Origin of the sequence: Leisingera sp. JC1, assembly GCF_001679925.1 — a bacterium.
Classification (GTDB): domain Bacteria; phylum Pseudomonadota; class Alphaproteobacteria; order Rhodobacterales; family Rhodobacteraceae; genus Leisingera.
In genome coordinates this window covers 54,286-106,673 of the sequence record NZ_LYUZ01000046.1, presented here as the reverse complement: position 1 = coordinate 106,673, position 52,388 = coordinate 54,286, and the positions used below count along the sequence as shown (strand labels likewise).

Below are 52,388 nucleotides of genomic sequence, written 5' to 3'. Positions count from 1 at the left end.
GCCGCGTGTTTGACTTTGGAAAGCATGAAAAGTCCTCTCTGCTGAAGCTGTGTTTGGCGTCATGACACGTGCGTTACGGCGCCAGCAGGAGGATCGGATTATCCCGTTCACGAGCCCGTGAACGGGCGTGAAGCCTTGGGCTTCTTCAGCTATGGATCGTGCCCAGCTCCGGCGTGTCTTCGCTCGCGTCCTCATCCGGCCAGTTGGTGCGCCAGATCTCTGCCGACCAATGGCCGCAATGCACCGCAGGCCGGTCGAACCCCGCAACCGGCGGCAGCAGCGGCTGCACCACCACGTCATGGCGCGGCACGGCGAAATAGGGGAAGGAATAGCGCTCCCGCCCGGATTTGTTCACCACCCGGTGCGGGGTGGAGACCAGCCGCCCGCCGGACCACAGCTCCAGCATGTCGCCGATATTGACCACAAAACCGCCTGGCGGGCAGTCCGGGGTGATCCAGCCGCCGTCGCGGGTTTGGATTTCAAGGCCCCCCACGGGGTCCGGCGCGATGATTGTCAGCGCGTCGGTGTCCTTGTGCGGGTGGATGCCGAACCCTTCCTCCTCCGGCGCCTGCGGCGGGTAGTGCAGCAGGCTCATGTTGGTGAGCGGTTTCTCAAACGGTTCCTGAATCGCCGCCGGGTCCAGCCCCAGACCTTCTGCCAGCGCGCCCAGCAACAGGTGAAAGACACCGTCCAGCTGCGCCCAGTAGCCCAGAATGACCTCGCGCGCCTCCGGAACCTCAACCGGCCAGCGGTTGGGGCCGTAGAGCGGGCAGGCAGCGCGGATGGGATCGTCTGCCGCCACCTCATGGTGCAGCTTGTAGCCCTCGTATTTGTCCGCGGTCCCCGAGCCGTCGTTTGGCGTGAAGAACCCCATCGGGATATAGCCGCGGTAATTCTCCCGCGTAATTGCCTGATCCCACTTGGATTTCTCCTCCACGGCAAAGATTGCCCGCACCGCATCGCGCACCCTCTCTACGGTTTCCTGCGCGACGCCGGTGCCAGTGATCGACAGAAACCCGATATCCTCAGCCGCAGCCAGAGTGGCTGCGACGGTCTGCTGGTGCTGCGGGTGGCCATCCTCCCGCAGCGGTGTGATGTCGATGGTGGGGATGGCTTGCGTCAATGGATCCGCACCCCTTGGCGCTTCAGCTCTGCCTGCACCGCGGTGATATCCACCGCGTCAAACTCGCAGCCTGCTTTGACCGACAGCGCCGCGGCGATGCCCGCGCCCTGACCGCCAACCGCGCAGCAGGCCATGTTGCGGGTGGCGGCATGGGCGATCTTGTCGCCGCCGATGGCGCGGCCAGTGACCAGCAGGCCCTGAACCCCTTTGGGCAGCATCGACCGGTAGGGGATCTGCATGTAACGCCCGGTGGTGGGCAGGATCAGAACGCCGTAGCCGTCGATGAACTCCGGGTAGATGCCGATGGTGTCCTCGAACCGGCCCTGATGCCGCGTCTCATCCTCAGTGATGTTGTGAAAAGCGTCGATCTTGCGGGTGTCGCGGATGCCGATGGTCATGCCGAAGTTCCGCAAACGTGCCCCCTCGCAGCCGGGCGTATAGGTCCGCAGCGCGTCAATCGCGTGCATCGCCTGTTTGCGCCCCTCGATTTCACCCTTGGTCATGCTGTCGGGGTTGGTGCCGTCGATGCCCGCCAGATGCACCAGGTTCATATAGGTCATCTCGCCCGAGTCATGCACCGCGCCCCAGGTGCCGCCGATGGTATTGAGATGCGCGGGGATCACCCCGTCGCGGATCGCCTGGGCAAACGGCTTTGCCAGGAAGGGCGAGAACATCTCATCCTCCTTGCCTGAGGTCTCCACCTGCCATTCGCCGGTCGACCAGTTGGCATAGGTCTGCGGATCGGCCTTCACGCCTTCCATGAACTTCTGCTTGTCGACGCCGGCGATGTTGAACATCACGCTGGCCGCCTGCATCTGCTCCACCGGGGTTTTCACGCAAGGCGCCCCCATCATATGGGCAATGTCAGCATCCCCCGTCGCGTCGATCACCCGTTTCGCCAGCACTGCCTCGCGGCCCGCCTTGCTCTCGACGATGACGCCGGTGATCCGGCTGCCCTCGCGGATCGGGGCCACGAACACCCGGTGCAGCATCGGGTGGATGCCCGCTTCCTCGACCAGCTTGTCCGCGACCAGCTTGAACCCCTCGCTGTCCAGCTCATAGCTCAGCGACTGGCTTTCCGGCACCGCCGCGCCCATCGCCTTGGCGCGTTCCTCGAATTCCCAGCCGATGCCGCCGGCCTCCACCGTTTCCTCGTGCCGGTACCAGGCAAAGCCCTCGACCCCCACGGTGGTGATGTTGCCGCCGAAGCAGCCGAAGCGGTCCATCAGCGTGACCTCGACGCCTGCGCGCGCTGCAGCCAGCGCTGCCGCCAGACCGCCGGGGCCGGAGCCTACGACCAGCACCTCGGTTTCATGGATCACCGGTATCTCGCGGGCCGGTTCGGTAATTGTTTTGGCCACGTCTCTCTCCCTAAGTCGTGCCGCCGTGTTTGGCGTTTCCGCTAACACTTTCGAATCTTGAACGGCGGTTCAAGTTCTTTTKCGCCAGAATGCGGCAAAAGCGACATCATGCTGAGAGCAGGGCGCATACCGGCCCCAGGGCGGGTTTGCGGCGCAAATTAGGAGATTTCCGAATTTAATGCGACACTTGAGGCAGAATTAACGAGTAAGAGGGGAGGCGTCATGCCTGAAACAAAGAAAATGCTCGATCCCGACCCGAGGGTCTGGGACTTCGAGACGGAGTATGAACTGGGACAGGACAACATCCGGCCCTTCGGCCTGGACATCCATAATCCTGTCTTTCTGATTTCCAGTATCCTGATTGCGGCATTTGTGCTGATCGCGCTTGCCAACCAGGAGGCGGCGGCGGCCTTCTTCGGCTGGCTGCGGCCGTGGCTGACCAGCACCTTCGACTGGTTCCTGGTGTTGTCGGTGGATGCCATCACACTGTTCTGCCTGGCACTGATCATCCTGCCGGTCGGCTCTGTCCGGATCGGCGGCAAGGATGCCAAGCCGGATTATTCCTATGCCGGGTGGATTGCGATGATGTTCGCGGCCGGCATCGGCATCGGCCTGCTGTTCTTCGGCGTGCTGGAGCCGGTTTACTACAACTTCTCCGAGGGCGGCGCGGCACGGCCGTTGGGAATCGACATCAATGAGCCGGGCAATGAATACATCGGCATTGTCGGCACCATCCACCACTGGGGGCTGGAGGGCTGGGCGGTCTACGCCGCGGTCGGCCTGTCGCTGGCGATCTTCTGCTACAACCTCGATCTGCCGCTGACCCTGCGCTCGGCGTTTTACCCGATCCTGGGCGAGCGGGTCTGGGGCTGGTGGGGCCACACCATCGACACGCTGGCGGTATTTGCCACCCTGTTCGGGCTGACCACCTCGCTTGGCCTGGGCGCGCAGCAGGTGGCTGCCGGCCTGAATGAGGTGTTCGGGATCGAGCCGACCCCGACGGTTGTCGTGCTCCTGATCATCGGCATCACCGCGATTGCGCTGGGCTCGGTTCTGCTGGGCATGGACGCGGGCGTCAAACGGCTGTCGGAGATCAACATGGTGATGGCGGTGGCGCTGTTCATCTTCGTGATCCTTGTGACCGGCATCGGCACCGCAATTGCACGCTATTTCAGTGTGATGGTGGACTATGTTCAGCTGCTACCGGCGCTGTCGAACCCGTTCGGGCGCGAGGATACCAGCTACTTCCACGGCTGGACCACCTTCTACTGGGCCTGGTGGATTGCCTGGTCGCCCTTTGTCGGCATGTTCATCGCCCGTATCTCCAAGGGCCGCACGGTGCGCGAATTTGTGCTGTGTGCGCTGATCGCGCCCACGGCCGTGTGCGCGCTGTGGATGTCGACCTTTGGCGGCGGCGCCATCGACATGCTGAACGCAGGCGGTGCCGAAGGCGTCAAGGCAACCGTGATCGACAGCTACAAACCCGAGGGCGCGCTGTTCGGCTTCCTCAAGGAACTGCCGCTGTACTCGATCGTCGCCCCCATCTCGCTGGTGCTGATCGTGGTCTTCTTCGTGACTTCGTCCGACTCCGGTTCGCTGGTGATCGACACCATCACCGCCGGCGGCAAGATGGATGCGCCGGTGATCCAGCGGATCTTTTGGTGCACGCTGGAGGGGCTGGTGGCCATTGCACTGCTGCTCGGCGGCGGCTTGTCTGCGCTGCAGGGGGCGGCGGTCTCGACCGGCATCCCGTTCACCCTGGTGGTGCTGATGATGTGCTACTGCCTGTGGCTGGCGCTGCGGGCCGAGCGGGCCAAGATGTAGAGCGACACAAAAATCTTGGGAGAAAGAACTGCGGGCGTCCCGGCGCCCGCAGTTTTCTTTTGGGGGACGTGTCACGCAGTGGCACGGCCCGCGCCTGACCTTTCCCCCGGTCAGGCGCATTCGCGCCAGCCCAAGGTCCGGCCCGGGCCTTGTGTTGCACTAGGGCCGTATCCCGAATGCATTGGAACCTCCTCTTGCCCGCACCCCCATCACCCACTAAACCGGGCGGGAACTCGAACCCACATCACCGATGGAGCCAAGATGCGCCTGTCCCGCTATTTTCTGCCGGTTCTGAAAGAGAACCCCTCGGAAGCCCAGATCGTCAGCCACCGGCTGATGCTGCGCGCCGGGATGATCAAGCAATCCGCCGCCGGGATCTATTCCTGGCTGCCCTTGGGCTTCAAGGTGCTGAAAAAGATCGAAAGCATCGTGCATGACGAGCAGATCCGCGCGGGCCACATTCCGATGCAGATGCCGACCATGCAGTCCGCCGACCTGTGGCGCGAGTCGGGCCGCTACGAGGCTTACGGCCAGGAGATGCTGCGGGTGAAGGACCGGCATGACCGCGACATGCTGTTCACCCCCACCGCCGAAGAGCTGATCACCGACATCTTCCGCGCCCATGTCAGCAGCTACAAGGACCTGCCGCTGACCATGTACCAGATCCAGTGGAAGTTCCGCGACGAGATCCGCCCGCGCTTCGGCGTGATGCGCGGCCGCGAATTCTACATGAAGGACGGCTACAACTTCGACCTGACCAAGGAAGACGCGCTGCACGCCTACAACCGCCACCTGGTCAGCTACCTGCGCACCTATGAGCGGATGGGCCTGCAGGCGATCCCGATGCGGGCCGACTCCGGCCCCATTGGCGGTGATGACACCCATGAATTCCTGGTGCTGGCCGACACCGGCGAGTCCGAAGTGTTCTATGACAGCGCCGTCACCGATCTGACCTTCGGCGACCGTGAGATCGACTATGACAGCGTCGAGCAGTGCCAGAGCGTGCTGGAGGAGTTCACCTCCAAATACGCCCGCACCGACGAGACCCACGACGAGGCGCTGTTCAACCAGATCCCCGAGGAGCGCCGCCGCGTTGCCCGCGGTATCGAGGTCGGCCAGATCTTCTATTTCGGCACCAAGTATTCCGACGCCATGGGCGCCACCGTGCAGGGCCCCGACGGCAAGAACGTGCCGGTCCACATGGGCTCCCACGGCATCGGCGTCTCACGCCTGCTGGGTGCGATCATCGAGGCCAGCCACGACGACAAGGGCATCATCTGGCCCGAAGGCGTGACCCCGTTCCACTGCGGCATCGTCAACCTCAAGCAGGGCGACGACGAGGCGGATGCGGCCTGCAACCAGCTCTATGCGGCGCTGACCGCCGCCGGTCTGGACCCGCTGTACGATGACCGCAACGAGCGTGCGGGCGGCAAGTTCGCCACCATGGACCTGATCGGTCTGCCCTGGCGCATTACCGTCGGCCCGCGCGGGCTGAAGAACGGCGTGGTCGAGCTGACCTCCCGCCGCACGGGTGAAAGTGAGGAACTGTCGCCGGAAGAAGCGGTCAAGAAGGTGGTCGAGGTCTACAAGGCGCATCCCACCGGGCGCGGCTTCTGAGCTTCGCTGCACAACAGTTTGAAAATCATGGAAAGGGGGCCGGCCGGCTCCCTTCTTGCCCCCAGTGAGTGGCAACGAACAGAACTGTGGGAAATGAACTAGTTTATTTTGTTTGTTTCAGATTCTTGAATAAAGTTTTGAAGCCACGCTCGGAAGTCTTTGTTCCAAATGCCATTATGACCATCCAGAACGTACTTGTTGGTTGAAACAACAAGAAATGGATTGTTGCGCTGTTCGTCATCGGTGCGAGAAAGGTGTATCTTAGAATTGCAGTAGGAGTCCGCCCAGAAATCCACCTTCTCGTGCACTTTTGAGCATGATTCGTCTTTAGTGAGAGAGTGTGTGAAGTAGTCGGAAAAGTTTCCAATCGATGTTAGCTGAGCCGGGCGACGTAGCAAGCCGACCCATTGACCAAGCGGAAAAAATAGTTTTGTGGCAAAATCATTTGTCGTTGAAATCGTTACTAGTATTGGCTGCTGATCTCTTCTGAACCGTTCCTTGCGAACGCGCTTAACGCTGTCTAGAGCTGTGTAAATGGAAGCCTCAAATGCCGGGTTTAAAAGAATAATTTGATCCGCAGGCCCTTCGAGCTCCCTATAGACAATCTTTCTTCTCCCTGATGAGGTCCTTTCTTCGCTGGCGACATTCGGGTAAGCACTTTGAAGGCTGTGCAGCAGTATTTGTGAAGTAGCAGAGAACAGAATTCTCGCTCCAAAACTATGACCAATGAGAACTACTTGATCCCGCTTTCCGCCCTTTCTATCTCTGATGTTGTCTATAGCCCCAATCAGTTTCGAAATAATAGCGGATTGGCTAATTCGATCGGCTGTGGCTTTTGTGCTCCAGAATGTCAGATTTTCGAGTGGGCCAATGTTTGTAGCCGCATCCCAGCCTACATAAATTCCTACTACTTGCCTTTCTTCATCGGAGGCTACTTCGGAAACGAAGGAACGAAAGTTCTCTAAATCAGTGTCGCCTTCTTCTGCATTATGCTTCCAGCCGTGGATATAAAGAATGACAACTTGTGGCTCATCGACTCTGGTCAGCTCTAAGAGCGCGTCCGTCCAGTCGCAACGGTCGACAAGTGCCCCAGTGTCGGTCAGCTTTATTTTCTTAATTGTGGAGTTTCTATCAGTAGGTCGAGGAAAATGAATTCGATTTGAAGGGTCCTGTGCTCCAGTTTTCCTACACTCGGTCTGGTCGGGATCTGCCTTGTAGCGGCTGGTGCTAACCAGAAGGTTGGGAATAAAAATGTAGGCGCACAAAAAGACGAGGAGGAGAAACTTAAACTTTCTGTGTATAGGCGTTAACATCACTTATGACTGCGAGTGGAGTGGTCAGTAAACTTCCGATGAAACTCAATCGGAATGAGTTGTTCGGGAGAGAGCTCTTGCTGCATTTTTAGAAAGTGTTGTAGGAACATTACTGAAAGTTGCAAGCGGTGCAAAGGGAACTGCAGACATTTCCGCCATACCGCCTGTGCCGAGATGCGCGGCGATGCGGTGCTGCCGATGCTGCTGCACAGCCACGCGCCGCTGGATCTGGTGGTGATCATGCTGGGCACCAACGAGATCTACGAGACCCGCCCCAACCATCTGATCCGCGACGGGTTGGAGCGGCTGGTGGAGATCATCCGCCACCACCCCTGGCGGATGCCGGAACCGGTGGTGCCGCAGGTGCTGCTGATTTCGCCGCCGCCGGTGACGCTGTGCGAAACCTCGGATGTGACCCCGGCGATGGTCGAACAGTCGGAGGCGCTGGCAGACGTGATCGAGGCGCTGGCAGACCGGCTTGGCTGCGGCTTTTTTGATGCAGGCCAGGTGGCGCGGGCCTCTGCAGCCGACGGCTACCACCTGGAAGCCGCGGATTCGCGCGCCCTCGGTCAGGCGTTGCGGGTGCCTGTGGCGGCGATGCTGGCGCTCTGAGGCCAGTCCCGCTCAGCTCTGTTTCAGAGGGTAGTCATGGCCTGAGAAACGGTGGAACAGCGCGGCAATCACCACCAGAGCGACGGCTCCGGTCAGCACCGGGAACAGCAGGAAGGAAAGACCGGGATCGGTGGCAAAGACCACCAGCGGGTCGGCACCCGCAGGCGGATGGGTCAGCCGCAGTGCTGCCATCAGGGCAATCGACAGCCCCACGGCCAGTGCCAGCGCCCACCAGGTGTCGGGCAGCAGCGCGTTCAGTGCCAGGGCGACGGCGGTCGCCAGCACATGGCCGCCGACCACATGCGCGGGCTGCGACAACGGACTGGCCGGGACCGAGAACAACAGCACGCAGCTGGCGCCGAAAGGCGCGATCAGCAACAGGAGGTTGGCGTGGGTGGTCATCAGCGACAGCGCCGCAATGGCCAGAAACGCACCGAGCCCCGCCATGATCACCGTGCGCAGCGAAGGATGCGGCAGTGCGCGTTTGAAGTACTTGTCCATCGTTCTCACCCATAAAACCGGGACTCGCCTGATAAAGCCTTAGCACCGGGTGAATGCAAGGCAATGGGCATATGCGGCAGGTCACGATGCGGTGACGCCAGGCGAAACGGGTGCACAAGAGTTTTGAAGGAAAACTCTTGGCAAATCTTTTCCTCAAAAGATTTGCGCATTCTATCCGCTTGCCTGAGCGCGGCGTTTTGGCGTTTGATTGAAAGAAAAACAGGCAGCAAAAGAGAGAGAGCAGCAATGCTGGCGAGGTTCATCACCCTGGCAAGCGGCACCTTCGGGGCGGCAGCCAGTTCCCAATTTCCGGAGTTCTCGCAGCAGTATCTGCAGCGGCTGGGCGGTGCGGTGGACGAACTGCGGCGGTTTGCGGCCGGGTTCGATGCCGATGCGGCGGCATTGGGGCTGACCCGGCAGGAAGCCTTGGCACAGCTGGCTGAAGGCGGCGCAATGGGCGCGCAGCGGGCGGAAACCATGACCGGTGTCCTGTCCCGGTTCCAGCAGCTGCAGGCCGATCTGGCCGCGCTGCAGGATCTGACGCCGATGCAGCGGGTGCTGAGCGCCGCACGGTTCTCCGATCCGGAGGTTGCGGCGGCCGCCTGGGCCAGCTTCCAGCCTGCAATTCCAGTGAGCGCGGACGGGCTGATATTTGCCGGCGGCGGCGTGCTGGCAGGTGTTTTGGCGGCCGGCCTGCTGTTATCGGTTCTCCGCCTGCCGTTCCGGGCACTTGGCCTGGCTGCTTGACCCTGTCCTGCCGCCCTCCTAGGGTCGCGCAAAATTTCCGGGCAGGACCCTTTACATGGCCACCACACCACCGCCGTTTTCACGATTTGAATGGATCATCGCGTGGCGCTACTTGCGCGCCCGCAAGGCCGAGGGCGGGGTCAGCGTGATGACCTGGATCAGTCTCATCGGCATCACGCTTGCGGTGTTTGCGCTGATTGCCACGCTGGCGGTGCGCTCCGGCTTCCGGTCAGAGTTTGTCGGCACCATCCTGGGTGCCAATGCCCATGTCACCGTCTATTCCTATGGCGAGGTGAATGAGGCGGGCGTGCTGGACCGCAGCCTCAAGGACTACGAGGCGCTGGCCGAGACCGTCGCTGCAGTGCCGGGCGTCACCCGGGCTGCACCCTTGGTCAAGGGGCAGGTGATGGCGAACCTGCGCGACCGCAACGCAGGCGTCGAGGTGTTCGGGATCTCTGCCGAGGATATTCAGGGCATCCCCGGCGTTGCCCAAAGCGAAGAGGCCATCGGCGACCTCGCGCGGTTTGAGGAGGGGATTGCCATCGGCTCCGGCGTGGCGCGGGAGCTGGGGGTCACTGTCGGCGACAAGATCAAGCTGATCTCTCCCAACGGCGTCAAGACCGCCTTTGGCACCAGCCCGCGGGTGAACGCCTATGAGGTGGTCTATGTCTTCACCGCCGGGCGCTGGGACATCGACCGCACCCGGGTCTATCTGCCCTTTGGTGAGGCGCAGGCGTTCTTCAACCGCGAGGGCGTCGCGGATGAGATTGAAGTCATGGTGGAAGACCCTGAAAACGTGGATCAAATCGCCCTGCCGATCCTGACCGCGGCGGGCGGCGTTGCAGGCGTCTGGACCTGGCGCGATGCCTCCGGCGGGTTCCTGCGGGCGCTGGAGGTCGAGGACAACGTGATGTTCATCATCCTGTCGATCCTGGTGCTGATTGCGGCAATGAACATCGTCTCGGGCCTGATCATGCTGGTCAAGAACAAGGGCCGCGATATCGGCATCCTGCGCACCATCGGCCTGAGTGAAGGCTCGGTGATGCGGGTGTTCTTCATCTGCGGCGCCTTCACCGGTGTCCTCGGCACCATCTGCGGCGTGGTGCTGGGCTGCCTGTTTGCGCTTTATATCGATCCGATCTTCTCCTTCGTGAACTATGTCATGGGCGGCGGCGTCTGGGACCCGTCGATCCGCGGCATCTATGCGCTGCCCGCTGAGCTGCGGCTGGCGGATGTCGTCTCTGCCACCGCGCTGTCGCTTGGGCTTTCGTTCTTTGTGACCATTTTCCCGGCCCGCCGCGCGGCGCGCCTCAACCCGGTGGAGGCGCTGCGCTATGAGTGAGATCACGCTGGAGCTGAAGGGGATCACCAAGTCCTACCTGAGTGGCACGCCGGGGCAGGTGGATGTTCTGCGCGGCGCCGATCTGACGCTGCAGGCGGGCGAGGTTGTGGCGCTGGTGGCGCCCTCGGGCGCGGGCAAGTCGACGCTGCTGCACATTGCGGGGCTCTTGGACACGCCGGATGCGGGCGAGGTGCGGGTGGCCGGTGAGGATGTGACCCGCAAGGGCGACCGCCGCCGCACCCGGGTGCGCCGTCAGGAGGTGGGGTTTGTCTACCAGTTCCACCACCTGCTGCCGGAGTTCACCGCGCTGGAAAACATCGTGCTGCCGCAGCTGGCCAATGGGGCGTCGCAGAAAGCTGCCGTGGCGCGGGCGGCGGATCTTTTGGGCACTGTCGGCCTTGCCGGCCGCGCCGACCACCGCCCGGCGGCGCTGTCGGGCGGCGAGCAGCAGCGGGTTGCATTTTGCCGGGCGCTGGCCAATGCCCCGCGGGTGCTGCTGGCGGATGAGCCGACCGGGAACCTGGACCCCGGTACCTCCGATCAGGTGTTTGCGGCGCTGATGGAGCTGGTGCGCGGCACCGGAATGTCGGCGCTGATTGCCACCCACAACCTGGAGCTGGCGGTGCGGATGGACCGGCAGGTGAAGCTGGAGAACGGGCTGCTGGTGCCGGTTTAGGGCTGGAATGCCGGGCGGGGCCCGTTCGCGGGTGGGCGGCGCTGACTGTAATGTATGGCAGTTTATCCCGCCTGTTCCGTAGAAGTTCTGATGGGTCCGCACCGTTGCCAAAGAGCCCGCTCGAGGGGGCGGACGGGCTCTGCCCGGCGGCGCTGCGCGCCTTGTTCCGGGCTTTGCGCTCGCCCGCCAATTGACCCAATCCACCACCCGGTCCACTCTATCTCTGGTGTGGTTCCAGTGACGGCAGGTTCAGATGCAGAAGACGGTTTCGGTCCTGAAAGACCTCGTGGTCCTGTTGCGCGATATGGCGGTGATTGCGCTGTTTGCGGTCTTCCTGCTGTTTCCGCAGAAGCTGAACGGCATTCTGGTCAGCGCCGGGTTTGAGGAGGGCAGCTTTGCCGGCTTCAAGTGGAAGTCGAAGCTTGTCGAATACGACGCCACCGTGGCAGAGCTGCAGACCGCGCTGGCGGAGGCGCAGAAGGTGAATGCCCGGCTGACCCAGGCGCTGCAGGCGGCAGAGGCGGGGCCTGCGGAGGCCGGTACATCGGAACTGCAGCGCGAGGCGGAGCTGGTGCAGCAGGACGCGGCGGCGGCGTTGGAGGCGGCCAGCAGGACGGTGGCTGGCAATCATCAGCTGGTCGAACAGGCCCGCGCCCAGCTGCAGGAAGAAGTTATCCGCTACTGCTATCAGGAGGCGACCGGCAAGACCGGGCCGCAGGCCTATCTGGTGGCCTGCCACACCACGCCGGAGCGCTGCGAGCGGGCCATGGAGAACCCGGCCACGCGGTCCTCTGCCTGCGTGGCGCTGGACATGAACACGGCGCCCTGGCAGCCCAGCCCCGGCGGCTTCTGGGGCTCGCTGTTTCAGTACAGCGCCGCGCCTTTGCCCGCGCCCTTTCCGCAGGTGGAGTAGGCGGCAAGCGCAGCCGGGCGGCGGAACCTTGCCGGCGGAACAGGCGCGGCTTTGGCCCTTGGGCGGCTGTTTGCTATCAGCTATTCAAATTGGCCCGGGCGGGTTAGGCTGTCCGGGGATGCGCAGAAAGGGCTGAGACGTGGTGAATTCGGTAATCGAGAAAGATGTGACGGTTGAAGGCAATATCACCTCCAGCAAGGGCAGCGTCGAGGTCCGCGGACGGGTCATTGGCGATGTCTCGGCGCAGGCGGTGACAGTGCTGGAAGGCGGCACTGTGGACGGCGCGCTGAGCGCCAAATCGGTCACGGTGGAAGGCGCCTACAGCGGCAAGATCCAATGCGAGGACCTGCGTCTTGCAGCCAGCTCGCAGGTGCAGGCGGACGTGTCGGCGCAGACCATGTCGACCGAGAACGGCGCCCAGCTGCAGGGCAACATCAAGGTCAGCGGCAAGACGAACGGGGCATAAAGGTCCGGGCCTCACGCCTCGCAGAGGAAGCTCCAGGTCAGCATCCGGCGCTCGCGCAGGGTGCGCAGCTGGTTTTGCACCATCTGTTTGAACCCTTCCCCGAACAGCAATCGGGTAGTGATCGGCACCGGCGGCGGCGGACCCGTGCCGGCGGTGCGCTCCTCCAGCCAGCGCAGGCTTTCTGCGGTGGATTCAATGCTGTCCAGCAGCTTGAAGCCGGCCTGGCACAGCAGGGTTTCCATCTCTTGGGGGGTCGCCAAATGGCTGATCGACGGCTCCGCCGCCCAGGGCGCAGGAAAGATCATTCCGCCGCCGCCGCCCTGCAGGATGTCATAGACGGCAAACACGCTGCCGGGGCGCAGCACGCGGCGGGCCTCGGCATACATCCGGTCTTTGGCCGGAATGTTCATCGCCACATGCACTGTAATCGCGGCGTCAAAGCTATTGTCCGCAAAGGGCAGCTCCGTGGCATCGCCTTGCATGAAGTCAGTTTTGTCCGTGAGGCCCAGCCAAGTTGAAATCTCTGCCGCCGCTGCGCACAGTTCGGGCGTCAGGTCGAGGCCGGTGACATGGCAGCCCGCGGTCTCTGCAAGGGTACGGGAGACACCGCCAAGGCCGGAGCCGATGTCGAGCGCTTTGGACTGCGCGGTCAGACGCATCTGTGCGGCCAGTTCCAGCGTGGCGGCGCGGCCGCGGAAGTGGAATTCATCCAGTGCCGAGAAATCGGCGGGTGTGAGGCTTGAAGACTCCAGCCCCTTGGCGCGCAGGTCTTCGGCGATCCGGGCGGCCAGACTGCCGCCTCCGCTGTAGTGGTCTTCTATCTTGCCGGTCATGCGCCTGGCCTCTCGCTGGTCCGGGGCAGTATAGCGCAAGCAGGATCAGGCAGGAGCAGATCTGTCTCTGGCTTTGCGCCGGTTTCCGGGCTATTGGCGGGGCATGACTGATACCTTGCCGCCGTGCCCCGAATGCTCCTCTGCTTACACCTATCAGGTGGACGCCCTGCTGATCTGCCCCGAGTGCGCTTTTGAATGGGCGGCGGGTGAGGCCGCGGGCGACGCCAAGGAAGTGCGCGACAGCGTTGGCAATCTGCTGCAGGACGGCGACACGGTGACGGTGATCAAGGACCTGAAGCTGAAGGGGACGTCTTCGGTGATCAAAGTCGGCACCAAGGTGCGCGGCATCCGGCTGGTGGACGGCGATCACGACATCGACTGCAAGGTGCCGGGCGTCGGGCCGATCGGGCTGAAGTCGCAGTTCGTGAAGAAGGTGGCGGGCTAGGGCGCCGCCTGCTCCTCAGGCCATCTGGGTGATCCAGACCCCCAGCGCCATCACCGAAATGCCTGCCGCGCGGGTCAGGGTCAGCGGGCTGACCTGGGCGCCGAACAACCCGAAATGGTCGATGGCGGCGGCCGAGATCAGCTGGCCGATCAGCACAAAAAACACCGCGTTTCCGACGCCGAAATGCGGCGCCACATAGGTGATCGACAGGACGTAGAAGGCGACCAGCACGCCGGCCAGCAGCAGGTGCTTGGGCGCGGCGGGGATCCTGGCCAGTGCTTGCGGGCCTGCGATCAGCGCGTAAAGGGATGTGGCAATCAGCGCGATCAGGAACAGCACCACCGCGGCAGAGGCGGGGGAGCCGATCAGCTTGCCGAGTGCCGCGTTCAGCGCCGCCAGCACCGGAATGCCCAGGCCCGCGGCCAGCATGATGAGAGCGTATTGGGTCATTGGGCGGCTCCTGCAGATTGCTTGCGGGATTTGTGGCCGGAAATCCGGCGTCAAGACAAGCCCTACGTTGCGGCCAACGCCGGAATTCGGCGCGAATTCCGGCCATGAAAAATCGATTTTTCATGGCCGTTTTCATTGCATGAAAACGGCGGATCAATCGCAGATGCCGTTCAGTTCCGCGTCCTTCCAGGGCAGGTAGACCGCGCTCTCGCGGCTTTGCGGCAGCGGACTGACCGGCATGGCGCCGGAAAGCATCCGGTGCAGCCGCTGGGTGCGGGCGGCCTGCGGCGCGAGAGCACGGCAGCAGACGTATTCCTCGACGATGGCACCTTGCTGCTCGAACCCGTAGGTGAGGAAACTGGGGTCGCCTTCCAGGTCGAACAGATAGGGATCGCGGTCCTGGCCGTGTTCCGCCGCAGCGCGCAAGGGGGAATAGCCGGTCTGGCGGCGGTTCTGCCATTGCCAGACATGGGTGGCCTCATGCGCCAGCAGCATCGCCTCCACCAGATGCAGCCGGTCCGGGTGTTCCGGCAGGTAATTCTCCAGATACCAGTCGCGGGTGAAGAAGATGCGGTTGAACAGCGCGACGGCGGCGGGTTTGGCGGTGACGATCTCGTCCTTCACGGGCGGCAGGATGCGTTCGCGGCAGGTGACGCGCGGGCGCGGCATGCGGCGGAAGGTGACCGGCCCCAAGGGCGCGCCCTCGACAAGGCGGACCTTGTCTGCGTTGAGGCTGGTACCGTGCAAGGTGGCCAGATAGGCGCGTTCGGTCTCTGTCAGCGGGCGTCCGCAGGCAGCGAGGAACAGCAGGGCGAGGAGCAGGCAGCGGATCATATGGGCTTTGCCTCAGCAGCTCATCGCCAGCACGCGGCTGATTTCGGTGAGCGAGCGGCCGGATCGCCCCATCCATGTGTTGAAGGCGGATTGCACGGACTTCAGAGCGGTCTTGGAGGTGGCGGGTTTGTCGATCACGCCTTCGGCGATGAGGCGGGCGGTGACGTCCTGGGACAGGATAAAACTGTCGCGGCCGGCAAAGCGCATGGCGTATTGGCCGGTGTTGCCGCCCAGCCTGCTTCCGCGTTTCTTGAGCATGTCCAGCAGCCCGATGTAGTCGGTAGAGGGCCAGCCGCCCAGCACCTCACCTGCGCCGCCCTGATCGCGCAGCTCCATCAGGAAGGCGGCGTTTTGCCGGACCGTGGCGAGCTTGGCGCCGTTCCGGACCACGCGGGTGTCGCTGAGGATGCGGTCGAACTCGTCCTCCGGCATGAAGGCGCAGGGACCGGGGTCGAAGCCGTGAAAGACCTCCTCGAACCCGTCCCATTTCGCCTCGATCACTTTCCAGTTGAAGCCCGCCTGGAAGATGCATTTGGTCATGGTGGCGAGCCAGCGGTCCTCCGGCAACTCCGTCACCTTGGGATCGGGTTTGGAAAGCTTTTCTTCCAGCATCTCCGGCCCGCCGTGGCGGTCTGCGGATATGGCGTGGATCTCGTCGAATGTGCGCATGGGCGGGTCCTGTGGCGTCAGGTCAGGTTAGCGGCGCGTGCGCAGCTCGACAATGGATTTGCCGAGGCGGAAGGGAGCGGCGAAGCTGACGAGGCACAGCGCGATGATCTGCAGCACCAGGATATGGGCGTTGTCCTGCAGGTATTCCCATTCTTCCTTGAGCTTGGAGACATGGGCGATCAGGCCGTCATAGGCGCGGGCGATGATCAGGAAATCGCCGGCGATGGCAGGCACCTTGCGGCGCATGGTGTCGACAGCGGCCTGCGTCGGGGCGTCGAGGGCGGTGAAGACCAGGAAGGCCGCCGGGTCGAAGGCGGCGGCCTTGGCCTCCATGTCTGCCATTTCTGCCTTCTCCGTGCGGCTGCCGAACAGGAAGCTGAGGCCCTGCAGCGGCGCGACCTCATCTGTCACTGCGATGAACAGCGGCAGTTCGGCGTTGCCCGCTGTAGACGCGGAGAGGAATTCGACCTTTTCGCACAGGACCGCGATGTCGGCGTCATAGGCGGGGTCGCAGAAGCGCAGGCGGAAGCGGGCTGCGTCGCGGTCGAAGGCGGCGGTGGCGGCATAGGCGATGTCGATCTGGCGTTCGAGCCGGGAGGAGTCGGCGGCGTAGATGCCGGAAATCACCGCGACCAGCGCGCCGAAGCCGCCGAGGACGACCCACACGAGGTCCGCCAGTTTCCAGGCGCGGTGGCCCGGCGGTTTGCGGAACAGGAAGGCGGTGCCGATCAGGCCCGCAAAGAAGAACAAGAGGAGCAGGGGCAGCTGGTTGTCCGCGATGAAGGCCATGGCTGTTTCCCTGCTGTGATCGGCTGGCCTGACCATAAGAAGGGAAAGCGGTTTCAGGCAACAGCCCTCACGAAGCTGTCACCGGATGCGTGGGTTTGGCCGGGCGGGAGGGGGTCCCTGTCCGGTGGCTGTCAGTCAGTCTGTCTGGCCGTCTGCTTGTCTGGGGCCGTTGGGCCGTTTTGTTTGTGTGGCCGTGATGGACTGGCCGGTGAAGAGGTGGCGGCGCCGCCAAGGGCCCGGAGGGGCCGGAGGCGGAGGGCCGGGCAGGGGATCGCAAGCCCCCATGTCCGCTCGAAAGCTTCCGTTGTGCGGAGACCCCCTGCACCCGATGAAGAGGCGGTCTTGGGGGCTCCCGTATCTCCTGTTGATGCGGGGTGTCAGTCCGCACCGTGTGTCGCGACGGATTGGAGTATGGCAGAGCGGGGTTAAGGGCGCGCAAGCGGGGCGTGCGGTGGATTGGGGTTTGGCGCAACACTTGCAACCCGTGCGGTAGCGAGGGAGAAAGAAGGTCATTTATTGGAGAACATCGAACATGACCGATTTGAACAACGCTTACGCTGACGCGCAACAAGCCATGGCTCTCTTGAAATCCGCGGTTCGCACTGTTTTGGAAATGGCACCTGAGGGTGGCCTAAAGAATGCAGAGATTGGGCGCTCCCTCGGCATTTATGGCGGTCACGTTGAGCATGTAGGCCACATTTCTAGGACCTTGCTGGAAATGCTGAAAGAAGAAGGCGTAGCCGTGCAGGATTCGGAGACGAAGATGTGGAAGTTGTGCGGTCAACGCATTGAAGTGTGAAGACTTCGCAATGCCCCTTGGGACGTGGCGCGCAGCGGCACGGCCCGCGCCTGATTGGGCTCCGCCCGTTTCGACCTGAAACTGTCCCCCGGACAGTTTCCTAGACGGTCTCAACTCCCCCCGGGAATTCGAACCGGTCCGCGCAGCGGCAAACGCTCCGGGGGAGCGTTTGAGGTTCGGACGGGCGGAGCCCTTCGCACCCAACCGTGCAAGCCAAGGAGCGGAGCTGGCAAGATGTCCCTTGGGACGTGGGGCGATAGCCGCACGGCCCGCGCCTGACCTTCCCCCCGGGAAGGCGCTTCACGCCTCCCCAAGGTCAGGCGCGGGCCTTGTGTTGCGGGAGGGTGGACGGTTGCCGAAGAGTTACTTGCTAGCTAATTTCCAAAAAGCCGTCAGACCCGAATTCCTTCATGTATTCTCCGCCTTCAGCATCGAACTCGAATACAAATGTTTTCGAATGCTCGCTACCGTCTGCATTCGTATAGGTAAGAAGAAAATCAAACTTTTTTCCTGAATGCCCTTTGCTTACAGCGAAACAATACCTGCGGCCTTTGAAACGCTCCCAAACTGGATACTCCATTTCCGCGAATTCTTGATTGTCATTGGCCTCGCTAGTAGTCTGAATAAGACCTGCTGGGAACAGAAAGGAAAAGTCAGCAACTGCTTGACCAAGGTTCGTTACATCGACATAGAACTCGACGAATTTTCCATTGTGCCAACAAGAGCCGTGTGAAACTACGAACTTTCCTCGCTCAGAGGCCAGTCTTGATTTCTCGCTAAGTTCGTATTTCTGCTTCTCAAAATTGAGTTGTTCAAGGCTCGAACGGGCCAAAGAGGTATGTTGACGTGTAGCGCTGGCAAGCTCGGCTGCCTGCAGTCTTAAGGCATCTGAGCTATTCTGAAGCTCTTTTCTTTGTTGGTAGTAACCAATTACGAGCCAAAAAAGCGCAACCGGCCCGGCTACCCCGGCAAGGAAATCTCCAATTTCATTGGGTTGAAGATGACCTCCTTGCGCGGAGAAACGGTTGTAGTAGCCAGCCCAGAATCCGAAATAGAGGCAAGTTAGGAAAACATGCCAGTTTCTGAAGAAGCTAAAAAAACTACCCAATTCTGCTTAATCCTCAAACATCCAACTCCTCCACGAACTTCGCGTTCTCCTGGATATACTGGAAGCGGAGCTCGGGTTTCTTGCCCATCAGGCGCTCGACCAGGTCGCCGGTCTCGCCGGGCTCGTCCTCGTCGATGGTGACGCGGATCAGCTTGCGGGTGGCCGGGTCCATCGTGGTCTCCTTCAGGTCCTTGGCGTCCATTTCGCCAAGACCTTTGAAGCGGGAGACGTCGATCTTGCCCTTGCCGCCCAGGCCCTTCTCCAGCCATTTGTCGCGCTCGGCCTCGTCCAGGCAGTAGACGCGCTTGGCGCCCTGGGTCAGGCGGAACAGCGGTGGGCAGGCGAGGTAGAGGTGGCCGCCGTCAATGAGCGGGCGCATCTGGGTGAAGAAGAAGGTCATCAGCAGCGAGGCGATATGGGCGCCGTCGACGTCCGCGTCGGTCATGATGATGATCTTGTCATAGCGCAGATCGTCGAGGTTGAACTTGGTGCCAAGACCGACGCCAAGCGCCTCGCAGAGGTCGTTGATCTCGGCGTTTGAGCCGAGCTTGTTGGAGGCGGCGCCAAGGACGTTGAGGATCTTGCCCTTGAGCGGCAGCAGCGCCTGGTTCACGCGGTTGCGGGCGCCCTTGCCGGAGCCGCCGGCCGAGTCGCCCTCGACGATGAACAGCTCGGTGCCGGAGCGGTCCTTCGACGTGCAGTCGGTCAGCTTGCCGGGCAGGCGCAGTTTCTTGGTGGCGGATTTGCGCTGGGTCTCTTTCTCCTGCTTGCGGCGCAGGCGTTCCTCGGCGCGCAGGATCAGGAAGTCGAGGATGGCGCCGGCGGATTTGGTGTCGGCGGCCAGCCAGTTGTCGAAATGGTCGCGGACCGAGTTTTCCACCATCTTGTTGGCGGATTCCGTGGACAGGCGGTCCTTGGTCTGGCCGACAAAGGCCGGGTCGGCGATGAAGCAGGAGACCAGCGCGCAGCCGCCTGCCATCAGGTCGTCGCGGGTGATCTGGGCGGCCTTCTTGTTGCTGACCAGTTCGCCGTAAGCCTTGATGCCCTTGAGGATCGCGGCCCAGAAGCCGGTGACATGGGTGCCGCCCTCCGGCGTCGGGACGGTGTTACAGTAGGACTGGGTAAAGCCGTCGCGCGACGGTGTCCAGTTGATCGCCCATTCGACATAGCCCGGCTCGCCGAATTTCTCGCGGAACTCAACCTTGCCGGCAAAGGGCTGGTCTGCGTAGACGGAGGATTTGCCGAGGACTTCGGTCAGATAGTCCTTGAGGCCGCCGGGGAAGTGGAAGGTGGCCTCGGTCGGGGTCTCGCCGTCGTCGATTTCGGATTTCCAGCGGATTTCGACGCCGGAGAACAGGTAGGCCTTGGAGCGCACCAGGGTGAAGAGGCGCTTGGGCTTGAAGCGGTGATGGCCGAAGATCTGCTCGTCGGCGTGGAAGGTCACGAAGGTGCCGCGCTTGTTGGGAGCGGCGCCGATTTTTTCGACCGGGCCAAGGGGCAGGCCGCGGGAGAAGCGTTGTTCGAACAGTTCCTTGTTCTTGGCGACCTGCACCACCATGGAATCCGACAGCGCGTTCACCACCGAGGAGCCGACGCCGTGCAGGCCGCCGGAGGTCTGGTAGGCCTTGCCGGAGAACTTGCCGCCTGCGTGCAGGGTGCAGAGGATCACCTCCAGCGCGGATTTGTCGGGGAACTTGGGGTGGGGGTCGATCGGGATGCCGCGGCCGTTGTCTGAAATGGTGACGGCGTAATCGGAATGCAGCGTCACCTCGATCCGGTTGGCGTGGCCCGCGACGGCCTCGTCCATGGAGTTGTCGAGGATTTCCGCCACCATGTGGTGCAGCGCGCGTTCATCGGTGCCGCCGATATACATGCCGGGGCGCTGGCGGACCGGTTCGAGGCCTTCCAGAACCTCGATGGAGGACGCGTCATAAGTCTCAGAAGCGGGCGTGCTGAGGAGGTCGTCGGCCATGTGCGGGAGCTGCTCTTCCTTGGTGTTGATTGGCGGCCATTATGGCAGGTGTTGGGGCCGGGTGGAAGAGGGACGCAAGGGGCTGTGGATAAGCCCCGGGGCTGACAGCTCAGCGCTCCAGCCGCAGCATCTGCCAGTGCAGGCAATTGGCGGAAAGAACAGCAAAAAGAAGCCGAAGTAATACATGCAGGCGATCATCATCGGAATCCAGGCAAGCGCAATCAGCAGGCCGACACCACCGCAAATCCGGGTGGCAAGCTGCGCAGGCAGGATGCGCATCAGGGCCAGCTGGAACAGCTGGCCGCCGTCCAGCGGCATGACGGGAAGCATGTTGAGAACGGCGAGGATGATATTGACGTCGGCCGCGGCCTCCAGCGCCCAGGAGAGGTCCGGGTTTGCGGCATAGGGCACCAGCAGGCTGCAGATGGCCCAGAGCGCGAGGTTAACGATGGGACCCATGGCGACGATCAGCTCGTCTTCGCAGCGGGTGGCGGGGTCGTGTTCGCAAAATCCGCCGCCGCCGTAGATCATGATCCTGCGCACACTGACGCCCTGCACCCGGCAGCCCCAGGCATGTCCCAGCTCATGCAGAAAGATGGACAGGATCAGGATCAGAAGGAAGACGATGTCATAAGCAATATAGGCTGGGTCTCCGCCCACGGACAGAAACAGGAACGCCAGGAAGATGATGCTGCTGCCGATCTGTACCGGAATGCCAAAGGGGCCGCGGAATTCGAAGAGGGCGGAATCTCTGAACATGTGAATTTCCTGTCTTAAACACGGGAGCATTACCCTGTGTTGAGCCGGGTGTGCCAGCGCTGCCGTTATGCGGGAAGGCATTTTTGCAGTTTGTGTTGCCGGCGTTCCGCAGGTGCGCAAGCAAGGCGGCTCGCAAAATCCCGAACCACAGTTTTCAGATTGCCGCAGTTCCGAAAATACTGCTGCATCTGCAGCATTTGCGGGCTAAACCTGCCGCCAGCGGCAGGCAGGAGGAGGGCGCGCAGGTGGCTGAGAAGGGGATCAGGACGCAGGACTGGGCGGCATTCCGGGCGGAGGCGCAGCGGATGCTGGAGGCGGCGCTGGACCAGATGCAGCAGGCGGCAGAGCACCCTTGGCAGCCGGTGCCGGAGGATATCGATGCGCGCTATGCGGTGACGGCGGAGGCGCGCGGGCCGCGGGAGACGGTGGACCGGATCATCCGCGACGTGCTGCCCTATCACGGTGGCAATATTCATCCGCGGTTCTGGGGCTGGGTGCAGGGGTCGGGGCTGGCCTCGGACCTTATCAGCTCCCTCGCGGCGGCGGCGGTCAATGCCAATATGGGCGGCCGCGATCATGGCGCGAACTATATGGAGCGCGCGGTGGTGGACTGGACGCGGGCCAGAATGGGCATGCCGGAGAGCGCCAGCGGCATTCTGGTGACCGGCACCTCGCAGGCAACGGTGATTGCCTTTCAGGCGGCGCGGCTGCGGGTCATGGAGGATCTGCGCAAATCCGGGCAGGGCGCGGTGCGGCTGACCGCCTATGCGGGCGAGGGCGTGCACAATGCGACGCTGAAGGCGGTGGAACTGCTGGGCATCGGCTCGGACAACCTGCGCAAGGTGCCGCTGGCGGAGGGCAAGCTGGACTGCGCGGCCCTGGCCCGGATGGTAGCAGAGGACAAGGCTGCAGGCGCGTTGCCCTTTCTGGTGGTCGGCAACGCGGGCACCGTGGACCTGGGGCTGTTTGACGACCTGAATGCCTTGGCGGATGCGGCAGCAGATCTGGGGCTGTGGCTGCATGTGGACGGGGCCTTTGGCGCCTGGACGCGGATTGCGGAGGAACCCTGGCGGTCTTTGAGCGATGGGATCGGGCGGGCAGACAGCATTGCGCTGGATTTCCACAAGTGGATGTACGTGGGCTACGACTGCGGTATGGCGCTGCTGCGCAATGAGGACGAGCACAGGGCGGCCTTTGCGGCGCGGCCATCCTACCTGGAAGGGGCCGAGCGCGGGCTGGCGGGCGGCGAGCCGTGGTTCTGCGACTACGGCATCGACCTGAGCCGCGGCAACCGGGCGCTGAAGGTGTGGACGGCGCTGGAGACCTATGGCGAGGCGGCGTTTTCCGAGGCGATTACCGGCAATTGCGAACTGGCGGCGTTCATGGCCGCTGAGGTGGCGGCGCAGCCCCTTATGGAATTGGGGGCGCCGGTGGTGTCGAATGTCTGCGTGTTCACCGCGCGCAGCGATCTGGCGCCGGAGGCGCAGTCAGCGCTGAATGCGGATATCGCCCAGACCCTGCAGGAGAGCGGCGAGGCGGTGTTCTCGACCACCCGCGCAGACGGCCGGGTGATGCTGCGCGCCGCCATCACCAACCACCGCAGCCGCGAGGCGGATGTGCGGGCAGCCATTGCCGCGGTGGCGCGGGAGGCGGCGAAGTAAAGCAAGGAGACCCGCGCCTGCCTGGGCGGGCGCAGACGTGACGGGGCTGCTTGGCACCCGGCGGGATTGATGATTGCCGCTGCGTCTGGTTGAGCCGGTGAACGCGCCTGCCGGGGGGGCAGGCAGGCGCGGGGCGGCGGTGCCGCCAGGCAGAACATCTGTGACGCTCGGTTTCTCCTTTCCGCGGTGTCAGATCCAGTTACTCTCCGGACCAGACAATCAGGGAGAAGCACATGGCCTGGATCAGGACCGTTCCGTTTGAAGAGGCAACCGGCAAGCTGAAGAAGCTGTATGAACGGGTGACCGGGCCGGGCGACAATGTCGACAACATCATGATGGTGCACTCCCTGCGGCCGCATTCAATGGAAGGCCATATGGCGCTGTACAAGAACGTGCTGCACCACACCGGCAACAAGGTCCCGAAATGGTTTCTGGAGGTGCTTGGGGTCTGGGTGTCGTCCTTGAATGACTGCGCCTATTGCGTCGAGCATCACTTTGCCGGGCTGCAGCGGCTGCTGGGGGATGAGGAGCGCGGGCTGGCGATCAGGTCCGCCATCGAGGCGCGCGATCCGGGTGCTGCCCCGCTGGAGCCTGCGCAGGTGCTGGCGATGGGCTATGCGCGGATGCTGACCGAGGAGCCTGCCAGCGTGAGCGAGGCGGACATTGACGCCTTGCGGGAGGCTGGGTTCGACGACGGAGAAATCCTGGAGATCAACCAGGTGACTGCCTATTTCTCCTATGCGAACCGGACGGTGCTGGGGCTAGGGTGCTCCACCAAGGGGGATGTGCTGGGGCTGAGCCCGAACAATTCGGAGAACCCGGACGATTGGGGGCACACGTAGGGGCTTTGCCCCTCGGCCCCTTTCGGCCTCGCCCAAGGATATTTTCAGCCGGATGAAAAGGATCAAGCGGCCCGCTGCGGCCGCTTTTGTTGTGCGGATGGCGTATCTTTTGATGCAGGTCAGCGCGGGGGTGCCCCGGAGGCGGTAAGGTTGCGGCGCAGAATGAAAGAGGGAGTGTTTGATGGACGCCGCAGCAGAGAAGACCGTGAACAGCACCGCAGCGCAGATGCCTGCGAAACCCGCCGGGGAGGCCCGCGGGCCCAGTGCCGAGGACATCCGCCGGGCGTTTGAGAGCGGCAAGTACCCGTACCCCAAGAAAATGGCGCGCAAGGCGTATGAGGCGGAGAAGGCGCGGCTGCAGGCGGAGCTGCTGAAGGTGCAGCTGTGGGCGCAGGAGACCGGCGGGAAATTCGTGATGCTGTTCGAGGGGCGCGATGCGGCAGGCAAGGGCGGCACCATCAAGCGGTTCACTGAGCATCTGAACCCGCGCTCTGCCCGGGTGGTCGCCTTGAACAAGCCGTCGGATGAGGAGCGCGGGCAGTGGTATTTCCAGCGCTACGTGCAGCATCTGCCGACCAGCGGCGAGATCGTTTTCTATGACCGGTCCTGGTACAACCGGGCGGGCGTCGAGCGGGTGATGAGCTTCTGCGAACCGAATGAATACCTGGAGTTCATGCGGCAGGCGCCGGAGTTTGAGCGGATGCTGGTGCGGTCCGGCATCCGGCTTTACAAATACTGGTTCTCGGTCACGCAGGCAGAGCAGAAGCGTCGGTTTGTCTCGCGCGAGACCGATCCGCTGAAACAGTGGAAGCTGTCGCCGATCGACAAGGCCTCGCTTGGCAAATGGGACGATTACACCGAGGCCAAGGAGGCGATGTTCTTTTACACCGACACCGCGGATGCGCCCTGGACGGTGATCAAGTCGAACTGCAAGAAGCGGGCGCGGCTGAACTGCATGCGGCACTTCCTGGCTTCGCTGGACTATCCGGGCAAGGATCCGGAGATCGCGCAGGCACCGGATCCGTTGATTGTCGGCCAGGCGCATCATGTGATCCACCAGTCCGATCACATCCTGGGTAAGGCGCTGCATCCTGAAACACGGACGCGCTGATCCCCGCTTGCGGTGCGGCCTCGCGCTTGCGGGGGCGCCGAACTGGGCTTAAGTCTTTGGGCATGAAACATCTTGCTCCACTTCTGGCACTTGCGCTGCTGGCCCCTGCGGGCGCCGGGGCGCATCCGCATATCTTTGTCGACACCGGAATGAAACTGGTGGTCTCGGACGGCGGGCAATTGCAGGCGGTGGAGATCACCTGGGCCTATGATGAATTCTATTCGCTGCTGATCTTTGAGGACCGGGGGCTGGACAGTGATTTCGACGGCAGCCTGACGGCGGAGGAACTGGCACAGCTGCAAGGGTTTGACCTGGCCTGGAGCGAGGGGTTTCAGGGCGATACTTACCTGACATTGGACGGCGAGGCGCTGGGCCTGGGCGCGCCTGAGCATTTGTCGACCGAGGTGAAGGACGGGCGGATCACCACCCGGCACCGACGGGTTCTGACACAGCCCCAGGAAGCGGACGGGGTGGTGATCAAGGCCTATGATCCGACCTACTACACCGCCTACACGGTGAATCAGGGGCTGGAGGTTAGCGGCGGCTGCCAGGGCAGTATCACCCCGCCCAACCTCGATCAGGCTTATACCCTGGTGGAAGAGCTGCTCTATGCGATGCCGGCAAATCAGGCAGAGGAGGCTTACCCGGAGGTGGGTGAAGCATTTGCCGATACCGTGCGCTTGAGCTGCGGCGCGTAAGGTGAAGATTTTCTTAACAATTGCGGCATTATTTGTGGCGGCCCTGGCGGTGTGGCTTTGGGGCTTTGGCGGGTCCGGAATGGTGTCCGCCTGGGCTGCCGAGGGCCAGCGCGAGGCGCAGAATGCAATGGCGCGGGGGTTGCGGGCGTTGCGTGCCGGGGAACCGGGGGCGCTGTTGGCGCTGTTGTCCCTGTGTTTTGCCTACGGGTTCTTTCATGCTGCCGGGCCGGGACATGGCAAGCTGGTGATTGGCGGTTACGGCATGGGCAAGCCGGTGCCGCTCATGCGGCTGGCGGGGCTGGCGCTGGCGTCCTCGCTGGCGCAGGCCGGTACAGCCGTTCTGCTGGTGGCGGGCGGGCTGATGCTGCTGGACTGGGGACGTGAGCAGCTGACCAATGCGGCGGAGGATGTGCTGGCGCCGCTGTCATACGGGCTGATTGCGCTGGTAGGAGTGTGGCTGCTGGTGCGGGGCCTGCGGCGGCTTCTGGGCAGCCGCACCGTTCAGGTGGCAGGCCATGCCGGACACCATCACCATGGGCATGGCCATGATCATGAACACGATCATGATCATGATGACGGGGTCTGCGCCTCCTGCGGGCACCGGCACGGGCCGACGGTGGAGGAAGCTGCCAATGTGCAGTCGCTGCGCGATGCGCTGGCGATCATCGGCGCGGTGGCGCTGCGGCCCTGCACCGGCGCGGTGTTCCTGCTGCTCTTGACCTGGCGGATGGGGGTTCTGTGGGCCGGGATCGCCGGTGCCTTTGCCATGGGGCTGGGCACCGCCACGGTGACGGTCGCGGTGGCGGTTGCGGCCGTCACAATGCGCAAGGGCGCACTGGCGCAGATGGAAGGCACTGGTGCCTTGCGCGCGGCGGCGGTGCTGGAGATCCTTGCCGGCGCCGTGGTGGCGGTGCTGGCCAGCCAGATCATGCTGCGGGCGTTGTAAGAGCGACGAGCCCGCGCAGCAGGTGAGAGGAAAGCATTTGAAAGTGATCGCCTTGCCGTTTGTTATTGGGCACATTTTGGGTTTGCCGCAACAATGCTTCCTGATTGCATAAATGTGAACTTTGAGAATTCCAGAAAGGAGCAGAGGCGATGCCGTCCTTGAGTGACTTGTGTTGGTTTATCAGTAAGCCCAAAGCTATGAGGGTGCTGTTTTTCCTTTTTTGCACGGTACTCACGACAGAGCTTGTCTTGATTTACTACGTTTTTTACGAGCCTGAAATTTATCTAGACAGCAGCCGTGCCCGTTTCTTTGCCCCCTGGCTTGTGTGGGTTTTTCCTCCAGTGGTTACGTTTATGCTGCTCAGGCTCATCAAGGTGGATGCCGATGCTCTCCGCAGGAGAGAAAGAAAAGGGAGCACTGCTTCGTCAGGCGAAAGCTGAAGCAAAGTTTAGTCCAGCAAAGGAGCCTTACCCCGCCAAAGCACTGTCCAGCAGGGCGAACATCGGCTCCTGTGTCAGATAGGCAGACATCAGCGCGCCCATCGGGGCGGCCTGCTCTTGCGCGTTCATCTCATGCCAGACCGTCAGCGACTTGCGCTGCAGCAGCGCGCCGTGGGGATGGGCCTTGCCATAGGGGGCGGGGACGCGTTTCAGTTCCGGGTCCCTGGCTGCAAACCCTTTGAGCGCGAGGATGTCCACCAGTGCCGCGGTTTCATCGCCGAAGGCGCCGTCGATGGCCTGCCGCCAGCGCGGCATCTGCGCCTTGCTGAAGCCCATGATGCCGCCGCCAGCGGTGCAATAATCCGGTGCGATGCCGAAGAACAGCGCACAGCCTGCGCCGTTCAGGGTCCACATCATGTGCAGATGGGAATTGTACGGCGTCTTGTCCTTGGAAAACCGCACGTCGCGCTGCGGGCGGAACAGCTTGGCGGTGACTTGCGCGCCGCTGCGGCGGCTGATCGCCTGTGCGACCTCGTCCATCAGCAGGAGCGCGGGGGATTTCAGCTGCGCCTCGTACCGGTCCTTGTGCGCGGTGAACCAGTCCCGGCTGTTGTTCTGCGCAAGCTCCGCCAGAAAGGCGCGGGCATCGGGGATCAGCTGGGCAAAGGCGTCGGTCATTCAAAAGGGCTCCTGCGAAGGGTTGCCTGTGCAGAATACCACCATGGGCCTGTGCGCAGGCAAGGAAACTCTTCTCTTGCCGGGGCGTGCGGGGGCGCCTAAGGCTGGCGGGATGAGTACGTTAGCGACCAAACACACCGAGATGCCTCTGCGCGGCCACGTGCGGGCGATTGCCGTTCTGGGCCTGCCGCTGATCGGCGGCCATGTGGCGCAGTTTGCCATCGGCCTGACCGATACCGTCATGCTGGGCTGGTACGGGGTGGCGGAGCTGGCAGCGGTGACGCTGGGCTCATCCTACTTCTTCTCGATTTTCCTGTTGGGCTCCGGCTTTGCCTTTGCGGTGATGCCGATGGTGGCGGCCGCGGCCGGCGCGGGAGAGGAGCGGCAGATCCGCCGCTCGACCCGCATGGGGCTGTGGCTGTCGCTGGCCTATGGCGTGGCGGCGATGCCGCTGTTGTGGTGGTCGGAGCCGATCCTGCTGGCGCTGGGGCAGGAGGCGAAAGTGGCGCATGACGCGGCGGAGTACCTGCGGATTGCCGGCTGGTCGCTGTTTCCGGCGCTGCTGTACATGGTCGCGAAGTCCTACCTCGCAGCGCTGGAGCGCACCCAGATCGTGCTGTGGCTGTCGGTCTTTGCCGCGGTGATCAACGCGCTGGTGAACTATGCGCTGATCTTCGGCAACTGGGGCGCGCCGGAGCTGGGGATCACCGGGGCGGCGATCGCCTCACTGGTGACCAATGGCGTGTCCTTTGTGCTGGTGCTGGCCTATGCGCTGAAGGTTCTGCCGCAGCATGAGCTGTTGAAGAACTTCCACCGGCCGGACTGGGAGATGCTGGGCAAGGTGTTCCGCATGGGCACGCCGATCGGGCTGACGACCCTGGCGGAGGCCAGCCTGTTTGCGGCTTCAGCCATGCTGATGGGCTGGCTGGGCACGGTGCCGCTGGCGGCGCATGGCATTGCGATCTCTTTGGGCGGGCTGACGTTCATGGTGCACCTTGGGCTGTCCAACGCCGCCACCATCCGGGCAGGCAATGCCTTTGGCCGCGGCGACCGCGAGCATCTGGCGCGCGGCGGCAAGGCGGTGACGGTGATGTCGCTGGCGGTGTCGGCGGTGGCAATTGTTCTGTTCCTGACCATTCCGGACCCGCTGATGTCGCTGTTCCTGGACGCGGAAGATCCGCAGAAGGACGCGATTCTGCTGATCGGCGGCGGCCTGCTGGCGGCGGCGGCGCTGTTTCAGCTGATGGACGGAATGCAGGCGGTGGCGCTGGGATTGCTGCGCGGGGTGCAGGACACCGGTGTGCCAATGGTGATTGCGGCGCTCAGCTATTGGGCGGTGGGCATCCCGGCCTCCTATGTCTTTGGCTTCCTGCTGGGCTGGGAAGGCCTGGGGGTCTGGATGGGGCTGGTTGCCGGCCTGACCTGCGCCGGGCTGTTCCTGATGCTGCGGTTCTGGCGCCGCTCGATCCAGAAGGTGGGCACTGCCGCCTGAGGCATGAACCAGTGTCAGCTTGTGCCGTCTTCCCGTCCCAGAGTGTGGATCGGGTTAAAGGCACCCAGGATCAGGCGCCGGTGGTCGAACGGGATTTCTACCGGGATGTCAAAGCGGCTGTCCTTGGCAATCTGCGCCTCGGCCTGTTCCATTTCTGTCCGGCTGGGCCATACCTGCCAGCTGAGCACGATCTTTTCTCCGGGCTTGGCGGCCACGGCGCGGCGGAAGTCGGTTTGCTGGCCGTCGGGCACGTTGTCCTCCCAGGCGTCGACGATTTCGAGGCAGCCGTATTCCCTGAAAAGCGCGGCGCTGGCTTTGGCCCAGGCCTTGTAGGCCTCAAGGTTTTCTTCGGGAACGGGGATTACAAATCCTGCGACATACATGGTGGCCCTTCCTGTTTGCGGCGCGGATGGCACCCGGCCGCTGACAGTTTGGCACGGCATGGCGTTCCGCTCCAGCCTGGGGAAAGCATGGCCGCAGCGGCTTGACCGCCCGGTGCCCCGCAGGCAGGGTTCCTCAAGAGCATTGTATTCATTCAGAAAGAGGCCGTTTCCCATGATGACAGACGACGACAAGCGCCTGCTGCGCATTGCCTATGAGGAAGCCAAGGCGGGATTTGACGAGGGCGGCTGCCCGATCGGGTCGGTGCTGGCGCGCGGCGGCCGGGTGGTGGCGCAGGGGCGCAATCAGCGGGTGCAGAAGGGCGATCCGATTGCACATGGCGAAATGGACGCGCTGCGCAAGGCCGGGCGGCAACAGAGTTACCGGGACACGGTGCTTTATACCTCGCTGTCGCCCTGCATGATGTGCAGCGGCACCATCGTGCAATTCGGCATCCCGCGGGTGGTGATTGGCGACACGCAGAATTTTGGCGGCAACGAGGACTTCCTGCGCTCCAAGGGGGTCGAGGTGGTGATTGCCGATGATCCGGACTGCATCGCGCTGATGGAACGGTTCATCCGGGAGAAGCCGGAGCTGTGGGCGGAGGATATCGCCGAGTAAAACCGCCCCGGTCTGTCAGCCTGTGAAAAACTCCAGCGTGCCGATGTTTTTGGCGCGGACGGCGAATTTGCTTCCATAGCGCTTCTGGTCGATCCCGCCCAGCTCGCTGCGCAGTTCCGGGCTGATGCGGACCGGCCCGATTTTCCCGCCCTCCATCACGTCTTCCTGGTGCGCCTGTTCCAGCCGGGCGGCCTTGTTCACCTCCGGTCCGATCAGGGTGAACTGATGGCGGGTGGCGGAGCCGAAATCGCCGCTGAGCACGTAGCCTGCGTGCAGGCCGATACGCAGGCCGAGCGCCTGCTTGCCGATGGTGATGTCAGCAACGGCGGCCACTGCCTCCTCGGCGGCGCGAAGGGCGGCGGTGCAGATGCTGCGGGCGGAGTCGGTGGCGGAGCCGAGCACCCAGAACGCCATCAGCCCGTCGCCGATGAATTTGTCGATATGGCCGCCATGCTGCTGGATCGGCTGGGTCTGGGCGTTGAAGAACCGCTGCACGATGTCGGCGATCCGCTCCGGCGGCGTTCTGGTGGTGTAGCCGCTGAAGTTGACAACGTCCGAGAACCAGATCACCGCCCGGTCCACCGCATAGCCGGTCTGCTGGCCCGCGCCGGCCTGCATCCGGCGGCTGAGCGCGTATTCGTTGGTGTAGGCGTGCAGGATGCGGGTGTCATCGGCCAGCTGCTGGCTGAGCGAGGCGGTGCGGCGGCTGGCGCCGCGCAGCTTGATCGAGATGATCTTGGCGATGTTGCGCCAGATCTTCCCGGCTTCCGGATGCCGTTCAATCTTGGCCTTGTCGACAACCAGCACTTCAACGCTTGTCTCATTCGCTACCAGGTCATAGATCCGCTGGTAGCCGTTGCCGACCAGATGCTGCTCTCCGACCACCTCGTTGCGGCGGCGGACAAACAGCGTGTGGCCGTCTTCCCGGATCGCGACGGAGCCCTCCACCACGATCCAGAGACAGGTCGCCGGATCGCCGCGGGAGCAGAGATGCTCGCCTTCGGCAAAGCGGAAAGGGCGGGCGTCCAGCAGGTCCGGGTCGAGAAGGTCATCGGCCAGGCCGCACATCGCCATGGCATCCGCATAGCGGGATCCCAGCGCGTTCAGTTTCTCGATCTTCGGTTTCATGTCTGCGTTGCTCCGGCGGGCCTTTGGGCCCGGTGCCGCAAGAACTGAGTCTAGCATTTTTTCCGCGGCGGGGCCTTGATCCTGGTTGCCGGGTGCAAACCGTGAATCGCAACTCGTGGATTGGTTCCCGCCACCGGTGCATTCTCTGCTGGCCAAGCGGAAAGCCGCAGGAAGGGGTTGCGGGCCTGCGCGGACAAAGGCCGGTCCGGCCGGTAGGGCGGTAACCTGCTTATTTGAAACAGAAAAACGGCGCTGTTGCGCCGGGTTTCGAGCCGGATGCGGTTGGGGGATGGTGCTGCGCCAGGGCGCGTCATAGCTGTTTGCCACGGCTCGCGGAACACACCGCGGGCTGCAACAAACCAAATGATGACTGGAGTGTCTCACATGAAAAAGTTTGCCCTGACCGCCGCCGCTGTTGCTGCTCTGACCGCTTCGCCGCTGGTTGCGAAGGACCTGGCAGTAGAGCTGGACGCTGATGGCAACGGTACTTTCTCGCTGGAAGAGCTTCAGCTGGCGTTCCCTGAGCTGACCGCGGAAACCTTTGCCACCATTGACGCCAATGCGGATGGCGAAGCCGATGCGGCAGAAGTGAGCGCAGCGATCGAGGCGGGCGTTCTGACCCAGGCAGGCTGATCCCGGCCAAAGCCGCTGGAGCACCGTCATGCTGCACCCCTCTTGCCTTTCGGGGGGAGGCGCATATTCCCTTCCGGCCGCGCAGGTGACGGCACAGCGCAGAAAAGGTCCCGCGGATTGCGGGGCCTTTTTGCATGTCCGGCGGGTGGCGGATGCGGTGCATTTCCCGTCGGGTTTCGGGGGCTGCAGCTGGCGGCTTGCCTGTAGGGTCTGCGCAGATTTGAAACCCCGTGCGCCGGGCAGCGGCCCGCGCCGTCAGGAGGCTCTGCCATGTCCAAACCGATTGTTCTTATCACCTCGGCCACCGGCCGCATCGGCCGTGAGCTGGTGGCGCGGCTGGCGCAAGGGCAGCAGTTCACCGTGCGCGCCTGCTACTTCAGCGATGCCAAGGCGGAACAGCTGCAGGCGCTGGGGGCTGATGAAGTGGTGAAATTCGACCTGTCGGACCCGGCCACCTGGGAGGCTGCGCTGGAGGGCGTATCGGCGGTCTATTCCGCCTCGCTGGATCCGATGCTGGAGGGGCATCTGAACTTCTGCAAGGCGCTGGGGGCGCGCAAAGATCAGATCAAACATGTTGTGCGCGTGAGCTGCATGGGCGCGGATACAAACACCGCCGACTACGACGTGGACACCCACGCCTCGCGTCCAGGTGCGGGCATTCCCTTGATGCTGCAGCACTACTGGTGGGGGGAGAAGGCGCTGATCGATGCAGGGCTGACTGTCACTGCGCTGCGCAACAACTTCTTCATGAACCACCTGCTGAAGACCGACTGCGAAACCATTGAAAACGAAGGCTGGTTCTCCAACCCGCTGGGGAGCATGCGCAACTCCTTTGTCGCTACCCGCGATATTGCCGAGGCGGCGGCGGTGGTTCTGGCCGAAGGGCCGGAGCGGCACGGCAACAAGTTCTATGACATCACCGGCCCGGCGCCGCAGTCGATGGCGGAAATTGCCGCGGACCTGGGCCGCGCGATGGGTAAGGACATCGAATACCGTGCCCAGTCGATGGAACAGTTCGAGGCCGACTTTGGTGCCACCCGGGCGGAATTCTTTGAGTATCTGACCAACGGCTTCTACACCCGCTGCAGCCCGGATTTCTACAACATCACCGGCCATAAGCCGACGTCCTATTATGACTACCTGACCACCAAGGGCGCCAGCGGTGAGACCGGGCTGGAGGAACTGTGGCAGGGCAACCTGTGGAAGAAGGGCGTGGACGCGATGAAGGACGCGGCAGGCGCCAAAGCGTCCTGAGGTGCCGGGCAATTCTTCAGATGCTTCCGGCGGATATGACCGGAAGAACCCTTGTTTCTGAATGTCAGGTGAACGGAGCCTTGCTGCTATACTTTAACGGTACAGCGGCGGCTTCCGTTTCCCAAGGGACGGCCCGGACGGCTGACTTTGGTTCCTGCTGGCGAAAATCAAGTTTTAGTTGTATCGTATTGGAAGTGGCGCACGGGCGGGTGCCTTCGTTTTCGGTGCCCTTGTAACGAGTGTGGACTTTCTTGGCGGAGTGTCTGGTTGTGTTCGATGACCCTATCCGTATCGCGCAGGCAGGTGTAGCGGTTACCCTGGTGGCTGCAATTGTAGCCATCTGCCAGTTATCCGCTGCAAATAAAGCATTGAATCTTGGCAATGCATTCGAAGTGCGCCGGGAACTGGCAAGCAATGCCAACGATCTGCTGTCAGTTATGGCCTCCACCAGCGACGGGGACCGCCAGACAGAGGCATATAATCTATGGAATTTGCGGTTCGACTATATTGAAAAGCTGGTTTCCGAGGGCGGGATGACGGCGGAATCCTGGGATGCGATCCTGCAAGAGCAATGCAGATTGTACGAGCCAACTAAGTTTGGCGCGTATCTCCCGGAGAGCGGTCAACTGGAATTCCGGCAGGCACGGCTGCGCACGTTGTGCAAAGGAGGCGAGTAATGCGAAGAACCCCGGTAAACTTGGTTTCCCTGGCTGTTCTCGGGCTTTGCCTTGCTTGGCTGGCTGCACAGGCGCAGGACGTCTATGAGGAATACGGCAAGAGAATTCTTGAAGCGCAAACACGCAACAACCCTGACCAAGGCGTTGTCATAGCCGTTGTCGAAGCGCTGGATCTGGAAGAGACGCTTGATGCCGCCTACCGCAGCTACCTGAATGTTACGGCCGAGGAGATGGTCGGGACACTGTCCGAGATCTCTGGCCGGGCGTCTGAACTGGCCGAGAAGTTTCGTGCCTTTGGGGCTTCGGAACTGATGCAAAATACCGAACTGGGTGTTTTGGCCAAGCTTCGTATTCTGGAGGATTACGATGCGGACCCGGAAAAGCCCGGACAGCAGTACGCGGAATCGCTGGCAGATCTGCTGAATGCGATTGCGCAGCAATCGGAAGCGTTGGGTGAACTCTCAGAAGCTCTGGCAAAGCTGGAGCTGGAACCCGAGGAGCTAGGTGTGGCGCTGGAAATCATGAGCGGTATAAAGCAGGCCTGCGGAGCCATCGTGGGATTGAAAACCGTCGAGCAGTCAGACGCTTAGCGACGAGGTGAGAGCGAAAGCAGAGGCTCGCTCGTTTCCGGTGGGTTTGTTTGCAAGGCGGAAGGGCATGGCTCTATCCGGGGCGCATGGTTTCCAAATGTCAAATGCCGAAATGAACTTTGTCTCGATCGATTGCAAAAAATGGCTGGGGAGCGGACCGGATAAGTCTGCGCCCGCGGGCAGCAGGGGGGTGCTCCACGCGGCTGCAGCGTGCCTGTTCTGCGGGCTGCTGGCGCTTTTCTGGAGCGTTGCGGCAGTGGCCGCCGGGGACGGTGAACCGGAACGCCCGCCAGCCGGGCTGATGTGGAACCGCAGCGGGCTGCCCGCTGTCTTTCCCCTGCAGGTCAGGACGCCTGAAGGTGACGACTATTTCCTGGTGCTGTCCGGCAGCAAAGGTGATGCGCTGGCGGCCTATATCCGGGGCGGGAAGTTCTTTAAGGTTCTGGTGCCGCCCGGACGCTATGCGCTGCGTTTCGCCGGCGGCGCCGGCTGGCTGGGCGAGGCGCGGTTGTTCGGGCCGGACACCGGGTTTTTTGAATTGCCTGAGCCGCTGGAGTTTGCGGTCCGCGGCACGGGGATCAAGGCCGGCCACATGGTGACGCTGACGCGGGAGCTGCCGCGCGGCGGTCTGCGGGCGGAGGTTGAAGGCCAGTTTGTTTGTCAGGTTGCCAGCTTGGAGGGGATGGCACCGCAGCAGGCTGTGCCGCAGGGCCGCCGCGGTTTCGGTCTGGGCGGTGATGCGCAGGCAAGGGCTGGGTTGCATCTGAGATGGCGGCTGCGGCTGACAGGGGTGGAGCCGGGCACGCCGGACGCGCGGTGGCAGCGCAGCCTGTTTGTTCTGGAAAGCCCGAACCTGCGCAGGCACCCGCCGAATACGACGGAACCGGGCCAGCCGCAGGTGCAAACCGGGTACCGTTCTTATTCTGTCAGATCGCTGTATTGCGGCTGAGCCGGCGGCCAGTGCCTATTCCCCGCCGCGTTCCTTCATCAGCCGGTCGGCCTTCTTGCGCACCAGCACGTTGCGCAGGTCGTGCATGGCCATCAGGAGCGCATCGGTGACTTCCTCCAGCTGTGCATCCGTGGCGCGGCTGTTGGCCCAGTGGGCGGTGAGGTTCAAATGGTCGATGGCACGGTGGATGTCGTCAATATCGCGGGCCGCCAGGGTGGCGGCGCGGGCTTCCATCCAGTACTTGATCTCAGCAAGGTCCTGTTCGCTCAGCTGGCGCTGGCCGTGCGGTTTGATCTCGCCGTTGCGGATGTTCACCACGGCGATCTGGTCCATCTCGATCCGCCGGTTGCGGTTCTCGGTATCGACACGGAAGACAAAAGCGCCGTTCTCACGGACGCGGAAGTAGTAATCCGGCAGATCGGCGCTCATGCTCTTGTCTCCTGTTTACGTCAGCGAAGCACAGAATTTCTGGATGCGGCGGCAGGCCTCTTCCAGTGCTTCGTCGGAGGTGGCGTAGCTGACGCGGAAGTTGGGCGACAGGCCGAAGGCGGCACCGAACACCACGGCGACGTCTGCTTCCTCCAGGAGGGCGGTGGCGAAACCCTCATCGGTTTCAATCACTTTGCCCGCAGGCGTGGTTTTACCGATCAGCCCGGCGATGGAAGGGTAGACGTAAAACGCGCCCTCCGGCACCGGGCAGGTGATGCCGTCGATTTCGGACAGCATGGAGACCACCAAATCGCGGCGCCGCACGAATTTCTCATTGTTGGGGGCCAGGAAGTCCTGAGTGCCGTTCAAGGCCTCCACCGCGGCCCATTGGCTGACCGAGCAGGGGTTGGAGGTGGACTGCGACTGCACCTTGCGCATGGCTGCGATCAGCTTTTCAGGGCCGGCGGCATAGCCGATGCGCCAGCCGGTCATCGCGTAGGCCTTGGAGACACCGTTGCAGGTGAGAGTGCGGTCATACAAGCCGGGCTCCACCTGCGCAGGGGTGCAGAATTCGAACCCGTCATAGGCGAGGTGCTCATACATGTCGTCGGTCATCACCCAGACATGGGGGTGGCGCATCAGCACGTCGGTCAGCTCTTTCAGCTCTGCCTTGCTGTAACCCGCACCGGTCGGGTTCGAGGGTGAGTTGAAGATGAACCATTTGGTCTTGGGGGTGATCGCGGCCTCGAGCTGATCAGCGGTCAGCTTAAAATTGGTTTGCAGCGAGGTTTCGGCAATCACCGGCGTGCCGCCGGCCAGCAGCACCATGTCGGGGTAGCTGACCCAGTAGGGGGCGGGAATCACCACCTCGTCACCGGGGTTCAGGGTAGCCATCAGCGCGTTGTAAAGCGTTTGCTTGCCGCCGGTGCCGACAGAGACTTGCGCAGGCGTGTACTCCAGCCCGTGGTCGCGCTTCATCTTGGCGCAGACAGCCTGTTTCAGCTCCGGGATGCCGTCGGGGGCAGTGTATTTAGTCTTGCCCGCGGCGATGGCGGCAACCGCAGCGTCCTTGATGTTCTGCGGTGTGTCAAAGTCAGGTTCACCGGCGCTCAGGCCGATGACGTCACGTCCCGCCGCCTTCAGCTCTGCTGCTTTTGCGGTCATCGCTATGGTCGGCGACGGTTTGACGCGGGATAAGGTCTCGGACAGGAAAGACATTGGCGGTGCCCCGGTTTGTATGTTCTGCGGAACTGTCATAGGTTGCCGCCAAACAGCGATCAAGCTGCATTGGCACTTTGAGTTAGGAGAACTGACAATGACTGAGCAGAACACAGACTGGTACGGCCCGGATGCAGCAACTTTCGGCGATCGCGTTGCCGCGGCGCGCGAAGCCGCCGGTATGACCCAAGGCCAGCTGGCACGGCGTCTGGGTGTCAAGAAATCCACCCTGAGCGCTTGGGAACGGGACCTGTCGGAGCCGCGTGCCAACAAGCTTACCATGCTGGCAGGCCTGTTGAACGTGTCGATGTCCTGGCTGCTGACCGGCGAAGGCGAAGGCATGTCGGAACCGGCGCCGCTGGAGCTTGAAGCCGGTGATTTTGCCAGCGTGCTGAATGAGTTGCGTTCGCTGCGCAGCGAGATGCGCCAGAACGCCGAGCGCGCTGCGCGGCTGGAAAAGAAACTGCGCACCCTGCTGCAGGTGAATGACGCACCGGCCCCGGAAACCGTCTGAGGCCGATGATGCAGGAAGACCGTGCCACCCGGCTAAAGCGGCTGCAGATGCGCTCGATGCGCCGGGGTATCAAGGAAATGGATATCCTGCTGTCGGCCTATGCAGCTGCCAGCCTGGAGCAGATGGACGCGGCGCAGCTGGATCTTTATGACCAGCTGCTGCTCGAGAACGACCAGGATCTGTACCAGTGGGTGACCGGCCAGGCGGAACCGCAGGAGCGGTTCCGCGCCCTGGTTGCAGAAATCGCACAAACCCGCCAAAAATAATAAAATTCCGGCTTAACTGATTTTTCGGGAATTGTTGGCATCTTGTCTCAGAAGCAAATTCGAGTCGGAGATGCGAATGAGTATGGAATTGCCAATTGGCCAGGTGGACCGCAAGGGTTTCATGACTGGCTACCTGGAGGCGCTGGGTCTGCTTGAGCGCCTTCATCGTCTGCTGCTGGATGTCATCAAGGACGAGTTTGAACGTGTTGGTGTATTGGAAATCAATGCCGTTCAAGCGCTGCTGCTGTTTAACATCGGCGACAACGAGGTGACCGCCGGGGAACTGAAAACCCGCGGCTACTATCAGGGCAGCAATGTCAGCTACAACCTGAAGAAACTGGTCGAAATGGGCTATATGCACCATCAGCGCTGCGAGATTGACCGCCGCTCTGTACGGGTGCGCCTGACCCAGCGCGGCCGCGAGATCCGCGATATCGTTTCGGCGCTGTTCTCCCGCCATGCCGAAGGGCTGGAAGGCAAGAACGTGATTTCCTCTGAAGGGATCGAGGATATTACCGCCTCGCTGAAGCGCATGGAGCGCTACTGGTCCGACCAGATCCGTTACATTTACTAAGCGTCTGCCGGGAAAACTTTCCAGCAGGCATTAGGCCGCGCAGCCGGGGAACACCGGCAGGCCTCTGACAGGGCATGAGGGGAAACCGTGCTCTGACCGGATTGAAGGGTAAGGCGCCGGGCCTCGCGCAGGCCACGGCTGAGGCTGCAGAAGCAGCCGCCCTTTCCGCCCGGTATCAACAGGCATAGAACAGGCGTTTTTGCACGGACAGCCCAGGCAGGGCTGAGCCGGCTTTTTGCGTGGGTGCCAGTTGCGTTCCAGGCTTTAGTTCGCGGCGGCTGCACTCGTTTCGGGCATGCGGTAACGTCGCCGTTGGCTTTTGCCCTGCACCCCGAGAGAGATACAGGGCTGGCAGTCAACGGCCAGCGCACTCTGCGGCCGGTTCTGCCAATAGCCAGACCGGACAGTGACGAGGTCCGCCAGTGACCAGGCTTGCGAGAGACCGGGCCTAGTGGCCAACCCTACCAGTGACCAGTGTTTTCCATGCTGGCCCAGGGCTCTGCCGCGGGCAGGGAGGGGCCGTTCTGCAGCAGTTCGACGGAGATATTGTCGGGCGAACGCACGAAAGCCATATGCCCGTCGCGCGGCGGGCGGTTGATGGTGACGCCGTTGTCCATCAGGTGCTGGCAGGTGGCATAGATGTCATCCACCCCATAGGCGAGATGGCCGAAATGGCGGCTGTCGCTGGGCAGCCCTTCGTCGCCGTCCCAATTATAGGTCAGTTCGACCGGGGCGTCCTCCTGGCCGGGAGGCGCCATGAAGACCAGGGTGAAGCGGCCCTGCTCGTTGTCCCAGCGGCGGGTTTCCTTGAGGCCGAGGAGTTCGAAGAAGGCCATGGATTTCTCCAGGTCTTTCACCCTGACCATAGTGTGCAGATAGGTAAGCGGCATGATGGTTTCCCCTGATTGGTTTTGCCCGCAGTATTGACCGGGCCGCGCAGAAGGAAAAGCGGCAAAGAGGGGGCTGCCGTCACGATCCTGTGCTCATTTTGCGGCTTTTGATTCCGGGTGGGCCAGATGTAGTATGTCCCAAGGGGCAGGGCGCAAGGGATTCCCGCTTGGCCCCGCCCGGTCCGGAAGGTAAGACCGGGCCAGCGCCAGTGGGCAGGGAGCAGGCCATGCAACAATATCACGATCAACTGCAGTTCATTCTGGATAACGGGGTGCCGTCAGACGACCGCACCGGCACCGGCACGCTGTCCTGTTTCGGGATGCAGGCGCGCTATGCCTTGGCGGACGGCTTCCCGCTGGTGACCACCAAGAAGCTGCATCTGCGCTCCATCATCCATGAGCTGTTGTGGTTCCTGTCCGGGGACACCAACATCCGCTACCTGAAGGAAAACGGCGTTTCGATCTGGGACGAATGGGCCGATGAGAATGGCGACCTCGGCCCCGTTTACGGCCACCAATGGCGCCGGTTCCCCAAGCTGGAACTGGCAGAGGGCACCATCGGGGATGAGCCGCTGTACCGTGCGGGCAGTGTCGACCAGATTTCGGATCTGGTGGAGATGATCCGCAAAAGCCCGGACAGCCGCCGCCTGATCGTCTCCGCCTGGAACCCTGCGGATGTGCCGGATATGGCGCTGCCGCCCTGCCATACGCTGTGGCAGGTGCGGGTTGCGGGCGGCAAGATGCATATGCAGCTCTATCAGCGCTCCGCCGACATGTTCCTTGGCGTGCCGTTCAATATTGCCTCCTATTCGCTGCTGCTGGCCATGCTGGCGCATGTGACCGGCTACGAGGCCGGGGACTTCGTGCACACGATGGGGGATGCGCATATTTATTCGAACCATGTGGAGCAGGTGCAGCTGCAGCTGTCGCGCAGCCCCAAGCCGCTGCCGCAGCTGCGCATCAAGCGTCAGGTGAACTCGATTTTCGACTTCACCTTTGAGGATTTTGAAATCCTGAATTATGACCCCGATCCGGTGATCAAAGCGCCGGTGGCGGTCTAAGGAACAAGGACAACAGGCATGATTACCCTGATCGCTGCGCGGGCGCGCAACGGTGCCATCGGCAAGGATAACGATATTCCGTGGCGAGCACCTGAGGACATGAAGGCGTTTCAGCGCGAGACTTTGGGCGGTGCCATCATCATGGGCCGCAACACCTGGGACAGCCTGCCGGTGAAGCCGTTGAAGAACCGGCTAAATCTGGTGGTGTCCTCCAACCCGCAGGCGGCAGAGATCGTGCTGCCCTCAATCGAGGCCGCGGTGCAGGAAGCCTATGCCCAAGGCTACCGGCGCGTCTATGGCATCGGCGGCGAGGGGATCTATCGCGGAATGCTGGGGATGGCGGACCGGCTGCTGGTCACCGAAGTTGACCTGACCATTGAAGAGGCGGACGCCTTTTTTCCGGAGTTTCAGGCAGACGACTGGACCAAGGCAGGGGAAACGGTGCTGCGTAGCAGCGATCCGGCCTGTGTGATGGTGGAATATCTGCGGCGGGGCTGAGACCGCCCTCAGTGCCTGCGCCCGGCCAAAGTCCGGGCGCAGCGCAGGCATGAGACCTTACATCGCCTTGATGTCGGCCGCCATTTGCCGGCCGTCCCGGCCCTCGGTCAGCTGATAGCCGACTTTCATATTGTCGGCGAGACCGGTCATGCCCGACCGCTCCACCGCTGAAATGTGCACAAACACATCCTTGCCGCCTTCATCGGGTTCAATAAACCCGTACCCTTTGGTGGTGTTGAACCACTTCACGGTGCCGCTTGGCATTTCCCGTGTCTCCTTCTACTTTGCACGTCGCCCCGGGATGCCCCGGGGTATCCGGCCCGTTCCCTGATTGCGGGGAACATGGTTAAGCCGAACAACCTAGAGTTTTACACGGGCTGAACGAAAATCAAGAGAAACCGGTGAATTCTACCATAAATTGTGTGAATCCCGGATCGGGAGCATGAAGGCATCATGAAAATCTACGGGCTCAAGAACTGCGATACCTGCCGCAAGGCGTTGAAAGCGCTTCCGGATTCGGTATTGGTCGATATCCGCGCGGATGGCATGCCGGAGGGTTTGCTGGAGACCGCCCATGCGCAATTCGGCGAAAAGCTAGTGAACACGCGGTCAACCACTTGGAGGGGCTTGAGCGAGGAAGAGCGCGCCGGCGAGCCGCTGGACCTGCTGCGGGCGCACCCGGCTTTGATGAAGCGGCCGCTGATCGAGCGTGACGGGGAATTATTCCTGGGTTGGGATCAGAACACCAAGGCGGCTCTTGGCGCGGCTTGAGGCGGCGCATATGTCATTTCCGCAGATTTCGGGAGAGAATTGATGCGTAATGCAGCCCTTGTACTGGGGATCATCGCCGGGGTTTTCGGCATGGTGGTCGGGTTCTTCGGCTATGGCTACACCGCCGCGGTGGAGCATTTCGGCGAGGTCGAGGGGCTGGCCGAACAGGTCGAGAACGTTGAGAAGCTGCGGATGCTGGCGGTGCTGTCGCCGCTGCTGGCGATTGCCGGCGGGGCGATGGCACGGGCGCGGGCCTTGTGGGGCGGTATCCTGCTGCTGGGATCGGCGGCGGGGATGTATGCAGGCTTTGGCCTCAACGTCTTTACCATCTTTCCGCTCAGCTTTGCTGCGGTGGGCGGCTTGATGGCGCTTGCGGCGGGCAAGCCGGATGAGCCCAAGGCGCATTTCTGATCCATTGCGGAACCGCATGAAAAAGGCGCCGCTGCCGGGGGCAGGGCGCCTTTTGCTTTTGCCAAGTGGCCGTGTCAGGCGATGGCCGGTTCCATCCGGTTGCGCAGCAGGGCGTCAACAGACAAGGCGCCGGCGCCCTTGACTACCAGAACCGCCAGCAGAAAGACCCAGAACAGACGCTGGTCCAGGATCACCGCGTCGGGGAAGCGGTCAAACAGGGCGCCAAGGGTTTTGCCGTCGGTTGCGCCATGGCCGTAGATGTCGGTCAGCGATTGCACAATGACAAAGCCGATCATGCCCAAAGAGGCGAGACGGGTGAACAGGCCGATCACGATCAGCAGCGGCAGGATGAACTCGGCATAGGTGCCGGCCAGCACCACCAGTTTCTGGAACAGCCCGAACTGGGAGACGTCGTAGCCAGCCGCTTCCAGCTGTTTCGGGAAGATCTGGCTGTAGGCACCGATCGAGGGGCTGAACAGGCCGAGGATGCCGTCGCCCAGCTTGGTCAGGCCGGAGTTCCAGAAGTAGAGCAGCAGGGTGGAGGCAAAGACAAAGCGCGCGGCCAGAGGCAGCAGCCAGTTGCCGCCCCGTTCCACATGGCGGAAGACGGCGTCGTGAATGGAGACAAGTGCGTGCATGGAATTACCCTTTGCTGTCCAAGCCGGTGATCGCGCCGCCCTGCAACAGCAGGGCCAGCGTAGCACCCAGGTCGAAAGTTTCGTCTGCGGCGGCGGCCTGTTCCAGCGCCTCGCCGATGGTGGCGCCCTCCATCAGGGCGCGGATCCAGATGGCCCCGCCAGACGGCAGAACCTGGGGAATGGAGTCGAATTCGGGGCGGGTGACCAGAACGTCCTGGGCCTTCGGCTCTGGCTTGGGCGCGCCGTCTTCGGTGTTGTAGCGCCAGATGGCGTGAATGGGCCAAGGCGAACAGATAACCTGCACGGCGGGCGCCAGCGTCAGGCGGGTGTTCATCAGCTGATCCGGCGTCAGGGCGCCAAGCGGCTCAGGCGCAATGGGCGCGGCATCGGCGGCGTGGTAAGCGCGGCGCAGGGCCAGCTCCAGCCGGGCCACATCCCCGAGGTAGCCCAGATGCTTGAGCTGTTCCATGCCTTCCAGGAAGGCGGGGAAGTGTTCGCCGTAGAACATCATCAGGGGTGACGACGGCGGATGCTGGCGCAGATAGATGCCTGCCAGCCCGTCCATGTTCTGCTTTCCCAGAAGCTTGGCTGTCACCGGAAAGGCGCTGTGCATGGCCTCTGTCAGGGAGACGGCCACATTGTTGCGGTAGACGCTGAAGCGGCGCCCGGCGGGCTTGGCGTGATGGTCGATCAGCCCGTCCGGCACCGGCTGCCCCGCATCCATCATGGCGCGGGTGAATTCTGTCTGGGAGACGCTCATGCCGGGACGCGCTCCAGCGCGGTTGCGGCGCGGGCGGCCTCGGCTTCAAGCACCGGCCAGTCCGGCACGTCGTTGTCCCATTCAATCAGCACCGGCTTGGGGCCGGATTTTGCAAGCGTATAGTCCAGCAGCGCCCAGACCGGGTCCACCACTTCGCGCCCGTGGCTGTCAATCAGCAGCGGATGGCCGTGGTCGTCCTCATCCTCGTCATGGCCGCCAAGGTGTACTTCGCCGACCTCGTCCAGCGGAAAGGCGTCGATATAGCCCTGGGGCGAGAAGTCGAGGTTGGTGGCAGAGACAAAGACGTTGTTCACGTCCAGAAGCAGCCCGCAGCCGGTGCGGCGGGAGATTTCGGCCAGGAACTCCGGCTCGGACCAGGTGCTCTCGGCAAAGGCGAGGTAGCTGGAGGGGTTTTCCAGCAGCATCCGGCGGCCGATGGTGTCTTGCAGTTCGTCGATGTGATCGCAGATCCGCTGCAGGCTGGTGTCCGTGTAGGGCAGCGGCAGCAGGTCGTTGTAGAAATGGCTGTCGTGGGTGGACCAAGCCAGGTGCTCGGAGAAGCTGGCAGGGTTCAGCCAGCCAACCAGATGCTTGAGGCGGGTGAGGTGGTCTGCATCCAGCGGGCCCTCGCCGCCGATCGACAGGCCGACGCCGTGCACCGACATGGCAAAGCGCTCGGACAGGTGGCGCAGCTGGGCAATCGGGCGGCCGCCGTCGCCCATGTAGTTCTCGGCGTGGATTTCCAGCCATTTGACGCTGCCCGGATCGGTTGTGATCTGGGCGAAATGCTGCGGCTTATATCCGACGCCGGGGGCGGCGGGCAGCCTGTTATGTGCAGCGGAGTCGAGCATGGCGGGTCCTGTGGTCCGGGTGCAAAAGGGGCGGGAACTTTCACTCCCGCCCCGGAAATCAGGCCGATCTTATGCCGGCAGGTCGCGCTCCAGCGGCTCCAGCGAGCCCTTGCGCTCAGTGCCGTCTGCCATCGCCGGCAGTTCCATGCCTTCGCAGGTGCCGGCATCCACCAGGGTCCAGGCGTTGCCCTGGTAATCGGTGGTCGAGGTGCCTGCGCAGGTGGTGCCGGGGCCGGCAGCGCAGTCGTTCTGGCCTGCCAGCGAAACGCCGTAGCATTTTTCCTTGGTGGCAGCAGCAGCGGGGATGGTCGAAGCTGCGGTCAGAGCGGCGGCAACGGCGCTGGCAACGGCCAGGGATTTTGCGGTGGTCGACATCTCGTGAATTCCTTTCGGTTTAACATGCGGTGTCGTGTTGACAGGAAAACACTAACCCGAGGTTTTCAGGAATTTAAGTCACGAGGCTGTGTCTCACGTCTGCGTCAGCGTATGTGAGACAGGATTGCAGAGCAAAGGGCTGAAATCGCGGAATTTTACCCGGGCTTGAAACAAAACGGCCCCCGTGTGGGGGCCGCTGATGCTGTTTTCGGGGCGGAATGTTACAGCAGGTCCGGCGGGGTGGCTTCCACCGCCAGTGCCTTTGTAACATTTTCGAGGCTTTCCACTTTGGTCTGTTTTTCGCCAAGACGGCGGACGGAGACGGTGCGCTCCTCCACCTCGCGGTGGCCGACGGCGAGAATGACCGGAACCTTGCCCACCGAATGCTCGCGGACCTTGTAGTTGATCTTCTCGTTGCGGATATCGGCCTCGGCCCGCACGCCGGCTTTCTTCAGCTCGGCGACAACCTCCTGCACATAGTCATCTGCGTCGGAGGTGATCGAGGCGACCACCACCTGGCGCGGCGCCAGCCAGAACGGCAGCTTGCCTGCGTGTTCCTCGATCAGGATGCCGATGAAACGCTCAAAGGAGCCGAGGGTGGCGCGGTGCAGCATGACCGGGCGGTGCTTGGCACCGTCGGCGCCGATATAGGTGGCATCCAGGCGTTCAGGCAGCACGAAGTCCACCTGGTGGGTGCCGCACTGCCAGTCGCGGCCGATGGCGTCGGTCAGGACGAACTCCAGTTTCGGCCCGTAAAAGGCACCTTCGCCAGGGTTCAATTCCGGTTCGATCCCGGCGGCGCGGGTGGCGGACAGAAGCGCGGCCTCTGCCTTGTCCCAGACCTCATCGGAACCGGCGCGGGTGTCCGGGCGGTCGGAGAATTTGACCGAGAACTTCTCAAAACCCAGATCTTTGTAGATCTTGGAAAGGAAGTCGATGAATTCCGCGGTTTCGGATTCGATCTGATCCTCGGCGCAGAAGATGTGGCCGTCGTCCTGGGTAAAGCCGCGCACCCGCATGATGCCGTGCAGTGCGCCCGAGGGCTCATACCGGTTGCAGGAGCCGAATTCGGCCATGCGCAGCGGCAGGTCGCGGTAGGATTTGAGGCCCTGGTTGAAGATCTGCACGTGGCAGGGGCAGTTCATCGGCTTGAGCGCGTTCACAGCCTTTTCGCGGGCGTGCTCTTCGTCCACTTCGACGATGAACATGTTCTCCTGGTATTTGTCCCAGTGGCCTGAGGCCTCCCACAGTTTGCGGTCCACGACCTGAGGGGTGTTCACCTCGACATAACCGCCCTTGCGCTGCTGGCGGCGCATGTAGTCCTGCAGCTGGGTGTAGACGGTCCAGCCGTTCGGGTGCCAGAAGATCTGGCCCGGCGCCTCTTCCTGCATGTGGAACAGGTCCATCTCGCGGCCCAGCTTGCGGTGGTCGCGTTTGGCGGCCTCTTCCAGCATGTGGAGGTGCGCTTTCAGCTTCTCCTTGCCGGTGAAGGCAACGCCGTAGATCCGCTGCAGCATGGCGCGGGAGCTGTCGCCGCGCCAGTAGGCACCGGCAATCGACATCAGTTTGAAGGCATCACCCGGAAGCTGGCCGGTGTGCTGCAGGTGCGGGCCGCGGCAGAGGTCCTGCCAGTCGCCGTGCCAGTACATCCGCAGCGGTTCATCGCCCGGGATGCTCTCGATCAGCTCGACCTTATAGGGCTCGTTGTTGTCGGTGTAATGCTGGATCGCGCGGTCGCGTTCCCACACCTCGGTGCGGACCTCATCACGCTTGTTGATGATTTCCTGCATCTTTTTCTCGATGGCACCGAGGTCTTCGGGGGTGAAGGGTTCGGCGCGGTCGAAGTCGTAGTACCAGCCGTTTTCAATGACCGGGCCGATGGTGACCTTGGTGTCGGGCCAGATTTCCTGCACCGCACGCGCCATGACGTGCGCCAGGTCGTGGCGGATCAGCTCGTTGGCCTGGACCTCATCCTTCATGGTGTGGATGGCGATGGTGGCGTCGCTGTCAATCGGCCACTGCAGGTCCCAGTGCTGATCGTTGACGGTGGCGGAGATGGCCTTCTTGGCCAGCGAGGTCGAGATGCCGGCAGCCACCTGCGCAGGAGTAATGCCTGCGTCGTAGGATCGTGCATTGCCATCGGGGAAAGTGAGAGAGATTTGGGCCATTGTCTGGCTGCTCCTCGTCGGTTTGGCGCCCACAGAACGCCCGGTTGCGGGTATATGTTTGGTCTGCGCGTTTTGCTGCCAATACAGAGGCAAGTCAAGGCGGCTTTGCATGTGATTGTAATTGCGCCGGAAAATCCCTTTGTGTGCCTGTGCATGCGATTGCACATATGTGTATACTGGTAAGCATTTGAAAAATAACAAAAAAATTATTGCCATTGATGAGAATACGGGGCAGGGTGACCGAAATCTGAGACCCAAGGACATACCAGGAGTGTTCCGATGACCCGCCCGAACCCGAGCTTTGACCTGACGGTTGAAGATGTGGATCTGATTGAAACCGCACTGTGCCAGTCGCAAAAGATCCTGTCGCACCGCCATCTGTCTTATGAGCATGGCGCGCAGATTGAAGGCGGGGCGAACGTGGAGAAGGCGATGCAGACCGGGGAGGTCCTGAGCCGGATCCAGAACCTGCTGGGCCGCTTGCAGATGCAGAAGGTGAGCGGGACACCGGCTGCCGGCCTGTCCTGACGCAGCCGCCCGGGATGCGAGGGGTCAGCCCCTCGCGCGCCTTGGGATCTATTCAGCCAGTTTGATGAAGATCCCGGATTATTGGCCAGGCGACGGCACACCTTCGCGGATCATTGCGGAATAGCCGGGATCGACCCCGTGCGCCTGTGCGATCGGGGTGATGCTGCCAAGTGCGCGCAGGTCTTCGACGCTGCGGCTCTGGTCCAGAACGCCTTGTTCCCAAGCAAATTCCGGCAAGTAGCCGTTCGCCAGCACCCGCCAGTCCAGCGGCACGTCATCCGCAAAACTGCGGATCAAGGTCATCACAACGGTGGTGCAGTTGGTGGTCAGTGAATTGTACCACTGGGGCTGTGCCGCCAGGCTGTTGGCGGTCTCGACGTATTTCATCAGCAGTTCCCGGCCGGTGTCGGGGCTGACGCCGATGCGGAATAGCTGCACATCCTCACCGCGGGCATTGGTGCGGGTGCCGACCAAATCGCGCTCATCCGCGGCGATCAGAACCAGCGTGTTGGACTTGAACAGGTCGGCAATGGGGGAGAAGCCGCCGCCGATCTGGCGCCGCACTTCGACAGACCAGGCAATTTGCTCGCCGCCTTCAAAGCCGAAGCTGACGATCATATGCGCCATCTGCGGGCCGGCCCAATAAGACATGAAAAGGTCGGTGGATTGCAGCTTGGTCAGGTCGTAGCTGCGGGTTTCCCAGGCCTCAGTGAAGTCTTCCGGGGTATTCCATGCAAAGTTGCGCACGTTTTCAAGGGTGAGGATATCGCCTGCGACCGTGCCGGTCACCTGGCGGGCCACATCGGGCGACCAGTTGCGGTCCGCGGGCGGAGTGAGTGTCGACCACCACAGGATCACTGCGGCCAGCGCCAGCGCGAAAGTGCTCAGAGCGCGCAGGGCGCGGCGGCGGAACAGCCCGGCGATCACAACAAAACCCAGGAGGGCAAAGCCGCCCGCCAGTGCCCCGCGCCCCAGCGTTTCAAACGGCAGCCGGTACCACAGGGCCATCACCGCCCAAACTGTCGCCAGGGCCACCGCAATGATGGCGGCGCTAGTGAAAATGCCCTTGATGAGTCTGAACATGCCCGCACGGTCCCTAAAAAATTCTGGCGGACCATAAGGAAGGCGGAGGGGGAGTTGCAAGCAGGCTGTGCACCTGCTTGCGGGGCGGGCGGAGCCGTGCCACATCTTGGGAAAAGCACAGGAGAGCAAAGACATGCCAGCCGCATCGTACCTCGAGACCGCCCAGGGCCGCCGGATTGCCTATCACAAGAGCGAGGGGCAGGGGCCGTGCGTGGTGTTCCTGGGCGGGCTGAAGTCGGACATGGAAGGCACCAAAGCAGTGCATCTGGAGGCCTGGGCCAAGGCGCGCGGCCAGGCGTTTCTGCGGTTCGACTATTCTGGTCATGGTGAAAGCTCCGGCACCTTTGAGGAGGGCTGCATCGGCGACTGGCACGAGGACACGCTGGAGGCGGTAGCGCATCTGACCGAGGGAGAGATCGTGCCGGTTGGATCATCAATGGGGGGCTGGCAGGCGCTGCTGCTGGCGCGGGAGATGCCGGAGCGGATCAAGGGCATGGTGACCATCGCAGCGGCGCCGGATTTCACCGAGGACGGCTATTGGGCCAATTTCTCCGAAGCGCAAAAAGCGGAACTGGCGAGCCGCGGTTATGTGGAGCTGCCGAGCGACTACATGGAGCCCTATCATATCTCGAAACGGATGATCGAGGACGGGCGCAGGCGGCTGGTTCTGCGCACGCCGCTGTTCCTGCCCTTCAAAGTGCGCTGTCTGCAGGGAACGGCGGATACGGCTGTATCCACGGAGACTGCGCTGCGGCTGATGGATCATGCGACCTGCCCGGATATGCGGCTGAACCTGGTGAAGGATGCGGATCACCGGTTCTCGGACGGCGCTTGCCTGACGATGATCGAGGATGCGGTACTGGACGTTCTGGGCACCTCCTGATGCGCCGGTTCGGGCGCGCCTTGGGGCGGGGGTTGCTGGCACTGGCTGTCGCCGGGGCGGCGTTGTGGACCTTTGGTCCTTATGAAGATGTGGATCTGAGTGCCGGTTTTGATGCGCGCAAGTTTGGCGAAGGTGTTCAGGTTTACTTCGAAAGCGTCGAGAGCCGGTTTGATGACATTACCCCGGGTGCGGAAAAGCGCGTGGTCTGGGCCGGGCAGGCAGAGGTGCGGACGCCAGTCTCGGTCCTGTACATTCACGGGTTTTCCGCCACCTCCGAGGAAATCCGCCCGGTGCCGGACCGCGTGGCTGAGGCCCTGGGCGCCAATCTGGTCTTTACCCGGCTGACCGGCCACGGGCGCTCCGGTGCAGCAATGCTGGAGGCCACGCCCAAGGCCTGGATGCGGGACACCGCCGAGGCACTGGCGGCGGCGGCGCAGGTGGGGGAGCGGGTCGTTGTGATCGCCAATTCCACCGGTGCAACCCTGGCTTCGGTGGCGGCGCGGGATGCGGATCTGGCGCAAAACATTGATGCGCTGGTGCTGATGTCGCCGAATTACGGGCTGAACACGGCTTTTGCACCGCTCTTGACCTGGCCTGCCGCGCGTTACTGGCTGCCGCCGCTGGCCGGGCAGGAGATTGAGCTGCCGGTGCGCAGCGAGGCCTTTGGGCGGTTCTGGACCACTCGCTACCCGTCGCAGGCCGTGCTGCCGATGGCGGCCATGCTAAAATCCGTTCGGGAGATGGATTTTAGAAAAACGGATGTTCCTGCATTGTTCTGGTATTCGGATGGCGATAAGGTGGTGCGGCCGGACATCACTGGTGAGGTCGCCGCGGCATGGGGCGGCCCGGTATCTGTGAACCTGGTGCCGCCAGGCGCTGCAGACGATGTGCATGGCCACATTCTGGCTGGAGACATCGTGTCGCCCAGCCAGACTCAGGCAACGGTGGACGGCATATTGAATTGGTTGAAAACACAAGGAATTGAATGATGGAACAAAGGGTAAGCCTGATTACACTGGGCGTGCCGGACATGGAGAAGGCCGCCGCCTTTTACGAGGCTCTGGGCTGGAAACGGGCCGAAAGCCCGGATGGCGTCATTGCATTTGATCTGATTTCGCAGACGCTTGGTCTTTATCCGCTGGCAGCTCTGGCGGAGGATATCGGACTGCCGGTGGCAGAACTGGGAACCGGCGCGATGACGCTGAGCCATAACACCCGCAGCAAGGAAAATGTGGCAGAGCTGCTGGCAGCAGCTGAGGCCGCCGGCGCGGAGATCCTGAAGCCTGCGCAGGATGTGTTCTGGGGCGGTCACCACGGCTATTTCCGCAGCCCGGACGGGCATGTTTGGGAGATCGCCTTTAACCCGTTTTCGCCCCTGGCTGAGGACGGCGCGTTCCGCTGGAACGGCTACTGAGCGTGGCATCGCGGCGGCAGTTTTTGTGTAAATTGCCGCCGCTCCAAGGTTTTTCTTGATCCATTGGATTGCCGCCCGCAGAGTTGGGGCACGGGTGGGAGGCAAACCGCGAGGGCAGGACATGCCTTATGATCAGCAACCGTGCCGCGAACCCCTGGTTCTGCTGCCGGGCATGATGTGCGACGGCCGTATTTTCTACGCTCAGGTCAGGACATTTTCCGGAAGCATGCCGGTGATGGTGCTGCCGCTTGCAGGCGGCGACACGGTTGAGAAGATCGCTGCCCGGATGCTGACGCATCTGCCGCCGCGCTTTGCCCTGGCGGGGTTTTCGATGGGTGGCATTCTGGCAATGGAGCTGGTGCGACGGGCGCCGGAACGGATCAGCCGCCTGTGTATCATCGGGGCCAGCCCGCTGGCCGAAACGCCGGATCAGGCTGCCAGCCGGGAGCCGCAAATCGTCGCGGCCCGTGCCGGACGGCTGGAGGATGTGCTGCGCGAGACGATGCCGACAGAAGCGCTTGCCCCGGGGCCCCTGCGCCTGGAAGTCCACAAGCTGTTTTGCCGGATGGGAATGGAGTTGGGGCCGGAAATGTATGTGGCACAGGCGCGTGCGCTGCAGCGGCGGCCGGATCAGCAGGCCGCGATGCGGCGTGTGCATGTTCCCACGCTGGTTCTGGGCGGTGAGCATGACACACTGGTGCCGCCGGCAAAGCTCGATCTGCTGGCACAACTGATCCCGGAGGCGCGGCTGGAAATCCTGCCGGATGCCGGGCATTTCCCGGTGCTGGAGCAGCCGGATGCTGTGAACAGGGCGTTGCTGCACTGGCTGGCAGAGCCGGTTTCTGAACCCGCGCCTGCTGGTCAGCCGGCGCTGTGTGGTCAGGGGTAAAGTTTTGCGCGCTCTGCCTTACTGACAAGCTGCGGTTCTGACACTGGCTTGCTGGTTACCGCATCAAAGAACGGCGTGTCTTTCCACCGCCCAGACAGCCGCGCTGTAATCATCCGGCTGAGAATGCCCCAGGCCATTGCTCCGCCGCCCTTGGTGCGGGCTTGCTTGCCTGCAGCGGGGACGAAGGCCTTGGCGCGGATCTTGCCCAAGGCGGATTTGTCCTGAAACAGGTCTGAACGCATGCCGGCAAAGGGCAGCCCCGGCTTGGCCAGGGTATTGGCAAAGGGGGTGCCGCAGCAGGATGCATACCAGCGCAAAGGCCCGCGGGGGCCGAGGCGGAGCGCCTTCAGATGTTCGGCCCCTTGGGTGATGGTGATGGTATCGGGGGCGAGCTGGAACAGATCGACCGGATCGGGGGCCGGGTCGGGCTGGCCGTGGTACAGCTCATTGGCGCGGCAGTCGGCGCAATAGCAGACAACGCGGGTGCCGGTCTTGATGCCTTGCGCCGCAATTTCACCGCGCAAGGCCCCGCAATTGCAGGAAAACACCAGCCCGTTCGCCATGCGGTCAGGCCGCCGTGTTCTTGTTGGCCGGTTTGTGCGCCGGTTTCTTGCGGCTGTTGGCGTTCATGAAGTCGATCACCAGCGGCCGGATATTGTTGCGCCAGCTGCGGCCCGCGAAGATGCCGTAATGGCCGGCGCCCGGTTCCACATGGCTGGCCTTCTTCTCCTCCGGCAGGCCGGTGCAGAGGTCCAGCGCGGCGATGCATTGGCCGGGGGCGGAGATGTCGTCCTTGGCGCCTTCGACGGTTTTCACCGCCACATCGGTGATCTTGGAGAAATCCACCTTGTGGCCGTTCACGACGAATTCGTTGCGGGCGATTTCGCGGTTCTTGAAGATGCGCTCGACGGTG

General features: G+C 62.7%; 64 protein-coding genes (2 of these 64 only partly in view). 34 read left to right on the top strand and 30 right to left on the bottom strand.

Annotation, left to right across the window (positions count from 1 at the left end; genetic code table 11):
- The 3 genes from A9D60_RS05540 to A9D60_RS05530 form a co-directional block, all read right to left on the bottom strand.
- Window positions 1-26, bottom strand: the start of a protein-coding gene (locus A9D60_RS05540; protein ID WP_065266668.1) for a fasciclin domain-containing protein. It extends 493 nt beyond the left edge of the window; the window shows 26 of its 519 coding nt (coding positions 1-26); it begins with the start codon at window positions 24-26; the stop codon falls past the left edge of the window.
- 119 nt (window positions 27-145) lie between these two features.
- Window positions 146-1,123, bottom strand: a complete 978-nt coding sequence (locus A9D60_RS05535) for an isopenicillin N synthase family dioxygenase (protein ID WP_065266667.1) — start codon at window positions 1,121-1,123, stop codon at window positions 146-148.
- A complete protein-coding gene (locus tag A9D60_RS05530; protein WP_065266666.1) occupies window positions 1,120-2,484 on the bottom strand; it encodes an FAD-dependent oxidoreductase in 1,365 nt (454 codons plus the stop codon). The genes A9D60_RS05535 and A9D60_RS05530 overlap by 4 nt, the downstream gene beginning before the upstream one ends.
- Window positions 2,485-2,706: 222 nt before the next feature.
- On the opposite strand from A9D60_RS05530, the gene A9D60_RS05525 reads away from it, so the two are divergent.
- Both A9D60_RS05525 and proS read left to right on the top strand, forming a co-directional pair.
- Entirely contained in the window at window positions 2,707-4,308 is a 1,602-nt protein-coding gene (locus tag A9D60_RS05525; RefSeq protein WP_065266665.1) for a BCCT family transporter, read from the top strand.
- A gap of 261 nt (window positions 4,309-4,569) precedes the next feature.
- On the top strand, window positions 4,570-5,925 hold the full coding sequence (gene proS, locus A9D60_RS05520) for a proline--tRNA ligase (RefSeq protein ID WP_039148897.1): 1,356 nt from the start codon (window positions 4,570-4,572) through the stop codon (window positions 5,923-5,925).
- A gap of 98 nt (window positions 5,926-6,023) precedes the next feature.
- Here proS and A9D60_RS25965 read toward each other — a convergent pair whose 3' ends face one another.
- Window positions 6,024-7,238, bottom strand: a complete 1,215-nt coding sequence (locus A9D60_RS25965) for an alpha/beta hydrolase (RefSeq protein ID WP_141117830.1) — start codon at window positions 7,236-7,238, stop codon at window positions 6,024-6,026.
- A gap of 174 nt (window positions 7,239-7,412) precedes the next feature.
- Here A9D60_RS25965 and A9D60_RS05515 point away from each other — a divergent pair, with 174 nt between their 5' ends.
- Entirely contained in the window at window positions 7,413-7,850 is a 438-nt protein-coding gene (locus tag A9D60_RS05515) for a GDSL-type esterase/lipase family protein (RefSeq protein WP_065266664.1), read from the top strand.
- A gap of 12 nt (window positions 7,851-7,862) precedes the next feature.
- Here A9D60_RS05515 and A9D60_RS05510 read toward each other — a convergent pair whose 3' ends face one another.
- Window positions 7,863-8,351, bottom strand: coding sequence for an HPP family protein (locus tag A9D60_RS05510; RefSeq protein ID WP_065266663.1), 489 nt, complete (start codon window positions 8,349-8,351; stop codon window positions 7,863-7,865).
- Between the two features lie 5 nt (window positions 8,352-8,356).
- On the bottom strand, window positions 8,357-8,614 hold the full coding sequence (locus A9D60_RS25960; RefSeq protein ID WP_141117828.1) for a hypothetical protein: 258 nt from the start codon (window positions 8,612-8,614) through the stop codon (window positions 8,357-8,359).
- Here A9D60_RS25960 and A9D60_RS05505 point away from each other — a divergent pair.
- From A9D60_RS05505 to A9D60_RS05485, 5 genes are all read left to right on the top strand, one after another.
- A complete protein-coding gene (locus A9D60_RS05505) occupies window positions 8,598-9,098 on the top strand; it encodes a DUF2937 family protein (protein WP_065266662.1) in 501 nt (166 codons plus the stop codon). The genes A9D60_RS25960 and A9D60_RS05505 overlap by 17 nt on opposite strands.
- A 55-nt stretch (window positions 9,099-9,153) precedes the next feature.
- Complete coding sequence (locus tag A9D60_RS05500) at window positions 9,154-10,440, top strand: lipoprotein-releasing ABC transporter permease subunit (RefSeq protein WP_065266661.1); 1,287 nt, start codon at window positions 9,154-9,156, stop codon at window positions 10,438-10,440.
- The gene (locus A9D60_RS05495) at window positions 10,433-11,116 is read left to right on the top strand and encodes an ABC transporter ATP-binding protein (protein ID WP_065266660.1); all 684 of its coding nucleotides are present in this window, start codon (window positions 10,433-10,435) and stop codon (window positions 11,114-11,116) included. Before A9D60_RS05500 ends, A9D60_RS05495 begins: the two co-directional genes overlap by 8 nt.
- Before the next feature lie 253 nt (window positions 11,117-11,369).
- Window positions 11,370-12,029 carry a hypothetical protein gene (locus A9D60_RS05490; RefSeq protein ID WP_065266659.1) on the top strand — a complete coding sequence of 220 codons (660 nt, stop codon included), beginning with the start codon at window positions 11,370-11,372 and terminating at the stop codon, window positions 12,027-12,029.
- Between the two features lie 139 nt (window positions 12,030-12,168).
- The gene (locus A9D60_RS05485; RefSeq protein ID WP_065266658.1) at window positions 12,169-12,495 is read left to right on the top strand and encodes a bactofilin family protein; all 327 of its coding nucleotides are present in this window, start codon (window positions 12,169-12,171) and stop codon (window positions 12,493-12,495) included.
- 11 nt (window positions 12,496-12,506) lie between these two features.
- Here the strand turns inward: A9D60_RS05485 and A9D60_RS05480 are convergent, their stop codons facing one another.
- Entirely contained in the window at window positions 12,507-13,328 is an 822-nt protein-coding gene (locus A9D60_RS05480) for a class I SAM-dependent methyltransferase (protein WP_065266657.1), read from the bottom strand.
- 103 nt (window positions 13,329-13,431) lie between these two features.
- On the opposite strand from A9D60_RS05480, the gene A9D60_RS05475 reads away from it, so the two are divergent.
- Window positions 13,432-13,773 carry a zinc ribbon domain-containing protein YjdM gene (locus A9D60_RS05475; RefSeq protein ID WP_065266696.1) on the top strand — a complete coding sequence of 114 codons (342 nt, stop codon included), beginning with the start codon at window positions 13,432-13,434 and terminating at the stop codon, window positions 13,771-13,773.
- Window positions 13,774-13,788: 15 nt separating this feature from the next.
- Here A9D60_RS05475 and A9D60_RS05470 read toward each other — a convergent pair whose 3' ends face one another.
- The 4 genes from A9D60_RS05470 to A9D60_RS05455 all read right to left on the bottom strand — a co-directional run bounded on the left by A9D60_RS05470 (window position 13,789) and on the right by A9D60_RS05455 (window position 16,515).
- Complete coding sequence (locus A9D60_RS05470; protein WP_065266656.1) at window positions 13,789-14,223, bottom strand: DMT family transporter; 435 nt, start codon at window positions 14,221-14,223, stop codon at window positions 13,789-13,791.
- Between the two features lie 153 nt (window positions 14,224-14,376).
- On the bottom strand, window positions 14,377-15,057 hold the full coding sequence (locus tag A9D60_RS05465; RefSeq protein WP_065266655.1) for a hypothetical protein: 681 nt from the start codon (window positions 15,055-15,057) through the stop codon (window positions 14,377-14,379).
- 12 nt (window positions 15,058-15,069) lie between these two features.
- Entirely contained in the window at window positions 15,070-15,726 is a 657-nt protein-coding gene (locus A9D60_RS05460; RefSeq protein WP_065266654.1) for a DNA-3-methyladenine glycosylase I, read from the bottom strand.
- 27 nt (window positions 15,727-15,753) lie between these two features.
- On the bottom strand, window positions 15,754-16,515 hold the full coding sequence (locus A9D60_RS05455) for a hypothetical protein (RefSeq protein ID WP_065266653.1): 762 nt from the start codon (window positions 16,513-16,515) through the stop codon (window positions 15,754-15,756).
- A 532-nt stretch (window positions 16,516-17,047) separates the two neighbouring features.
- Between A9D60_RS05455 and A9D60_RS05450 the strand changes: the two genes are divergently transcribed.
- Complete coding sequence (locus A9D60_RS05450; protein WP_065266652.1) at window positions 17,048-17,314, top strand: hypothetical protein; 267 nt, start codon at window positions 17,048-17,050, stop codon at window positions 17,312-17,314.
- Between the two features lie 370 nt (window positions 17,315-17,684).
- On the opposite strand, the gene A9D60_RS05445 is transcribed toward A9D60_RS05450, so the two are convergent.
- From A9D60_RS05445 to A9D60_RS05435, 3 genes are read right to left on the bottom strand one after another with little or no spacing between them, the layout of a single operon-like run.
- Window positions 17,685-18,422, bottom strand: coding sequence for a hypothetical protein (locus A9D60_RS05445; RefSeq protein ID WP_065266651.1), 738 nt, complete (start codon window positions 18,420-18,422; stop codon window positions 17,685-17,687).
- Window positions 18,423-18,435: 13 nt separating this feature from the next.
- Window positions 18,436-20,394, bottom strand: a complete 1,959-nt coding sequence (gene parE / locus A9D60_RS05440) for a DNA topoisomerase IV subunit B (protein ID WP_065266650.1) — start codon at window positions 20,392-20,394, stop codon at window positions 18,436-18,438.
- A 39-nt stretch (window positions 20,395-20,433) separates the two neighbouring features.
- Complete coding sequence (locus tag A9D60_RS05435) at window positions 20,434-21,153, bottom strand: site-2 protease family protein (protein ID WP_065266649.1); 720 nt, start codon at window positions 21,151-21,153, stop codon at window positions 20,434-20,436.
- 245 nt (window positions 21,154-21,398) lie between these two features.
- Here A9D60_RS05435 and A9D60_RS05430 point away from each other — a divergent pair, with 245 nt between their 5' ends.
- The 5 genes from A9D60_RS05430 to A9D60_RS05410 all read left to right on the top strand — a co-directional run bounded on the left by A9D60_RS05430 (window position 21,399) and on the right by A9D60_RS05410 (window position 26,411).
- The gene (locus tag A9D60_RS05430; RefSeq protein WP_065266695.1) at window positions 21,399-22,814 is read left to right on the top strand and encodes a pyridoxal phosphate-dependent decarboxylase family protein; all 1,416 of its coding nucleotides are present in this window, start codon (window positions 21,399-21,401) and stop codon (window positions 22,812-22,814) included.
- A gap of 233 nt (window positions 22,815-23,047) precedes the next feature.
- Window positions 23,048-23,656, top strand: coding sequence for a carboxymuconolactone decarboxylase family protein (locus A9D60_RS05425; protein ID WP_065266648.1), 609 nt, complete (start codon window positions 23,048-23,050; stop codon window positions 23,654-23,656).
- 181 nt (window positions 23,657-23,837) lie between these two features.
- Entirely contained in the window at window positions 23,838-24,767 is a 930-nt protein-coding gene (gene ppk2, locus A9D60_RS05420; protein WP_065266647.1) for a polyphosphate kinase 2, read from the top strand.
- Window positions 24,768-24,829: 62 nt separating this feature from the next.
- Complete coding sequence (locus tag A9D60_RS05415; RefSeq protein WP_065266646.1) at window positions 24,830-25,465, top strand: DUF1007 family protein; 636 nt, start codon at window positions 24,830-24,832, stop codon at window positions 25,463-25,465.
- Between the two features lies 1 nt (window position 25,466).
- Window positions 25,467-26,411, top strand: a complete 945-nt coding sequence (locus A9D60_RS05410; RefSeq protein ID WP_065266645.1) for a nickel/cobalt transporter — start codon at window positions 25,467-25,469, stop codon at window positions 26,409-26,411.
- On the opposite strand, the gene A9D60_RS26810 is transcribed toward A9D60_RS05410, so the two are convergent.
- Entirely contained in the window at window positions 26,392-26,646 is a 255-nt protein-coding gene (locus A9D60_RS26810; protein WP_217492036.1) for a hypothetical protein, read from the bottom strand. The two genes, A9D60_RS05410 and A9D60_RS26810, sit on opposite strands and share 20 nt — an antisense overlap.
- 232 nt (window positions 26,647-26,878) lie before the next feature.
- The gene (locus tag A9D60_RS05400; protein WP_065266643.1) at window positions 26,879-27,529 is read right to left on the bottom strand and encodes a TIGR02453 family protein; all 651 of its coding nucleotides are present in this window, start codon (window positions 27,527-27,529) and stop codon (window positions 26,879-26,881) included.
- A 112-nt stretch (window positions 27,530-27,641) separates the two neighbouring features.
- Between A9D60_RS05400 and A9D60_RS05395 the strand changes: the two genes are divergently transcribed.
- Window positions 27,642-29,021: an MATE family efflux transporter gene (locus tag A9D60_RS05395; protein WP_065266694.1), complete on the top strand. Its 1,380-nt coding sequence runs from the start codon at window positions 27,642-27,644 to the stop codon at window positions 29,019-29,021.
- Between the two features lie 14 nt (window positions 29,022-29,035).
- Here the strand turns inward: A9D60_RS05395 and A9D60_RS05390 are convergent, their stop codons facing one another.
- Window positions 29,036-29,404: a DUF1428 domain-containing protein gene (locus A9D60_RS05390; RefSeq protein ID WP_065266693.1), complete on the bottom strand. Its 369-nt coding sequence runs from the start codon at window positions 29,402-29,404 to the stop codon at window positions 29,036-29,038.
- Between the two features lie 175 nt (window positions 29,405-29,579).
- On the opposite strand from A9D60_RS05390, the gene A9D60_RS05385 reads away from it, so the two are divergent.
- Window positions 29,580-30,023, top strand: a complete 444-nt coding sequence (locus A9D60_RS05385) for a nucleoside deaminase (protein ID WP_065266692.1) — start codon at window positions 29,580-29,582, stop codon at window positions 30,021-30,023.
- 15 nt (window positions 30,024-30,038) lie between these two features.
- Here A9D60_RS05385 and A9D60_RS05380 read toward each other — a convergent pair whose 3' ends face one another.
- A complete protein-coding gene (locus A9D60_RS05380) occupies window positions 30,039-31,151 on the bottom strand; it encodes an adenylate/guanylate cyclase domain-containing protein (RefSeq protein ID WP_065266642.1) in 1,113 nt (370 codons plus the stop codon).
- Window positions 31,152-31,535: 384 nt separating this feature from the next.
- On the opposite strand from A9D60_RS05380, the gene A9D60_RS05375 reads away from it, so the two are divergent.
- From A9D60_RS05375 to A9D60_RS05355, 5 genes are all read left to right on the top strand, one after another.
- Window positions 31,536-31,784: a calcium-binding protein gene (locus A9D60_RS05375; RefSeq protein WP_065266641.1), complete on the top strand. Its 249-nt coding sequence runs from the start codon at window positions 31,536-31,538 to the stop codon at window positions 31,782-31,784.
- Between the two features lie 270 nt (window positions 31,785-32,054).
- A complete protein-coding gene (locus A9D60_RS05370) occupies window positions 32,055-33,038 on the top strand; it encodes an NAD(P)H-binding protein (RefSeq protein ID WP_065266640.1) in 984 nt (327 codons plus the stop codon).
- Between the two features lie 269 nt (window positions 33,039-33,307).
- Complete coding sequence (locus A9D60_RS05365) at window positions 33,308-33,715, top strand: hypothetical protein (protein ID WP_141117826.1); 408 nt, start codon at window positions 33,308-33,310, stop codon at window positions 33,713-33,715.
- On the top strand, window positions 33,715-34,305 hold the full coding sequence (locus A9D60_RS05360; RefSeq protein WP_141117824.1) for a hypothetical protein: 591 nt from the start codon (window positions 33,715-33,717) through the stop codon (window positions 34,303-34,305). Before A9D60_RS05365 ends, A9D60_RS05360 begins: the two co-directional genes overlap by 1 nt.
- A gap of 97 nt (window positions 34,306-34,402) precedes the next feature.
- Window positions 34,403-35,254 (top strand): hypothetical protein, encoded by an 852-nt coding sequence (locus A9D60_RS05355; RefSeq protein WP_175392896.1) that lies wholly within the window; start codon window positions 34,403-34,405, stop codon window positions 35,252-35,254.
- Window positions 35,255-35,269: 15 nt separating this feature from the next.
- Here the strand turns inward: A9D60_RS05355 and A9D60_RS05350 are convergent, their stop codons facing one another.
- Together A9D60_RS05350 and A9D60_RS05345 are read right to left on the bottom strand one after the other, a co-directional pair.
- Window positions 35,270-35,683, bottom strand: a complete 414-nt coding sequence (locus A9D60_RS05350; RefSeq protein WP_065266638.1) for a hypothetical protein — start codon at window positions 35,681-35,683, stop codon at window positions 35,270-35,272.
- Window positions 35,684-35,698: 15 nt separating this feature from the next.
- Window positions 35,699-36,901, bottom strand: coding sequence for a pyridoxal phosphate-dependent aminotransferase (locus A9D60_RS05345; protein ID WP_065266637.1), 1,203 nt, complete (start codon window positions 36,899-36,901; stop codon window positions 35,699-35,701).
- A 97-nt stretch (window positions 36,902-36,998) separates the two neighbouring features.
- Between A9D60_RS05345 and A9D60_RS05340 the strand changes: the two genes are divergently transcribed.
- The 3 genes from A9D60_RS05340 to A9D60_RS05330 all read left to right on the top strand — a co-directional run bounded on the left by A9D60_RS05340 (window position 36,999) and on the right by A9D60_RS05330 (window position 38,255).
- Entirely contained in the window at window positions 36,999-37,415 is a 417-nt protein-coding gene (locus A9D60_RS05340; protein ID WP_065266636.1) for a helix-turn-helix domain-containing protein, read from the top strand.
- 8 nt (window positions 37,416-37,423) lie between these two features.
- A complete protein-coding gene (locus tag A9D60_RS05335) occupies window positions 37,424-37,681 on the top strand; it encodes a succinate dehydrogenase assembly factor 2 (protein ID WP_065266690.1) in 258 nt (85 codons plus the stop codon).
- A gap of 76 nt (window positions 37,682-37,757) precedes the next feature.
- Window positions 37,758-38,255 carry a MarR family winged helix-turn-helix transcriptional regulator gene (locus A9D60_RS05330; RefSeq protein WP_039186275.1) on the top strand — a complete coding sequence of 166 codons (498 nt, stop codon included), beginning with the start codon at window positions 37,758-37,760 and terminating at the stop codon, window positions 38,253-38,255.
- A 461-nt stretch (window positions 38,256-38,716) separates the two neighbouring features.
- Here the strand turns inward: A9D60_RS05330 and A9D60_RS05325 are convergent, their stop codons facing one another.
- A complete protein-coding gene (locus A9D60_RS05325) occupies window positions 38,717-39,145 on the bottom strand; it encodes a VOC family protein (protein WP_065266635.1) in 429 nt (142 codons plus the stop codon).
- A gap of 227 nt (window positions 39,146-39,372) precedes the next feature.
- Between A9D60_RS05325 and A9D60_RS05320 the strand changes: the two genes are divergently transcribed.
- Both A9D60_RS05320 and A9D60_RS05315 read left to right on the top strand, forming a co-directional pair.
- A complete protein-coding gene (locus tag A9D60_RS05320) occupies window positions 39,373-40,206 on the top strand; it encodes a thymidylate synthase (RefSeq protein ID WP_065266634.1) in 834 nt (277 codons plus the stop codon).
- A gap of 18 nt (window positions 40,207-40,224) precedes the next feature.
- Window positions 40,225-40,704, top strand: a complete 480-nt coding sequence (locus tag A9D60_RS05315) for a dihydrofolate reductase (RefSeq protein WP_065266633.1) — start codon at window positions 40,225-40,227, stop codon at window positions 40,702-40,704.
- A 57-nt stretch (window positions 40,705-40,761) separates the two neighbouring features.
- Here A9D60_RS05315 and A9D60_RS05310 read toward each other — a convergent pair whose 3' ends face one another.
- Window positions 40,762-40,968 (bottom strand): cold-shock protein, encoded by a 207-nt coding sequence (locus tag A9D60_RS05310; RefSeq protein WP_039186282.1) that lies wholly within the window; start codon window positions 40,966-40,968, stop codon window positions 40,762-40,764.
- 189 nt (window positions 40,969-41,157) lie between these two features.
- Here A9D60_RS05310 and A9D60_RS05305 point away from each other — a divergent pair, with 189 nt between their 5' ends.
- Together A9D60_RS05305 and A9D60_RS05300 are read left to right on the top strand one after the other, a co-directional pair.
- Window positions 41,158-41,475, top strand: a complete 318-nt coding sequence (locus A9D60_RS05305; protein WP_065266632.1) for an ArsC/Spx/MgsR family protein — start codon at window positions 41,158-41,160, stop codon at window positions 41,473-41,475.
- Window positions 41,476-41,517: 42 nt separating this feature from the next.
- A complete protein-coding gene (locus tag A9D60_RS05300; RefSeq protein WP_065266631.1) occupies window positions 41,518-41,886 on the top strand; it encodes a hypothetical protein in 369 nt (122 codons plus the stop codon).
- Window positions 41,887-41,960: 74 nt separating this feature from the next.
- Here the strand turns inward: A9D60_RS05300 and A9D60_RS05295 are convergent, their stop codons facing one another.
- From A9D60_RS05295 to thrS, 5 genes are all read right to left on the bottom strand, one after another.
- The gene (locus tag A9D60_RS05295) at window positions 41,961-42,524 is read right to left on the bottom strand and encodes a DoxX family protein (protein ID WP_065266630.1); all 564 of its coding nucleotides are present in this window, start codon (window positions 42,522-42,524) and stop codon (window positions 41,961-41,963) included.
- Window positions 42,525-42,528: 4 nt separating this feature from the next.
- Complete coding sequence (locus tag A9D60_RS05290; protein WP_065266629.1) at window positions 42,529-43,284, bottom strand: HvfC/BufC N-terminal domain-containing protein; 756 nt, start codon at window positions 43,282-43,284, stop codon at window positions 42,529-42,531.
- Window positions 43,281-44,135: an MNIO family bufferin maturase gene (gene bufB / locus A9D60_RS05285; protein ID WP_065266628.1), complete on the bottom strand. Its 855-nt coding sequence runs from the start codon at window positions 44,133-44,135 to the stop codon at window positions 43,281-43,283. The genes A9D60_RS05290 and bufB overlap by 4 nt, the downstream gene beginning before the upstream one ends.
- A 69-nt stretch (window positions 44,136-44,204) precedes the next feature.
- On the bottom strand, window positions 44,205-44,510 hold the full coding sequence (locus A9D60_RS05280) for a BufA1 family periplasmic bufferin-type metallophore (protein ID WP_019295611.1): 306 nt from the start codon (window positions 44,508-44,510) through the stop codon (window positions 44,205-44,207).
- A 221-nt stretch (window positions 44,511-44,731) separates the two neighbouring features.
- Window positions 44,732-46,678: a threonine--tRNA ligase gene (gene thrS / locus A9D60_RS05275; protein ID WP_065266627.1), complete on the bottom strand. Its 1,947-nt coding sequence runs from the start codon at window positions 46,676-46,678 to the stop codon at window positions 44,732-44,734.
- Window positions 46,679-46,957: 279 nt separating this feature from the next.
- On the opposite strand from thrS, the gene A9D60_RS05270 reads away from it, so the two are divergent.
- Window positions 46,958-47,206, top strand: a complete 249-nt coding sequence (locus tag A9D60_RS05270; protein WP_065266626.1) for a hypothetical protein — start codon at window positions 46,958-46,960, stop codon at window positions 47,204-47,206.
- Window positions 47,207-47,284: 78 nt separating this feature from the next.
- Here A9D60_RS05270 and A9D60_RS05265 read toward each other — a convergent pair whose 3' ends face one another.
- Window positions 47,285-48,289 (bottom strand): Lnb N-terminal periplasmic domain-containing protein, encoded by a 1,005-nt coding sequence (locus A9D60_RS05265; protein ID WP_065266625.1) that lies wholly within the window; start codon window positions 48,287-48,289, stop codon window positions 47,285-47,287.
- A 133-nt stretch (window positions 48,290-48,422) separates the two neighbouring features.
- Here A9D60_RS05265 and A9D60_RS05260 point away from each other — a divergent pair, with 133 nt between their 5' ends.
- The 4 genes from A9D60_RS05260 to A9D60_RS05245 all read left to right on the top strand — a co-directional run bounded on the left by A9D60_RS05260 (window position 48,423) and on the right by A9D60_RS05245 (window position 51,475).
- Complete coding sequence (locus tag A9D60_RS05260; protein WP_065266624.1) at window positions 48,423-49,172, top strand: alpha/beta hydrolase; 750 nt, start codon at window positions 48,423-48,425, stop codon at window positions 49,170-49,172.
- Window positions 49,172-50,161, top strand: a complete 990-nt coding sequence (locus A9D60_RS05255; protein WP_065266623.1) for an alpha/beta hydrolase — start codon at window positions 49,172-49,174, stop codon at window positions 50,159-50,161. The genes A9D60_RS05260 and A9D60_RS05255 overlap by 1 nt, the downstream gene beginning before the upstream one ends.
- Window positions 50,161-50,586 (top strand): VOC family protein, encoded by a 426-nt coding sequence (locus A9D60_RS05250; protein ID WP_065266689.1) that lies wholly within the window; start codon window positions 50,161-50,163, stop codon window positions 50,584-50,586. Before A9D60_RS05255 ends, A9D60_RS05250 begins: the two co-directional genes overlap by 1 nt.
- Window positions 50,587-50,707: 121 nt before the next feature.
- On the top strand, window positions 50,708-51,475 hold the full coding sequence (locus A9D60_RS05245; protein ID WP_065266622.1) for an alpha/beta fold hydrolase: 768 nt from the start codon (window positions 50,708-50,710) through the stop codon (window positions 51,473-51,475).
- Here the strand turns inward: A9D60_RS05245 and A9D60_RS05240 are convergent.
- Together A9D60_RS05240 and phaZ are read right to left on the bottom strand one after the other, a co-directional pair.
- A complete protein-coding gene (locus tag A9D60_RS05240) occupies window positions 51,466-52,038 on the bottom strand; it encodes a DUF6151 family protein (protein WP_065266621.1) in 573 nt (190 codons plus the stop codon). The two genes, A9D60_RS05245 and A9D60_RS05240, sit on opposite strands and share 10 nt — an antisense overlap.
- A gap of 4 nt (window positions 52,039-52,042) precedes the next feature.
- A protein-coding gene (phaZ, locus tag A9D60_RS05235; protein WP_065266620.1) for a polyhydroxyalkanoate depolymerase crosses the window boundary here: on the bottom strand, window positions 52,043-52,388 show its 3' end. Its footprint extends 929 nt past the window's final position; only the last 346 of its 1,275 coding nucleotides appear in the window; its start codon lies beyond the right edge, outside the window — the gene reads right to left on this strand; its stop codon occupies window positions 52,043-52,045.

Excerpts from the sequence above, each read along its gene's own strand:
- A9D60_RS05320 (WP_065266634.1), top strand. The coding sequence starts at position 39,373 with ATGCAACAATATCACGATCAACTGCAGTTCATTCTGGATAACGGGGTG.
- A9D60_RS05475 (WP_065266696.1), top strand. The coding sequence starts at position 13,432 with ATGACTGATACCTTGCCGCCGTGCCCCGAATGCTCCTCTGCTTACACC.
- A9D60_RS05505 (WP_065266662.1), top strand. The coding sequence starts at position 8,598 with ATGCTGGCGAGGTTCATCACCCTGGCAAGCGGCACCTTCGGGGCGGCA.
- A9D60_RS25965 (WP_141117830.1), bottom strand. The coding sequence starts at position 7,238 with ATGTTAACGCCTATACACAGAAAGTTTAAGTTTCTCCTCCTCGTCTTT.
- A9D60_RS05305 (WP_065266632.1), top strand. The coding sequence starts at position 41,158 with ATGAAAATCTACGGGCTCAAGAACTGCGATACCTGCCGCAAGGCGTTG.
- A9D60_RS05470 (WP_065266656.1), bottom strand. The coding sequence starts at position 14,223 with ATGACCCAATACGCTCTCATCATGCTGGCCGCGGGCCTGGGCATTCCG.
- A9D60_RS05345 (WP_065266637.1), bottom strand. The coding sequence starts at position 36,901 with ATGTCTTTCCTGTCCGAGACCTTATCCCGCGTCAAACCGTCGCCGACC.
- A9D60_RS05240 (WP_065266621.1), bottom strand. The coding sequence starts at position 52,038 with ATGGCGAACGGGCTGGTGTTTTCCTGCAATTGCGGGGCCTTGCGCGGT.
- A9D60_RS05500 (WP_065266661.1), top strand. The coding sequence starts at position 9,154 with ATGGCCACCACACCACCGCCGTTTTCACGATTTGAATGGATCATCGCG.
- A9D60_RS05385 (WP_065266692.1), top strand. The coding sequence starts at position 29,580 with ATGACAGACGACGACAAGCGCCTGCTGCGCATTGCCTATGAGGAAGCC.
- A9D60_RS05415 (WP_065266646.1), top strand. The coding sequence starts at position 24,830 with ATGAAACATCTTGCTCCACTTCTGGCACTTGCGCTGCTGGCCCCTGCG.
- A9D60_RS05335 (WP_065266690.1), top strand. The coding sequence starts at position 37,424 with ATGCAGGAAGACCGTGCCACCCGGCTAAAGCGGCTGCAGATGCGCTCG.
- bufB (WP_065266628.1), bottom strand. The coding sequence starts at position 44,135 with ATGCTCGACTCCGCTGCACATAACAGGCTGCCCGCCGCCCCCGGCGTC.
- A9D60_RS05255 (WP_065266623.1), top strand. The coding sequence starts at position 49,172 with ATGCGCCGGTTCGGGCGCGCCTTGGGGCGGGGGTTGCTGGCACTGGCT.
- A9D60_RS05455 (WP_065266653.1), bottom strand. The coding sequence starts at position 16,515 with ATGGCCTTCATCGCGGACAACCAGCTGCCCCTGCTCCTCTTGTTCTTC.
- proS (WP_039148897.1), top strand. The coding sequence starts at position 4,570 with ATGCGCCTGTCCCGCTATTTTCTGCCGGTTCTGAAAGAGAACCCCTCG.
- A9D60_RS05390 (WP_065266693.1), bottom strand. The coding sequence starts at position 29,404 with ATGTATGTCGCAGGATTTGTAATCCCCGTTCCCGAAGAAAACCTTGAG.
- A9D60_RS05425 (WP_065266648.1), top strand. The coding sequence starts at position 23,048 with ATGGCCTGGATCAGGACCGTTCCGTTTGAAGAGGCAACCGGCAAGCTG.
- A9D60_RS05510 (WP_065266663.1), bottom strand. The coding sequence starts at position 8,351 with ATGGACAAGTACTTCAAACGCGCACTGCCGCATCCTTCGCTGCGCACG.
- A9D60_RS05280 (WP_019295611.1), bottom strand. The coding sequence starts at position 44,510 with ATGTCGACCACCGCAAAATCCCTGGCCGTTGCCAGCGCCGTTGCCGCC.
- A9D60_RS05450 (WP_065266652.1), top strand. The coding sequence starts at position 17,048 with ATGACCGATTTGAACAACGCTTACGCTGACGCGCAACAAGCCATGGCT.
- A9D60_RS05330 (WP_039186275.1), top strand. The coding sequence starts at position 37,758 with ATGAGTATGGAATTGCCAATTGGCCAGGTGGACCGCAAGGGTTTCATG.
- A9D60_RS05435 (WP_065266649.1), bottom strand. The coding sequence starts at position 21,153 with ATGTTCAGAGATTCCGCCCTCTTCGAATTCCGCGGCCCCTTTGGCATT.
- thrS (WP_065266627.1), bottom strand. The coding sequence starts at position 46,678 with ATGGCCCAAATCTCTCTCACTTTCCCCGATGGCAATGCACGATCCTAC.
- A9D60_RS05315 (WP_065266633.1), top strand. The coding sequence starts at position 40,225 with ATGATTACCCTGATCGCTGCGCGGGCGCGCAACGGTGCCATCGGCAAG.
- A9D60_RS05370 (WP_065266640.1), top strand. The coding sequence starts at position 32,055 with ATGTCCAAACCGATTGTTCTTATCACCTCGGCCACCGGCCGCATCGGC.
- A9D60_RS05495 (WP_065266660.1), top strand. The coding sequence starts at position 10,433 with ATGAGTGAGATCACGCTGGAGCTGAAGGGGATCACCAAGTCCTACCTG.
- A9D60_RS05395 (WP_065266694.1), top strand. The coding sequence starts at position 27,642 with ATGAGTACGTTAGCGACCAAACACACCGAGATGCCTCTGCGCGGCCAC.
- A9D60_RS05260 (WP_065266624.1), top strand. The coding sequence starts at position 48,423 with ATGCCAGCCGCATCGTACCTCGAGACCGCCCAGGGCCGCCGGATTGCC.
- A9D60_RS05295 (WP_065266630.1), bottom strand. The coding sequence starts at position 42,524 with ATGCACGCACTTGTCTCCATTCACGACGCCGTCTTCCGCCATGTGGAA.
- A9D60_RS05270 (WP_065266626.1), top strand. The coding sequence starts at position 46,958 with ATGACCCGCCCGAACCCGAGCTTTGACCTGACGGTTGAAGATGTGGAT.
- A9D60_RS05465 (WP_065266655.1), bottom strand. The coding sequence starts at position 15,057 with ATGATCCGCTGCCTGCTCCTCGCCCTGCTGTTCCTCGCTGCCTGCGGA.
- parE (WP_065266650.1), bottom strand. The coding sequence starts at position 20,394 with ATGGCCGACGACCTCCTCAGCACGCCCGCTTCTGAGACTTATGACGCG.
- A9D60_RS05265 (WP_065266625.1), bottom strand. The coding sequence starts at position 48,289 with ATGTTCAGACTCATCAAGGGCATTTTCACTAGCGCCGCCATCATTGCG.
- A9D60_RS05340 (WP_065266636.1), top strand. The coding sequence starts at position 36,999 with ATGACTGAGCAGAACACAGACTGGTACGGCCCGGATGCAGCAACTTTC.
- ppk2 (WP_065266647.1), top strand. The coding sequence starts at position 23,838 with ATGGACGCCGCAGCAGAGAAGACCGTGAACAGCACCGCAGCGCAGATG.
- A9D60_RS05400 (WP_065266643.1), bottom strand. The coding sequence starts at position 27,529 with ATGACCGACGCCTTTGCCCAGCTGATCCCCGATGCCCGCGCCTTTCTG.
- A9D60_RS05525 (WP_065266665.1), top strand. The coding sequence starts at position 2,707 with ATGCCTGAAACAAAGAAAATGCTCGATCCCGACCCGAGGGTCTGGGAC.
- A9D60_RS05310 (WP_039186282.1), bottom strand. The coding sequence starts at position 40,968 with ATGCCAAGCGGCACCGTGAAGTGGTTCAACACCACCAAAGGGTACGGG.
- A9D60_RS05350 (WP_065266638.1), bottom strand. The coding sequence starts at position 35,683 with ATGAGCGCCGATCTGCCGGATTACTACTTCCGCGTCCGTGAGAACGGC.
- A9D60_RS05355 (WP_175392896.1), top strand. The coding sequence starts at position 34,403 with ATGTCAAATGCCGAAATGAACTTTGTCTCGATCGATTGCAAAAAATGG.
- A9D60_RS25960 (WP_141117828.1), bottom strand. The coding sequence starts at position 8,614 with ATGAACCTCGCCAGCATTGCTGCTCTCTCTCTTTTGCTGCCTGTTTTT.
- A9D60_RS05460 (WP_065266654.1), bottom strand. The coding sequence starts at position 15,726 with ATGCGCACATTCGACGAGATCCACGCCATATCCGCAGACCGCCACGGC.
- A9D60_RS05325 (WP_065266635.1), bottom strand. The coding sequence starts at position 39,145 with ATGCCGCTTACCTATCTGCACACTATGGTCAGGGTGAAAGACCTGGAG.
- A9D60_RS05375 (WP_065266641.1), top strand. The coding sequence starts at position 31,536 with ATGAAAAAGTTTGCCCTGACCGCCGCCGCTGTTGCTGCTCTGACCGCT.
- A9D60_RS05380 (WP_065266642.1), bottom strand. The coding sequence starts at position 31,151 with ATGAAACCGAAGATCGAGAAACTGAACGCGCTGGGATCCCGCTATGCG.
- A9D60_RS05480 (WP_065266657.1), bottom strand. The coding sequence starts at position 13,328 with ATGACCGGCAAGATAGAAGACCACTACAGCGGAGGCGGCAGTCTGGCC.
- A9D60_RS05515 (WP_065266664.1), top strand. The coding sequence starts at position 7,413 with ATGCGCGGCGATGCGGTGCTGCCGATGCTGCTGCACAGCCACGCGCCG.
- A9D60_RS05360 (WP_141117824.1), top strand. The coding sequence starts at position 33,715 with ATGCGAAGAACCCCGGTAAACTTGGTTTCCCTGGCTGTTCTCGGGCTT.
- A9D60_RS05250 (WP_065266689.1), top strand. The coding sequence starts at position 50,161 with ATGGAACAAAGGGTAAGCCTGATTACACTGGGCGTGCCGGACATGGAG.
- A9D60_RS05245 (WP_065266622.1), top strand. The coding sequence starts at position 50,708 with ATGCCTTATGATCAGCAACCGTGCCGCGAACCCCTGGTTCTGCTGCCG.
- A9D60_RS05490 (WP_065266659.1), top strand. The coding sequence starts at position 11,370 with ATGCAGAAGACGGTTTCGGTCCTGAAAGACCTCGTGGTCCTGTTGCGC.
- A9D60_RS05290 (WP_065266629.1), bottom strand. The coding sequence starts at position 43,284 with ATGAGCGTCTCCCAGACAGAATTCACCCGCGCCATGATGGATGCGGGG.
- A9D60_RS05300 (WP_065266631.1), top strand. The coding sequence starts at position 41,518 with ATGCGTAATGCAGCCCTTGTACTGGGGATCATCGCCGGGGTTTTCGGC.